This window comes from Facivitalis istanbulensis (assembly GCF_040560405.1).
Taxonomy (GTDB): domain Bacteria; phylum Pseudomonadota; class Alphaproteobacteria; order Sphingomonadales; family Sphingomonadaceae; genus Sphingomonas; species Sphingomonas istanbulensis.
Map to the genome: position 1 here is coordinate 57,672 of NZ_JAVSCQ010000010.1, position 43,379 is coordinate 101,050.

Below are 43,379 nucleotides of genomic sequence, written 5' to 3' on the forward strand. Positions count from 1 at the left end.
TATACCAGCCATGACGAGGATGACGCCGAAGGCTTCAAGATGCTCGACTGGCGGCTCTACAGCTCGATCGACATGGCCAATTGGACCGATCGCGGCGCGGTCGCCTCGCTCAAGACCTTTCCGTGGGCGCGGCAGACCAACGATGCCTGGGCCCCGCAAGTGGTCGAACGCGGCGGCAAATTCTATCTCTACGCCCCGGTCAGCGTCGCCGGATGGCCCAAGAACGTGATCGCCGTCGCGGTCGCCGATCGCCCCGAGGGGCCCTTCCGGGACGCGATCGGCAAACCCCTGATCGCGCCCGGCAAGGACAATATCGACCCCACCGTCTGGGTCGACAAGGATGGTCAGGCCTATCTCTACTGGGGCAACCCCGACCTCTGGTACGTCAAGCTCAACCGCGACATGATTTCCTATTCCGGCCCCGTCACCAAGGTTCAGCCGAGGCTGACCGATTATCAGGAAGGGCCATGGTTCTATCGCCGCGGCAACCATTATTACATGGCCTTCGCCTCGACCTGCTGCTCCGAGGGGATCGGCTATGCGATGAGCGACACCCCGACCGGCCCATGGACCTATAAGGGGCCGATCATGGACCATGACACCCGGGCCACCGGCAACCATCCCGGCATCATCGATTACAAGGGCGGTTCCTATCTTTTCGGTTTCAGCTACGATCTCAACTTCGCGATGACGCCCATCCATCATGAACGCCGGTCGGTGTCGGTGGCCAAGTTCGAGTATAACGCAGACGGCACGATCCCGAACCTCCATTGGTGGGACAGGACCAGCGCGCCACAGATCGGCACGCTCGATCCCTATCGCCGGGTCGAGGCGGAAACCATCGCCTGGACCTCGCGCATCAAGCGTGGGCAGGATCGCCCCTATGACTGGGCGCCCGGCGTCACCACCGCACAGGATGATCGCGGCGTCTATGTCACCCGGACCCTGGACCGAAGCTATATCAAGGTGGCGGGCGTCGACTTTGGCGGCACCGGCGCGAAGCGTTTCACCGCCGGCGTGGCCCGTGCAAATGACGGCGCCAGGATCGAGCTTCACCTCGACCGGGCCGATGGTCCGCTGATCGGAACGCTCCCGGTCGATGGCGCCGGAACGGGGGCGGCCTGGCACGATCAGAGCACGTCCGTATCCGGCGCGACCGGGGTGCACGACCTGTATCTGGTGTTCCGCAGCGGCGGCGGGCGAGCGGCGGCCGACCTGGATTACTGGCGGTTCGATCGCTAACCGCGGGATCGAACACTGTCCCAACGCGGACCAGGGGGTGGCGGCGGCCCAGTCCTGAATCGGGAACGCGAGATGGGAAACGCGAATCGATCCGGCCGCTTACCCCGTGTATGGATGGCGCAATCATACAGGGGCGCCAAGCAGACAACGCGGCTTGGCGGTGCGCTAGAAGGAAAAGACAAAATGCCAACACGGCACAAATTGCTCCTCGCCGCCTGCGCGATGGCATCGACCCTGATCGCGGCCCCCGCCCTGGCGGGCGTGACCAGCGTGGCCTATGACCAGCCCGCCCCGGCCGGTGCGACGGTGGTCGATTTCAACCGATCTGGATCAGCCGGATTGACGCAGCTGCCGAACGGATTCTCGCTCACCGGCAACTATCGGCTGGTGACGGGGACGGTCACGGGCGCTGCGGCCCCCGCAGGCGACAAGACCCAATATCTCGCTGTCAGCACGAACCCCGGGGCCCGGCTCACCGCCGACAAGGGATATACGGGCGTCGGCGTCTATTGGGGGTCGGCGGACACCTTCAATCGGCTGTCCATCCTGGATACCGCCGGAAACCTGATAAAGATGATCTCCGGTGGCGAAATCGGCGGCACTGGTGCCGACAACTCCAGCGGCGACTGGTACAATGCGAAGTATAACCGCTACGTGACGTTCACGCTGGACGGCGACACGGGCCAGAAGATCGGTGCCTTGCAGTTCGATTCCGACCGGACGGCGTTCGAGCTGGACAATGTGTCGTTCTTCAACAGCACGCCGACATCGGTCCCGGAACCGGCGACCGTGGCGCTGTTCGGCCTCGGCATCCTCGGCCTCGTCGTTCTTATGAAGCGGAACAAGCTCGGCACGTCGAAGATCTGAGTCGACGGTCGAAGCCTGATTGACATCGACGTACCCACATCGCCGGTACGCTCTTCAAGCCCTGTCGATACCGCACCATGCGGGATCGGCAGGGCTTTTTCGATGGGCGGCATGGTCGAATCGTCGGACTCTCGCCGTCCCCGATCGAATATTGGGGCCATCCGTTTGCCCTGCGAACAGGCAGGAGCGCCGAAAGCCGTCCTGCACGTCCCCGCGCGCCGCCTGTCATGTCATGCGATGATCACCCGCCGGGCACGGCGACGGCCGGCGGGGCCGGACCGGAGCGCCTCTCGTCGGATCGACACGTTCACAGGCCGCGATATTTCCGGGGCGGGGATGGGTGGCGAAAGACCTGGAACCAGGCTCAAGCGGCACGAATGCGATCCTTGCCGGGCTTCATGCCTGTTCGCATGGTGAATCCTCCGCCGAAGGGCGGCCTTCACGAACGGCTGATTGTTCGCTGTCTGGCAAGGACATGAGCCACGTTGCGACGCCCCGAGCACCCCCATGGTGGGTCCGCCGGGACTCGAACCCGGGACCTCTCGATTAAAAGTCGCTTGCTCTACCGACTGAGCTACGGACCCTCCATCGGGTGGATGCGCACCTAAGCACGTGGACGCCTGCGGTCAACACCATGTCGCAGATGGCGGATCCATCGCCCGTCGCGCGGATCGCGCCAGTCGGGCGCGATGGCGGCCAGCGGCTCCAGCACGAAGTCGCGCACCGCATAGGCCGGGTGCGGCACGGCCAGCCCCGGCGACCGCCAGAGCCCCCCCGACCAAAGGATGATGTCGAGATCGATCACCCGCGCGCCCCAGCGCTGTCCGCGCCGCCGTCCGAAGCGGCGCTCGATCGCCTTGAGCTGCGCCAGCATGGCAGGCGGATCGAGCGGGCTGTCGACCAGCGCGGCTGCATTGGCAAAGGCGCGGATCGACGGGCCGAGCGGCGGGGTGACGATGATCGGCGAAACCGCCCGGACACCGGGCAGCGCGGCCAGCGCGGCGATAACCTCATCCCGGGGGCCGCCATGCCGTCCCGGACGGTTGGACCCCAGCGCGATGGCATAGCTTGTCGTCGTCATGCCCCCCGACTACCGCAGCGCGATGCCTGACGCATCCTTTCACATGATCCCCGCATCGCTCGTGCCGGTTCAGCCGCCGCGGGACTGTACGCTCTGTCCGCGCCTCGCGGAGGTGCGCGCCACCGTCGCCACCGAATATCCCGGCTGGTGGAACGCCCCCGTGCCCCCCTTTGGCGACGACCAGGCCTGGCTGGCGATCGTCGGTCTCGCGCCGGGCAAGCATGGCGCGCATCGCACCGGCCGCCCCTTTACGGGCGATGGCGCGGGACCGCTTCTTTATGGCACGCTGGCCCGGTTCGGCCTGGCGGACGGCGTGTTCGCCGCGAAGGTGGATGACGGGCTGGTGCTGAACGGCGCGGTGATCCTGAACGCGGTCCAGTGCCTGCCGCCCGAGAACAAGCCGACGCCCGACGAGATCCGCACCTGCCGCCGCTTCCTGGAGCAGGAACTGGCCGCGCTGCCCCGATTGTCGGTCGTGATCGCGCTGGGCCAGATCGCGCACCAGTCTGTGGTGAAAGCGCTGGGCGGGCGGCTGCCCAAGGCGCGGTTCGCGCATCTGGCCGAACACCGGATGCCGGGCGGGCCGGTGGTGCTCGATAGCTATCATTGCTCGCGCTACAACCAGAATACGGGCCGCCTGACGCCCGAGATGTTCGAAGCCGTGGTCGCGCGCGCGGTGGCGTTGCGGAACTAAGCCTCCTCCCCTGCAGGCGGAGGGCTGTCGAGAGCCGCCCTCCCCTTATAGGGCAGGAATGGTATCAGATATCCTGCACCAGCCGCCCGTACAGGTCCGGCCGCCGGTCGCGGAAGAAGCCGAAGGCGGCGCGGTGGCGCTTCACCCGGTCGATGTCGAGCGTGGCGACGATCACCCCCTCTTCCTCGCGGTCCAGCTCGGCCAGGATGTCGCCGCGCTCGTCGCAGATGAAGCTGGTGCCGTAGAAGCTCTGGCCATGCTCGCAGCCCACGCGGTTCGCCGCGACGATCGGCACGACGTTGGACACGGCATGGCCCACCATCGCGCGCCGCCACAGCCGCGCGGTGTCGAGGCTGTCGTCATGCGGCTCGCTGCCGATCGCGGTCGGGTAGAACAGGACCTCGGCCCCCATCAGCATCATCGCGCGCGCGGTTTCGGGATACCATTGGTCCCAGCAGATGCCGACGCCCAGCTTGGTCGCGGGGCCGTTCCACACCTTGAACCCCGTATTGCCGGGGCGGAAATAGAATTTCTCCTCATAGCCCGGACCGTCCGGGATATGGCTCTTGCGATAGACGCCCGCGACCTGGCCGTCGGGATTGATCATCGCCAGCGAGTTATAGTGATGCGGGCCGTCCGCCTCGAAGAAGCTGGTCGGGATATGGACCTTCAGTTCGGCGGCGAGCGCCTGCATCGCCCGCACCGCCTTGTGCTCGGCGGTCGGCTTGGCGTTGGCGAACAGCCCTTCGTCCTCGACACGGCAGAAATATTCGCCCTCGAACAGTTCGGGGGGCAGGATCACCTGCGCGCCCTGCCGCGCGGCCTCGCGCACCAGGCGCGACACCTCGGCGATGTTGCGGTCGATATCGGCGGTGAAGGCCAGTTGCAGCGCGGCGACGGTGATCTGGGTCATGGCCACGTCCTTTAATCGGTCACGCGCGCGCCGTCACCCGTGGAGTGGCCAGCCGCGCGCGCAATTCATCGAGGAAGGGCCCAGGCGCGTCGAGCCGGAAGGCGATGGCGCGAACCGGCACCCGGTGCCCCCAGGGGCGGGGCGGCGGCTGCGCCTCCCCCAGCCGCAGCAGCAGATTGGGCCAGGCGAGCAGTGCCGCGTTCCAGCTATCCTCGGCGCGCACGGTATCGCCATCGGGCTCCGCCTCGACCGCAGTGATCGCCGCATAGGGGATGGTCCGGTCGATCAGCATCCCGGCACGAATCCGCACGCCCGTGTCGGTCAGAAGGACGGGTGCCAGCCGCAGCGATTTGATGATGCCGATCAGATAGAGCAGCGACACGTCGCTGATGACGAACAGGATCAGCGCCGCCGTCCGACTCCAGTGTGCGACGAGCAGATGGGTGACGCCGATCTCTATGCAGGACAGGAGGAGCAGCGCGATCAACATCGGTTGCAGATGTCGATGATAGCCAAAGGGGATCGCCCCGGCCGGCACATCGGGCGCTGCGCCCCATCGAAAAAGCGCCAGATGCAGCAACCGGGCTTCGGCGGCGGCCAGCCGGGCCAGGAGCGGCGGGACGACCTCCGCGAGCAACCCGCTCCAGCGATCGGGATCGGCGGGGTTCCAGTACCGGACCCGCACGCCGATCCGCCACAGGCCCCAGCCTCCATGCAGCGCGATGGCGATCACCGGCACGGCCGCGGCCCAGGGCATGGCGATCAGTGCCGCGCGGATCGGCGGCGGCGACAGGCTGAACACCGCCATGCCCGCCGTCGCCATGGCCGCGATGCCCGCACGCCAGCCGGGATGACGCTGCCGCGCCATCAGACCCAGCATCATCGCATCCGACGCAACCCACAGGAACAGCAGGACCGCGATGCGCGGATGCGCCGACGCGACCGGCAGGCGGAGAAGGAGAGCGGCGCCGGCCACCACCAGCGGCGGCATCAGGGTGGCGAGAATCGGACGAACAGGCTTGCCGGCGATTTGCGCGATCATGTCGGATGCCTCCCACGAAGGACCGTGGCGTGATGCTATGCCCTCCGGCAATGCGCGTCACGTGGATTCCCGGCCAGGACCGGGATGGCATGGCGAATGGCGCAGCGATCGACCGAACGGGAGGGGGCTCACCGGGGTCGCCGTCATTCTCCCGTCCATGTCTCTGCACGGACCGATTGGCCAGGCCTGACCCGTCTTCATCGGATCAGGCCCTGCAAAAGAAAAGGCCCGCACGTCTCCAAGGACGCGCGGGCCTTTGCGGCATTCCGGTCGCGTATGCGCGGTTAGAGGACCGGGATCTGCTGCGAGATGCAGTGGAAGCTGCCGCCGCCGGTCAGAATCGCGTCGGCGCGCAGGCCCATGACCGCACGATCGGGGAAGATCGCCTGAATCGCCGCGATGCCCGCCGCATCATGCTCGGTGCCATAGACCGGCACGACCACCGCCGCATTGCCGATATAGAAATTCATATAGCTGGCGGGCACCACCTCTTCGTCCCGCAGCACGCGGCCCGGCGACGGGATGGTGACGACCTCCAGCCCGGCGGCCAGCGCTTCGCGTCGGGCGGCGGTATAGACCTGCCAATTGGGGTCGTTCTCCGCCGCTTCGGGCAGCGCGATGCGGTTCGGTCCGACGAAGCGCGCCAGATTGTCGACATGGCCATCGGTATGATCGTTGAGCAGGCCATCGCCCAGCCACACCACGCGGGTCAGGCCCAGATCCTCGGCCAGCCGCCGCTCGATCCCGGCCTGATCCAGTTCCGGGTTGCGATTGGGATTGAGCAGGCACTGGCGCGTGGTCACGGCCAGCCCGGTGCCGTCGCCATCGATCGCGCCCCCTTCCAGCACCCATTCGCACGCCCGCGCGGTCAGCCCGCGATCCTCGGCCAGGCGAGCGCCGACCGTGTCGTCGCCGGGCAGATCGTATTTGCCGCCCCAGCCGTTGAACTGGAACAACCGCGCCGACCCGTCTCCCGTCACGATCGGGCCGGTGTCGCGCAGCCAGATATCGCCAAAGGGCTGGACGATCACGTCCGCCACATCGCCGACGCTCGCCATGGCGCGGGCGACGTCGGCCGCCTCGCCACTCGCGGCGACCAGGGTCACGCGCTCGCCCCGGCCGTCCGCATGAACGGCACGGGCAAAGGCCATCACCTCCTCGCGCGCGGGGTCCAGATCCTCTTCCCACAATTCGGGATGGCTGGGAAAGCCGATCCAGACGCCCGCATGGGGGGCCCATTCGGCCGGCGGGGGCGTGGTGGTCGAAGCGAGGCGCGTGGACGGGGTGCTCACTGGGCGTTCTTCCTGCTCATGTCACGAATGCCGCGAAATTCGGCGGTGGGATACCAATTGGGCCACAGACCCGGATGCTCGGCAAGCTTCCTGCCAAGTTGGTAATAAACGGTCAAATCCTCGACCGCCCCCGTCCAATCCCAGTTGGGATCATATTCGTCGGCGGGCTTGTGATAGCGATGCGCGACATAATCGTCGCTGGCCGCCCGGCCCGCCGCCTTTCCGCCGACGACCTTGTCCTCGCCCGACCCGCCATCGAGCATCGGCACGCCCAGCTTGGCGAAGGAGAAGTGGTCGGAACGATAATAGCCGCCGCGTTCGGGATGCGCCTCCTCGCCGATATAGCGGCCCTGCGCCTTGACCAGGGGCACCACCATGTCCTCGATCTCGGACTTGCCCTTGCCCACCAGCACGAAGTCGCGCGACCGGCCGGTGACGTTCAGCCCGTCCATGTTCACCCCGCCCACCGTGCGCGACAGCGGGAACACCGGATGCTGCGCATAATAGCCCGACCCCAGCAGCCCGCTTTCCTCCGCCGTCACCGCCAGAAAGGCGATGGAGCGCTTGGCGGGGCCTGCCTTGGCCTGCGCCTCGGCCAGCGCGACCAGCCCGGCCACGCCGCTCGCATTGTCGAGCGCGCCGTTGCAGATATCGTCGCCATCCACCGCGTCGCAGCGGCCGAGATGGTCCCAATGCGCCGAATAGAGAACATAATCGCCCAGTGTCGTGGTGCCCGGCAGGACGCCGATGACGTTCTTCGACGCCTGGCGCCGGATCGTGTTGCTGAACCCGCCCGACAGCGTCAGCCCCAGCGGCACCGCCCTGAAACCCTTGACCTGCGCCGCCTTGGTCAGGGTGGCCAGATCACGCCCTGCCGCCGCCAGGATCCGTTGCGCCGCCGGTTCCTGCAGCCAGCCGATCACCTGCGCCTGGTCCATATGATCGCCCGGCTCGTCCAGTTCGAGCTGCGGCCCGGTCCAGGACGACTGCACCACTGCCCAGGGATATGCGGCGGGCTCGGTCTGATGCACGATCAGCGCGGCGGCGGCCCCGTGTTTGGCGGCATTTTCGAACTTATAAGGCCAGCGGCCATACCAGGTCATCGCCCGCCCCTCGAACGGCCCGTCGCGCCCCATGGTCTGCCAATCGGCATCGTTGACCAGAATCACCACCGTCTTGCCGCGCACATCGACCCCGGCATAATCGTCCCAGCCCTTTTCGGGCGCGGTGATGCCATAGCCGACGAACACCATCTCGCTGTTCTTCAGGTCGATCCGCGGTGTCACCCGGTAGGTGCCGACGACCATGTCGCGGCGATAGTCCAGCGTGATCGGCGCGCCCTTGCCCGAAACGGTGAAGGGCCGGACATCGGTCGCGGTGATCTCGACCATCGGCACGTCCTGCGTCCAGCTACCCTTGTTGCCGGGCTTCAACCCCGCCTTCTGGAAGCGATCGATGATATAGGCGACCGTCTTGTCCTCGGCCGGGGTGGTCGGCGCACGCCCCTCATATTCGTCCGATCCCAGCGTCTGGGTCACGGTCTTGAGCGTTTCGACCGAGATGGCGGGCCTGTCCTGCGCCATCGCGGTGCCGGAGAGCAGGAGGGACAACAGGATCAGACGGCGCATGATGTGGCTTCCCCTTTTGTTATGGGGATAGTGTGCCCGGCGGGATGATCGGGGGCAAGCCATCGCCGCCGGCACCGGGCGACGACATGGAAAATGCTCGCGCCACGCCGCAATCTGTCAAAAATGGCAGACGGGTCTCCTTTCGGAGCGCTGGCGATCATCGCCTTCACCGGCACAAGCGAATGATGCTTCGAGCGGCCTGCGCCGCGCCATCCTCCTGCGTGATAATCGCGGCGGCCCGTCGCGCCGCATCGGCCATGCGCGGTGACGTCAGGGCGCTCGAAATGACGCCGGCGGCGTGAGCGGCCTTGAACCTGTCATGTTGGATCGTTCGGCCGAGACCGGCCGATTGCAGGCGCGCCGCATTGTCGAACTGGTCCCCGAAATGGGGAACGACGATCTGTGGCCGCCCCGCGCGAAGCGCCTGGCCCGTCGTGCCCACGCCACCATGGTGAATGATCGCCGCCGCGCGGGAAAAGACCGCCGAGTGGGGGGCATAGTTCACGAACAGGCAATCCCCATCGCGGCGCGGTGCTCCGGGTTGCCCGGTCAGCATCATGGCGCGCCTGCCCAACGCGCGACTGGCCGACAAGGCCTCGTCATAGAAACTTCCTGGCGAGGCGACGGCGAACGATCCCAAGGTGAATATCAATGGCGGATCACCATCCCGAAGAAACGCCGCGACATCGGGTGCCAGCCCTTCCTCCGCCCCGCTCTCGCTATCGAAAAAGGGAAAGCCCGTAAGCTCGGCCTTGTCCGGCGCGTCGGGGGGCAGGGCGCCGAGCGTGGAGGACCAGCAGCACAGGAGGGCTTGCGTCGCCGCGCCATGATCGAGAAGGGGCGCGCGCCGACTGATAGCGAGGCCCTGTTCGCGACGCGACGCGTCGATCCGCCGTGCATAGCGCCGGCGCATGGCCATGCGGACGAGCGCATAGAAGATCCGGTTCCAGCCTCGACCAAGACCGGTGCGCGGATGATGGCGCATCGCGGAGAAATGCGGGGCTGTCGGGGGCTGCCAGGCCGAGAACAAGGTCATGGGTTGCAGGAGGATCGTCGCCAGCGGCAGGCGGCGCTTTTCCGCAACGATGTCCGACGCGAATGCGAAGATCGAACTGCCCAGAACATCGGCGTCCCCCGCAAGCGCATCCAGGGCGGCAACGCTGGCCGAAAGCGAAGGCATCAGGATTTCGTCGAGCACGAAGCGTGGATCGGCCAGAACCCGCTTCGCCAATTCCCCGGAGGTCAGGCCCAGCCTTTGGCCAAGGGGGGCATGGCCCGGCAGGATCGCTTCGGCATTCAGACCCGCCGCGCGGACCTTGGCCACCCCGTCCTCGGGAACGGCCAGGGTTACCCGGTGCCCCTGGGCGATCAGGGATCGACCGATCGCGATGAACGGATGCAGGTCGCCCAGCGAACCGATGGTGACAAGAAGAACTCGGGCCATCCGCGATGGATAGGCGATCATTGGTGACGCCTTGGAGACGGTCGCGGCCGCCGCCCGGTATCGCCCCAACAAAAAGGGCGGCCCCATCGGGACCGCCCTTTTCGTAATCGGTAAGATCCGAAAACTTAGCGCGAATAGAATTCGACGACCAGGTTCGGTTCCATCTTCACCGGATAGGGCACCTCGTCCAGCGTCGGGACGCGGGTCAGGGCGACCTTGGTGTTGCCGTCGGCGGTGACGTAGTCGGGCACTTCACGCTCGGCGAGCTGCTGTGCCTCGAGGACCAGCGCCATTTCGGCGGCCTTCGAACCCAGCGAGATCTCGTCGCCGACGAAGCAGCGACGCGACGCGACGTTGCACTTCACACCGTTGACGCGGATGTGGCCGTGGCTGACCAGCTGGCGCGCGGCGAAGATCGTCGGCGCGAACTTGGCGCGGTACACGATCATGTCCAGACGCTGCTCGAGCAGGCCGATCAGGTTCTGCGACGTGTCGCCCTTCATGCGGGCGGCTTCCTGGTAGCAGGCCTTGAACTGCTTCTCGGTCACGTCGCCATAATAGCCCTTGAGCTTCTGCTTGGCGCGCAGCTGCAGACCGAAGTCCGACATCTTGCCCTTGCGACGCTGACCATGCTGGCCGGGGCCATATTCACGCTTGTTGACCGGGCTCTTGGGGCGACCCCAGATATTCTCGCCCATGCGGCGATCGAGCTTGTACTTCGCGCTCTGACGCTTCGACATTTCTTATCCTTGGCAATTACGAACAACGTTGGTCCCGGTATCGCACCATGCCGCCATTTTCAGGATGCACGGGCCCACCGCTTCACCGGGATGCGGGGGCAATTGCGAAGCGGCGCGCCTATAGGACGGGCGCGCCGGAGTCAAGCCGCCCCAGGCAAGCTGCCGGGGCGGCGGCGCCGGAATCCGGCGGGCGCTGGATCAGCGTCCGCTGGCGGTGTTCAGCCGCCCGACACCATTTTCGAACTCATTGCGCGCATTGGCTGCGATCTGGTCCCATTCCGCCTGGGTGCGGCATACCCGCTTGGACCCCAGGCGGGTGCCGGTCGTGTTCTCGGCCTTGCAGATCTTCTTCTCGACGGGCGGCGGTGGCGCGACCGCTTCGCTCTGTTGGCCCGCGATCGTCAGCAACAGCATGGCAGTCAGCATCGTCCTATCTCCCAATCGGAACGTCGCCGGGATGCTAGCCCTGAAGGTCCCCCTCCCGCAAGCGGGGCTGGACAGGCATCGCCGCGCCCGGCAGAGCCATGCCATGACCCAGATCCTCGCCGGCCCCGATTGCACGACCATGACCGAGGTCCGCGCGGGCGTCGACCAGCTCGACCGTGAGCTGGTGGCGATGCTCGCGCGCCGCTTCGCCTATATGGACGCCGCCGCCCGCATCAAGCCGACCCGCGACCGGGTCCGGGACGAGGATCGGAAGCGCCAGGTGATCGATCAGGCGCGGGCCGAGGCCATCCGGCTGGGCCTCCCCGAAACGGTGATCGCGGAGATCTGGGAAACGCTGGTCGAGGGCTCGATCGCCTATGAACTGGCGACGTTCGACCGAACCCGGGGATAACCCTCTCCGTAGCCCGCGGCGGCGGCCTACCGGTCGCGAGGGCGAGCGAGCGTCGACAGCACGCCGCGCAGGGTGCGGATTTCCTGGCTCGACCAACCGGGCTTGGTCAGCAGGGTACGCAGGGTACGCTTCGTCGCGGGCGTCCGGTCGGGCGGGAAGAAATAGCCCGCGCCGTCCAGCATCTCTTCCAATTGCCCGATCATCCCGTCCAGTTCCTCCTGCGGCGCGACCGGCGGCAGTTCGGTTTCGGGGGGCTGGGCCAGCGTCACGCCCTTGGACCATTCATACGCCATCAGGATCACCGCCTGGGCGAGGTTCAGGCTGCCAAATTCGGGATTGATCGGCACGGTCACGATCTTGCGCGCGATGGCGACGTCGTCGGTCTCCAACCCCGAGCGCTCCGGCCCGAACAGGAAAGCGGCGCGGCCAGTAGTGTCGGCGTGGATTTCGCGCGCGGCCTCCTCGGGCGTCACGACCGGCTTGGTCACGCCGCGCTTGCGCACCGTGGCGGCATAGATCTGGCTGCAATCGGCGCCCGCGTCCGCCACGCTCTCATAGACCCTGGCCTGTTCGAGCACGATGTCCGCCCCCGACGCCGCCGGCCCCGCCTGCGGGTTGGGCCAGCCGTCGCGCGGCGTGACGAGCCGCATCTCGACCAGCCCGAAATTGAGCATGGCGCGCGCGGCCTTGCCGATATTCTCACCCAGTTGCGGACGGACCAGAATGATGACGGGCGGTTGGGACTGGGGCAATTTCACTTCTTCCATGCGCGCAGGACGATGGCGCGCGCGTCATGCGGGGCGGTATCGCGGCTTCTTGGCGGCGCGTCCAGTCGCTTGGCGATCGGGACAGACGCAGCACCACTGGCCAGCCTGCCGCCTTTAATCGCCGCGCGGCGCCACCTCTTCCACCGTTCCGGCGAACGCCTCGAAATCCTTGGCCTCGCCAAACTCGCGATAGACGCTGGCGAAGCGGATATAGGCGACCGAATCGAGGCCCTTGAGCCCCTCCATCACCATCTCGCCGATCCGCTTGGACGACACCTCGCCCTCGCCGCTCGTCTCCAACTGGCGCTGGATGCCGGAGACCAGCTTTTCCACCCGCAAGGGATCGATCGGGCGCTTGCGGGTCGCGATCGAGATGGAGCGCAGCAATTTCTCGCGGTCGAACGGTTCGCGCCGCTCCTCGCTCTTGAGCACCGTCAGTTCGCGTAGCTGGATACGCTCGAACGTGGTGAACCGTGCGCCGCAACCTTCGCATTGGCGGCGGCGGCGGATGGCCGCCCCATCTTCGGTGGGGCGGCTGTCCTTTACCTGACTGTCTTCATGGCCACAAAAGGGGCAGCGCATTCAGGCCTTCTTCTTTGCCTTGAGATAGGCGTAACCCGCCCCCACCGCCGCGCCGAAGATCGGCCCGACGAACGGGATCGGGATGGCGACGACGGCCCCCAGGGCACCCCATTTCGCCATGCTCTTGCCCAGGCCGGGGGTCGACTGGATGTCGTTCTGAACCTCGGAAATCTTCTCGTCGAGCTTGGCCATCGGATGGGTCCTTATCCCTGATAGATCGGAAAGCGCGCGCAAAGCTCACGCACACGGGTCCGAACGTTTGCCTCGACTTCGGGATCCCCATGCTCGCCCTTGGCCTTAAGGCCGTCCAGAACATCGGCGACCATGTGACCGATCTGCTCGAACTCCGCCACGCCAAAGCCGCGCGTGGTGCCCGCGGGCGAGCCGACGCGGATGCCGCTGGTCTTCATCGGGGGGAGCGGGTCGTTCGGGATGCCGTTCTTGTTACAGGTGATGCCCGCACGCTCCAGCGCCTCGTCCGCATCGCGGCCGGTGATGCCCAGCGGGGTCAGGTCGACCAGCGCCAGATGCGTGTCGGTGCCGCCCGCGACCAGGTTCGCCCCACGCGCCTTGAGCGTCGCCGCCAGCGTCTGCGCATTCTCGACCACCGCGGCGATATAGGTCTTGAACTCCGGCTGGAGCGCCTCGCCGAACGCGACCGCCTTGGCGGCGATGACGTGCATCAGCGGGCCGCCCTGCAGGCCGGGGAAGACCGCCGAGTTGATCTTCTTCGCGATCGCCTCGTCATCGGTCATGATCATGCCGCCGCGCGGACCACGCAGCGTCTTGTGCGTGGTGGTGGTCACGACATGCGCGTGGCCAAACGGGGTCGGGTGCAGCCCGCCCGCGACGATGCCCGCGAAGTGCGCCATGTCGACCATGAAATACGCCCCGACCTCGTCCGCAATGGCGCGGAACTTGGCGAAGTCGATGACGCGCGGATAGGCCGAACCGCCCGCGATGATGATCTTGGGCTGGCTCTCACGGGCGAGGCGGGCGACCTGGTCGTAATCGATCAGGTGCGTCTCGGCATCGACGCCATACTGGACCGCGTTGAACCACTTGCCCGACAGCGCCGCCTTGGCCCCGTGGGTCAAATGCCCGCCCGCGTCGAGCGACAGGCCCATCACCGTGTCGCCCGGCTTGGCCAGCGCCAGCATCACCGCGCCGTTCGCCTGCGCGCCCGAGTGCGGCTGGACATTGGCGAAGCCGCAGCCGAAGATTTCCTTGGCGCGGTCGATCGCGAGCTGCTCGACCTCGTCCGACGGCGCGCAGCCCTGATAGTAACGCTTGCCCGGATAGCCCTCGGCGTACTTGTTGGTGAAGACCGAGCCCTGCGCCTCCATCACCGCCTTGGAGACGATGTTCTCACTGGCGATCAGCTCGATCTGGGTCTGCTCGCGCTCCAGCTCATGGCTGACGCCGGCGAAGACGGCGGGGTCGGCATCGGCCAGCGTACGGGTGAAGAAGCCAGCGGGCTGGACGGCGGAGAGCGTGCTCATGGGTGGTATCCTTCGCGTTCAAATCTGGGCGGGCGTGGCGGACAGCATGTCGACGCGACGCTGATGACGTCCGCCCTCGAACGGGGTGGACAGGAATGCTTCGAGGCAGGCCTTGGCCATTTCCTCGCCGATGACACGCGCGCCCATGGCGATGGCGTTGGCGTTGTTATGCTGGCGGGCCAGGGCAGCCGACAAGGGCTCGGACACCAGCGCACAGCGGCAGGCGGGGTTGCGGTTGGCCGCGATCGAAATACCGATACCCGATCCGCACAAGGCCACGCCGCGCTCGGCGCGGCCATCGGCCAGGGCGTCGCCGACCGCGCGGCCAAAGTCGGGATAGTCGACACTGGCGGTGCCGTCGGTCCCGAGGTCCAGCACCTCATGCCCCTGCTCCCGCAACCAGTCCGCCAGCACGATCTTCAACGAGACGGCGGCATGATCGGATGCGATCGCGATGCGCATGAATGGGCGCTCCTGACAGGATAGAGTTGGGAAGTACTGCGCCTTTACGCGCGCATCACCGTCTTTTCCACCTTATTTACGCCCGCCATTTCCGCGTGCCGACGCGTGCCGACGCGTGCCGACGCGTGCCGGAACGTTGCGCTCGCCTCATGTGTTCTGCGCGCCATGAAGCACATCCTGATCCTGCCCGCGCTGATCCTGGCCGCCGCCTGTACGCCCAAGGCCTCCGACGCGCCGACCAACAATCACGCAGCGTCGGCGGATGCGCCCGTCGCCCGGCCGACGGCGACAGGACCGGCCGGGGACGGCGCGGCCTTCAGCGGCGTCGCCAAGCCCAAGGCCCCCGATTATGTCGGCCGCTGGATCGGCGTGGAGGGCATGGTGCTGGACGTAAAGCACAGCGGGACGCCGGGGCGCTACCGGCTGGCGATGCAATGGAATCTCGAAGATCACGGTGAGTTCATGGGCGAAGCCGTGGGCGACACCATCGTCTTCGAACGCGAAGGCGTCCGCGAAACCCTGCGCCCCACCGATGGTGACGCGACCGAGCTGAAATGGCTGGCGGACAAGAAGCACTGTCTGACCGTCAAGCCGGGCGAAGGCTATTGTCGAGACTGATACCCGGCTATCGGGACAGATGCGCAACGAGACGGCCTTCGCCAAGGCCTGCATGTCCCGAACTTCATCCCGAGCCCCACCACCATGACGATACCGGATGCGGGCCTTGTCCCCGCATCCGGTATCCATAGGGCGGCAAAGAGTGGGCGCGTTACGCCGCCATCTTCAGATCGAGCCGCTCCCAAATCTCCACCAGCGCATCCACCAGTTCGCGCATCATCGCCTCGCTATGCGCGGGGCCCGGCGTGAAGCGCAGGCGCTCGGTTCCACGCGGGACCGTGGGATAATTGATCGGCTGCACATACACGCCATATTCGGCGAGCAGGATGTCGCTGATCTTCTTGGCCTTCACCGGGTCGCCGACCATGACCGGCACGATATGCGTCTCGCCCAGCATCACGGGCAGGCCCGCCTCGCCCATCATCGCCTTCAGATTGGCGGCGGCCGCCTGCTGTCCTTCGCGCTCGGCCGAACTCTGCTTCAGATGCCGGACGCTCGCCAGCACGCCCGCGACCAGCACCGGCGACAGCGAGGTGGTGAAGATGAAGCCCGGAGCATAGGAACGGATCACATCGATGATCATCCGGTCCGCCGCGATATAGCCGCCCATCACGCCGAACGCCTTGCCCAGCGTTCCCTCGATCACGGTCAGCCGATGGGCCAGCCCGTCGCGCTCCGAAATGCCGCCGCCGCGTGCGCCGTACATGCCGACCGCATGAACCTCGTCCAGATAGGTCAGGGCATTATATTTGTCGGCCAGGTCGCAGATCGCGCCGATCGGCGCGACATCGCCTTCCATCGAATAGACGCTCTCGAACGCGATCAGCTTGGGCCAGGCCGGATCGGCCTCCGCCAGCAATTCCTCCAGATGGGCCAGGTCGTTGTGGCGGAACACCCGCTTGTCACAGCCCGAATTGCGGATGCCCGCGATCATCGAGGCGTGGTTCAGTTCGTCCGAAAAGATGATGCAGCCCGGCAGGACCTTGGCCAGGGTCGCCAGCGTCGCCTCGTTCGAGACATAGCCGCTGGTGAACAGCAAGGCCGCTTCCTTGCCGTGCAGGTCGGCCAGCTCGCCTTCCAGATCGATATGATAATGCGTATTGCCGCCGATATTGCGCGTGCCGCCCGAACCCGCGCCGACATCGTGCAGCGCCTCTTCCATCGCGGCGATCACCTTGGGATGCTGTCCCATCGCCAGATAGTCGTTCGAACACCAGACGGTGATCGGCTTGGGACCATTATGGCCCGCGAAACAGCGGGCATTGGGGAACATTCCCTTGTTGCGCAGGATGTCGATGAAGACGCGGTAACGTCCCTCGGCGTGCAGGCGGTCGATCGCCTGGGTGAAGACGCGGGAATAATCCACGCGCACGTCCGTACCGTCGATGCTCATGGGCGGCAATGTAGGCCCAAGCGGTGAATGAATCGAGTCGATAACCGCACTAACTATGATCGAACATGGTGGACATATTGTCCCACGGATCGACCGAATTCAAGATAAGAATGGTTCGCAATCGCAAGATTGCAACCGTCCGTCGCGCCCCGCGCCGCGCCGACGCCCATCCCGCCATGACGACCGGAGGAGCGGGGCGGGGCGGACGGGACTATAATGCCTCGATCCGTGCGAAGCCGCGCGCCGCCAGCCCCGGCCGCAGTGCATGCTCCCGGGCGCCGAGATGGGTGAACACCGCCACGCCCTCGCCCGGCGAGGCGGGCCAGTCCTGTCCCTCGGTCAGATAGGCGATCCGCCGGGCGATCCCCGGACCGCCATCGACGAACGCCACCGGATGCGGGGCCGCCGCCGCCAGTTCGGCTTCGACCAGCGGAAAATGGGTGCAGGCATTGACGATGACGTCGATCGCCTCTCCCCCCTCCTGCCCGAACAGGCCGTCCAGCACCGCCGCGAAGCGATCGGTGGGCAGCGACTCGCCGCGCAGCCGGGCCTCGGCCAGTTCGACCAGTTCGGCCGAACCGTGGCGGATCACCCGGCAATCGCCCGCGAACCGCGCCGCGAGATCGTCGACATAGGCCTGTCGCACCGTCGCCCGCGTACCCAGCACGCCGATCGTCCGCGTCCGGCTCATCGCCGCGGCCGGCTTGATCGCGGGCACCGTGCCGACCACCGGCAGGTCGAGCGCCGCGCGCACCGCGGGCAGCGCGATCGTGGAGGCGGTATTGCAGGCGATCACGATCAGGCGCGGCCGATAGCGTTCGGCCAGCCGCCCGAGCAGGGCGGGCACGCGCCCGGCAATCTCCGCCTCGCTCTTCTCGCCATAGGGAAAGCCCGCGCTGTCCGCGACATAGACAAAGGGCGCGGCGGGCAGCACGGCGCGCGCCGGCCCCGCGATCGAAAGCCCCCCGACGCCGGAGTCGAAGAACAGGATGGGACGCGCATCGCTCATCCCCGCGCTTTAGAGGCTGATCCACCGAGGTGGAAGCCGCCCTCCGCACACCGCGGCCGGGCATCGACCGGATTGGACAGGCCATGAGCCATGTTCTATGTCTGTCCCGCCTAACAGGGGAAGACCATTGCCGACCGAAATCATCTGGGGACCGCCAAGCTGGGCCTTGCTGATCGGTTATCTTCTGGGTTCCATCCCCTTCGGCATCATCCTGACGCGCGCGGCGGGCGCGGGCGACCTGCGCAGCATCGGATCGGGCAATATCGGTGCCACCAACGTGTTGCGCACCGGCCGCAAGGGGCTGGCCGCCGCGACCCTGCTGCTCGACCTGCTGAAGGGCGCCGCCGCCGTGCTGATCGTCCGCCACTGGCTGCCCGGCGAGGAAGTCCTGGCCGCGGCGGCGGCCTTTATCGGCCATTGCTACCCCATCTGGCTGAGATTTCGCGGCGGCAAGGGCGTCGCCACCCTGATGGGCGTGGTGGTGGCGCTCTACTGGCCGCTCGGGCTGGTCTATGCGGTGGTGTGGCTCGGCCTGCTGGCGACGTTGCGCATCTCGGCGGTGGCGGGGATGGCCGCCGCGATCAGCGCGCCCCTGGCCGCCGCCGTGATGGGGCGTTTCGACCTGGTGCTGCTGTTGATCGCCCTCGCGCTCATCGTGGTGTGGAAGCACGGGGCCAATATCGAACGGCTGATGGCGGGGACCGAACCGCGCATCGGCCGCAAGCCGCGTGACTGACGCGCGGTTCGCACAGCTCCGGCTGTTGCGGACGCCGGGCATCGGCCCGGTCACCTGGCGCCAGTTGATGGACCGGTTCGGCGATGCGGAGGCCGCGCTGGCGGCGGTGCCGATGCTGGCGCGGCGCGGTGGCGGCGATGCCCCCCGAGCCGCCGATCCCGCCGCCATCCGGCGCGAGGTCGACACGGTCGCGCGGCTCGGCGCGCGCCATGTGATGCTGGGCGAGGCGGACTATCCGCCGCTGCTGGCCCAGCTCGACACCGCGCCGCCCGCGCTGATCGTGCGCGGCGCCATCGCACTGGCGCACCGGTCCGCCGTGGCGCTGGTGGGCGCGCGCAATGCGTCCGCCGCATCCTGCCGCTTCGCGCGCGGGCTGGCGCAGGATCTGGCGGCCCAGGGTGTCGCCGTCACCTCGGGCCTGGCGCGCGGGATCGACACGGCGGCCCATGTCGGCGCGCTGGAGGGCGGGACGATCGGCGTCATCGCCAGCGGGATCGACCTCACCTTCCCCCCTGAAAATGCCCGGTTGCAGGACGAGATCGCGACACGCGGCCTGCTGATCGCCGAGCAGCCCCCGGGAACGCAGCCGCTCGCCCGCCATTTCCCCTCGCGCAACCGGATCATCGCCGGACTGGCGCAGGGCACGGTGGTGGTCGAGGCCGCGCCCCGCTCGGGCTCGCTCATCACCGCAAGGCTGGCGGCCGAGGCGGGGCGCGAGGTGATGGCGGTGCCCGGCCACCCGGCGGACCCGCGCGCGCAAGGCTGCAACATGCTGATCCGCGAGGGCGCGACGCTGATCCAGTCGGCGGCCGATATCCTCGAACAGATCCGCCCGATCGACCCGCGCATGGTCCGCGCACCCGGCGCCCGCTACACGCCCCCGCCACCCGAGGACGCGAGCGACGGCGACCGGCGGCGGATCACCGACCTGCTCGGCCCCGTCGCGGTGACCGTCGACGAACTGATCCGCCAGAGCGGACGTCCGCCCGCCATCGTCCAGACGATCCTGCTGGAACTCGAACTGGCGGGGCGGCTGGAGCGCCATGCAGGAGGGCGCGTAGCCCTGCCCTGACCGACGGTCGACGCGCGGGGCCGCCCCAGTCGATCAGTCCGTGCGACAGGCCGGACGCGAATCGTTGGATGCGCAGAGCGTCGCCGTATCGACCACCGTCCTGGCCCAGGCGATCGCATTCGGCGTCGCGACACCGCGAATGGCGGCCTGAACGTTGTGGAGCTGCTCCCCACCCGTCACGAACCGCGCGATAACGGTCTCCGGGCCGCCCGATTCCCGGTTCAGCGGGCAATCGGCCTGCACCGTCACCGACTCATGCCCGGCGAGCGGCGTATCGCGAATCGCCCCGATCACCGCACCGGGGCATCCGCGCTGGATCGATTCCGCCCAAAACCCGGCAAAGCGGCGCGGCCCGACGCCCGGCTTCCATCCGAGCTGCAACAGCGTGACCATCCGCGTCCAGCGTTCGACCGTTTCGCCGCGCGGCACGAATTCCTGAATCGGGGCCGGGCCATGCGCCTCAAATCCCAGGACGAAGTCGGGACCGGCGGGCGGAGCGATATGCTCGGTGGCCGCACCGGCCAGGCCAAGCAACGCCATCAGGATCACCATCGCGCCATATTCTTTCTCCAAAAACGTCGCGCGGCCCCTATCCCTCGATCATGACACGCCCAGGTCCAGGCCGGCCTACCCGGCTTGACCTCCTCCCGCCGCCTCCCCATCCTCGCGTACGCACACAAGGGACGCGTTTCACCACTCATGCAGCTTGTCATCGTCGAATCGCCCGCCAAGGCGAAGACCATCGAGAAATATCTGGGTTCGGACTACCGGGTGCTGGCGAGCTATGGTCATGTCCGCGACCTGCCGCCCAAGGACGGCTCGGTCGACCCGGACCAGAATTTCGCGATGGAGTGGGAAAATTACGCGGACAAGGCGCGTCAGCTCAAGGCGATCGCCGACGAGGCCAAGAAGGCCGACCGCCTGATCCTCGCCACCGACCCTGATCGCGAGGGGGAGGCGATTTCGTGGCACGTGCAGGAGGTGTTGAAGAACCGCAAGGCGCTGCCCGACAAGGTCGAGCGCGTGACGTTCAACGCGATCACCAAGCCCGCCATCCTCCACGCGATGCAGAATCCGCGCGAGCTGGATACCGACCTGATCGACGCGTACCGGGCGCGCCGCGCGCTCGACTATCTGGTCGGCTTCACTTTGTCGCCGGTGCTGTGGCGCAAGCTGCCCGGCGCCAAGTCGGCGGGCCGCGTCCAGTCGGTGGCGCTGCGCCTGATCGTCGGGCGCGAGCGCGAGATCGAGGCGTTCCGCCCGCAGGAATATTGGTCGGTCACGGCCGATATGGAGCAGGACGGCACCCCCTTCACCGCGCGCCTGGTCCAGTGGAACGGGCAGAAGCTCGACCGCCTGTCGATCGGCAATGAGGGCGACGCGACCCGCGCCAAGGCGGATGTCGAAGCAGGCCGTTTCCAGGTCCAGTCGGTCGAGACCAAGCCCGCGACGCGCAACCCGCCGCCGCCCTTCACCACCTCGACCCTGCAACAGGAGGCCGCGCGCAAGCTGGGCTTCTCCGCCGACCACACGATGCGGATCGCGCAGCAGCTCTATGAGGACGGCGCGATCACCTATATGCGGACCGACGGCGTGCAGATGGACGGATCGGCCATTTCGGCGGCGCGCAAGGCCGTGGCCGACCGCTATGACGCGTCCTACGTCCCCGACAAGCCGCGCCATTACCAGACCAAGGCGAAGAATGCGCAGGAAGCGCACGAAGCGATCCGTCCCACCGACTTCGCCCGCGACCGGGCGGGGTCGGGCGATCATGGCCGCCTCTACGACCTGATCTGGAAGCGCGCGCTGGCGTCGCAGATGGCGTCGGCGCGGATGGAGCGCACCACCATCGACATGGCCGACGGCACCGGCCGCCATGTGCTGCGCGCCACCGGCCAGGTCGTGCTCTTCCCCGGCTATCTCGCGCTCTACGAAGAAGGGCAGGACGACAGCCAGGACGAGGAGGCCCGCCGCCTCCCCCGCCTGCGCGAAGGTGATGCGCCTGCCAAGAAAGAGGTCAAGGCCGAACAGCACTTCACCCAGCCGCCGCCGCGCTTCTCCGAAGCATCGCTGGTCAAGCGGATGGAGGAACTGGGGATCGGGCGTCCGTCCACCTATGCCTCGATCATCAAGACGCTCAAGGACCGCGCCTATGTCCGCGTCGAGAAGAACCGCTTCTTCGCCGAGGAAAGCGGGCGGCTGGTGACGGCATTCCTCGAACGCTTCTTCGAGAAATATGTCGGCTATGACTATACCGCCGAGCTGGAAGAGGAACTGGACGACGTGTCCGGCGGTCGCGCCCAGTGGCAGGCGGTACTCGACGCCTTCTGGCGCGACTTCAAGCCGCGCACATCCGAGGTGATGGAACAGCAGCCCTCGGCGATCACCGCCGAACTGGATCAGTTTCTCGCGCCCTATCTCTTCCCGGACAAGGCGGACGGCTCGGACCCGCGCCTCTGCCCCAGTTGCGGGGAGGGCAAGCTGGCGCTGCGTGGTGGCCGGTTCGGCGCGTTCATCGCCTGCTCCAACTATCCCGAGTGCAAATATACCCGCCGCTTCGCGCAGGGCGGCGACGCGGCGGGCGAGGATACGGGGCCGGAAACGCTGGGCACCGATCCCGACACCGGCCTGCCGGTCGAACGCAAGTCGGGGCGGTTCGGCCCCTATATCCAGCTGGGCGAGGGCAAGGACGCCAAACGCGCCTCGATTCCCAAGGATGTCGATCTCGACCTGGAATGGGCATTGAAGCTGCTCAGCCTGCCGCGCACCATCGGTAACCACCCGGAGACGGGCGAGCCGATCACCGCGTCGATCGGACGCTATGGCCCCTATCTGGCGCATAGCGGCAAATATGCGCGGCTGACCTCGACCGCCGAGGTGTTCGAGACGGGCATGAACGCCGCCGTGGTCAAGCTGGCTGAGGCGGCGGCGGGCGGTGGACGCGCGGCGCGCGGCACCGCCTCGCGCGAACCGCTCAAGATACTGGGCAAGCATCCGCGCACCGAGGCCGAGATCAAGCTGATGGAAGGGCGCTACGGCCCCTATGTGACCGATGGCGAAACCAACGCGACCATCCCCAAGACGGTCGACAAGGACCAATTGACGCTGGAGGAAGCCGCACAGCTCATCGACGCGCGGGCGGCGGCCGCTCCGGCGCGCAAGAAGCCGGCGAAGAAGGCTGCGGCGAAAAAGCCAGCCGCCAAGAGCGCGGCCAAGGCCGGGACCGGAACCAAGGCGCCGGCCAAAAAGGCCCCCGCGAAGAAAGCGGCGGCGAAGAAGACCGCGGAAGGCTGAACCCGGTCCCCCAAGCGGGACGGGTTCGGCGCGCGGCCGGTCCGGCGATCAGGCCGCGCGCATCTGCGCGATGTCGCCATGGAGGAAGGCCCGCGCCTGACGCTGCGCCTCGGCGATTTCCCGCGCGGTCATGGTCTCGGCGATTTCGGACCGGGCGATCTGCGCGGGCAGGAACCCGGCGACCGCCGCCAGATTGAACCATTTGTGCGCCTCGATCAGATCGAAACGGCAACCGCCCGAACCGGTCGAATAGGCGACGCCCAGATCATACAGGGTCGCGCCGTCCTGGCTCGCCATCGCATCGGCGAGCCGGCTTTCCATCAGGAACTGTGCGCTCTTGCTACCATTGGCCATGTTTCCCTCCGTTGAACATCCCCATGTTCAGCATCAGGCTAGGGCCCCAAGAGTCACAATATGGTTAACGGATTAACCGTCTGTAATAGCGATGTTATCGATCAGGCGTGTCGACCCCATACGAGCCGCGGCGAGCAACCGGCGGGGGCGATCGGCGGCCGGATCGGGAACCAGCGTCTCCGAATCGGCCAGCGCCATATAATCGATCTCGAACCCCGCGGCGGTCAGGGTCGCGCGCGCATCGGCCAGGACGGTGGCGACATCCTCGCCCCGCCCGATCGCCCGCGCGGCAACGCCCAGCGCGCGCGGCAGCGCCACCGCCTTGCCGCGCTGCTCCTCGTCCAGATAAATGTTGCGCGAGGACAGGGCCAATCCGTCATCGTCGCGCTGCGTCGGCACGCCGATCACCTCGATCCCGAAATCCAGGTCGGCGACCATGCGGCGAATCACCGCAAGCTGCTGAAAATCCTTCTCGCCGAAATAGGCGACATCGGGGCGGACCTGGTTGAACAGCTTGGCGACGACGGTGGCGACGCCATCGAAATGGCCGGGACGCGTCTCGCCGTCAAAGCCCTCGCTGACGCCCGCGACATGGATGGTGGTCGCATGGCCTTCCGGATACATGACCTCGACGCTGGGCATCCACACCAGGTCGCAGCCCGCCTCGGTCAGCATTCGCAGATCGGATTGTTCACGCCGGGGATAACGGCCCAGATCCTCGCCCGCCCCGAACTGCGTCGGATTCACGAAGATCGAGGCGACCACCCGGGTGCCCGGACGCTTGGCCGCTTCAATCAGGGCGACATGCCCCGCATGAAGCGCGCCCATGGTGGGCACGAACGCGACGCGCCCGCCATCGGCCCGCAACGCGTCCAGCGCGGCGACCAAAGCTTCGCGATCCCGAATGACTTCCACTGATTTTACCCCTCGTTCCCCACGCCGAGGGCTTCTATGAAGGGAAGGAACGGGGATCAATAAGGAAGCGACGAATTGCCGGAGCGGCCATCTTCTGCACATGTGATTGTGTTCGCCAACGAAAAGGGCGGAACGGGGAAATCGACCACGGCCGTCCATGTGGCGATCGCACTGGCCGCCAAGGGGGCGAAGGTGGCGTGTCTCGACCTGGACCATCGCCAGCGGACCGTCGGGCGCTATCTCGACAATCGCGCCGAAACCATCAAGCGGACGGGCCATGCGCTGCCCATGCCGATCCATGCGACTCACGACAGCCAGACCGAGGAGGGGTTCGAGGAACTCTGGTTCGGCCTGTCGCAGGGCGCCGATTTCCTGATCGTCGACACGCCGGGGCGCGACGATCATTTCGCGCGGACCGCGGCGGCGCTGTCCAACACGCTGGTCACGCCGATGAACGACAGCTTCGTCGATTTCGACCTGATCGGCCAGGTCGACCCGGAGAGTTTCCAGGTCACCCGCCCCAGCTTCTATTCCGAATTGATCTGGGATGCGCGCAAGCAGCGGGCACGGGCCGACGGCACCACCATCGACTGGGTCGTGCTGCGCAACCGGTTGCAGCATATCGAGGCGCGCAACATGCGCCGCGTGTCGGACGCGCTGCTCGATCTGTCGCGCCGGGTCGGCTTCCGCGTCATTCCGGGGCTGGGCGAGCGCGTCATCTATCGCGAGATGTTCCCCAACGGCCTGACCATGATCGATGCCAGGGAATTCGGCGCGATGGGGCTGGGCCATGTCGCCGCACGGCAGGAACTGCGCGAGATGATGGCGGCACTGCAATTGCCCGAAAGCTGGGCCGAAACGGGCGCGAAGGACAATGTCGCGCCCAGTGCCGCGTGACCGGACCCGAGGATTCGCCGGCGTGAAGTGGCTGGTCGCGCTGCTCGTCATCTGGCTGGTGTGGAAATATATGCCGCGCCCGACCCGGGCCGCACGCCGCCCCGCGCCGCGCCCCCGCCTGCCCCGCGACGAGGTCGAGGCGCTGGCGGTGCTGGGGCTGCCACAGGACGCGGACGCCGAAGCGGTCCGCCAGGCGCATCGGCGGCTGGTGACGCAGGTTCATCCCGATCGCGGCGGCTCGGCCGATCTGACGCGGCGGGTGAACGCCGCGCGCGACCTGTTGCTGGACCGCCGCCTTGGCTGAGCGTGGCGCGGCGATCCATCCCAGCGCCTGCCGCGAATATGACGTCCGCGGCACGGTGCCCGAGACTCTGGACGAAGGGGCCGCCTATGCGGTCGGGCGCGGCTTCGCGACCCGCGTGCGGCGCGCGGGCGGCTCCCGGGTCGCGGTCGGGCGCGACGGGCGGCTCAGTTCCCCGGCACTCGCCGCGGCGCTGGTCGAAGGGCTGACCGACAGCGGCGTCGATGTCGTCCGGCTCGGCATCGGCCCCACGCCGATGGTCTATTTCGCCGAAGCGACGCTAGGGGTGGATGGCGCCGTACAGGTAACGGGCAGCCACAACCCCCGCGACGACAATGGCTTCAAGATGGTGCTGCGCCATCGCCCCTTTTTTGGCGAGGATGTGCAGGATCTGGCGCGGATGGCGGCCGCGCGCGACTGGACCGACGGCACGGGGCGGGTGGAGGATCACGACATTCTCGACGCCTATGTCGACCGGCTGATGGCCGGCTATGCGGGCGGCCGCTATCGCATCGGCTGGGACTGCGGCAGCGGCGCGGCGGGCCCCGTCATCGAAAAGCTGGTCCAGCGCCTGCCGGGTGAGCATCACACGCTGTTCACCGATATGGACGGTCATTTCCCGCATCATCACCCCGATCCGACGGTCGAGGCGAATCTAGAGGCGCTGAAGGCGCTGGTCGCCGAGAAGCAGCTCGATTTCGGATTCGCTTTCGACGGCGATGGCGATCGGATCGGTGCGGTCGACGGACAGGGGCGGGTCCTGTGGGGCGACCAGATACTGATGCTGCTGGCGGGCCCTGCGCTCGCGGAGCATCCCGGCGCGCCGATCGTCGCGGACGTGAAGGCCAGCCAGGCACTGTTCGACCATATCGAACGGCTGGGCGGCCGGCCGGTGATGTGGAAGACCGGCCATAGCCTGATGAAGACCAAGATGGTCGAGACGCGCGCGCCATTGGGCGGCGAGATGTCGGGCCATATGTTCTTCGCCGGCGAATGGTATGGCTTTGACGATGCGCATTACGCCGCGATCCGCCTGATCCGCGCGGTGCATCTGGCAGGCCGGTCGATGACCGAGCTGCGCACGGCCATGCCCGCGATGGTCGATATTCCCGAAACGCGGATCATGGTGGCCGAGGCGGACAAGTTCGCCATCGTCTATCGCGTCGCCGCCGCGTTGCGGGCCGATCGCGCGCCGGTGAACGAGATCGATGGCGTCCGGGTGCGGACGCCCGATGGCTGGTGGTTGCTCCGCGCCTCCAACACGCAAGCCGCCCTGACCGTGCGCGCCGAATCGGGCGATGCCGCCGGGCTGGAACGGGTGCTGGCGGAGCTGGACCGCTATCTCGCCGCGCAAGGGGTACAGCGATAGGGGCCGGCGCGGCCTTTCGACTCGTATCGAAGGCGCGGGAGACGGGCATCCCATCCCCCAACAAGGGGCGAGGACCAAAGCCCCCGCCCCTCACGACGTATCAGATCTCTCCGATCATCCCGGTCAGCACCTCCAGGCACGACACACCCAGCCTGGCCGAGCGCGCGCCCGACCAGCCATGGACCGCGTCCGGGCTGGGATCATGATCCTTGAATGGCATTTCCAGCGTCACCGACACCGCGCCGAACCGCTCGGCCAACTGGTTGGTCGACATCGCCAGATTGGCCTGCCCCGGCCCGGACCTGTCATAGCCCATCTGGGTCTGGAAATCGGGCGTGTGCGCCGCGAGGCGGCGGCCGAATTCATAGAATTTGGCGCCACGCTCCTCGGTCCAGCCCGGTATCCCCTCGAACCCCGCGATGAAGTTCGCCGGGATGGCCTCGTCGCCATGCACGTCGATCGCGAAATCGACGCCGGTCCGGTCCATGCGGTCGCGCACGCACAACACCTCGGGACTGCGTTCGGCGGTCGGGGTGTGCCATTCGCGGTTGAGGTTCACTCCCACCGCATTGGTCCGCAAATGCCCGCGCCGCGTGCCGTCCGGGTTCATGTTGGGCACGACATGCACGGTCGCCGCCGCCAGCAGCTCGGCCGCCGCCGGGCTGGTCAGCCAGTCGAGCGCACCCTCCATCCACCATTCGGCCATCGATTCGCCCGGATGCTGGCGGGCATAGAGCCACACCTGCTTCGGGCCTTCGCCCAGCCGGAAATAATCGATCGGCTGGCCGTCCAGCGTCTGCCCGATCTCTTCGTGATGGACGCCGCTCGCCGCGATCCGCGCGACCAGATCATGGTGCCGCTCCATCGTATAGGGCTCGAAATAGGCGAACCAGACCAGGTCCGATTCGCCTTCCCAATCCCAGGCGATCACACCGTCGGCATAGCTCGTCGGCGTCATGCGCCAGTCCTGCCGGTCGGTCGAGGCGCGCACATGATAGCCCGGCCAGCCGCCCGGAAAAGCCGAATCGGCGCCGTTCAGGATGCGGAAGTGCAGCTTGCGCCCCTTCACGCCGCCGACGCGGAAATAGAACCACTGGTAGAAATCCGAATTCTTGTCCGGCACGATCTCCAGATCGACCCGGTCGCCGTCGATCGCCACGACGCGGATATTGCCGCCGTCGAAGGCGGCGTTGATGGTCGGTGTCATCGGTTCACTTCACCTCGATCGTGCGGCCCGACTCACCGGGGAATTTGGTGAAGAGGGCGTTGGCCAGCTTGGCCGCCTGCGCCTGGGCATCGACCCGGGCGATCGCCTCGACCGGCGCGATATTGCGCGCGCTGCCTTCCCAGATCGGCGACTGGTCGACGCGGCGCTTGATCTGGACCGACAGCTCGGTGCCGATGATCTCCTGCGGACGCCCCTTGCCGATCGGGAAGCTCACCCCACCGCCCAGGCCGACCCCGCCGCCGCGACCGCCCGAGAAGCTGCCGCCGCCCAGCCCGACGGAAAAGGGCGAGGGACGCGGCGGGCCCAGCCGGTTGGCGCGGGTGAAGGCAACGGTGGCGATGAAATCGGGCTGGGCATCGCCCTGCGGCAGCGTATAGCCATTGTGCAGCAACGCGGTCTCGACCGCGGCGGCATAGGTCTTGAACTCGATGCTCGCCGGGCCGGTGTTCGACAGCGGCTCGACCCGGACGGTGCCGCGTGCGATCGGTTCGCCCAGATGATAGCGGATCACGTCGGTCGGCGGCAGGCGTCCGCCAGTGGTGGAACAGGCGGCAAGCGTACCGGCTGCGGCCGCGAGGATCAGGAGCGAGCGAGCGTTCATGGGAAGGGCACCTTGGGGTAAGATGTTACGGATGGGCAACGCACGACATATGGTCGTTGATCCGGCGACGGAAGAGGGCGCGTGGTTCCCGGCCCGCATATCATGCGCCAATCTTGACTTCGGCGCGCATTGCCACTAGGCGGCGACGCTTTCCAGATCACCCTCCAGTTCAAAAGAAGCGAATCGATCATGAAGATCCGCAATTCCCTGAAGTCGCTCAAGGATCGCCACCGGGACAACCGCGTGATCCGCCGTCGCGGCCGCACCTACGTCATCAACAAGACCAACCGTCGCTTCAAGGCGCGCCAGGGCTGATCCCCGCGAACGCCCGCGCGGCCATGATGACCGTCGAGCGTTCCGATCGGCCGACCGCCGTCATTTTCGACGTCGGTCGCGTCCTATATGACTGGGATCCCCGGATCCTGTATCGGCGCCTGATCGCGGATGATCGGGCGCTCGATGCATTTGTGCGCGATGTCGTCACGACCGAATGGCATTTCCAGCATGATGCCGGGCGTGCCTTCGCCGACACATCCGCCGAGTTGATCGCGCGGTTCCCCGAGCATCGTGCGTTGATCGCGGCCTGGGGCCCGCGGTTCAACGACAGCATCGGCGATCCGGTCCCCGGTATGCACGAACTGGTCGCCGAACTCGATTCGGCGGGCGTGCCGCTGTTCGCGATCACGAACTTCAGCCATGAATTCTGGCCGCCTTTCCGGGCGCGCGAGGCCGCGCTGTTCGACCGCTTCCGCGCCATCGTCGTGTCGGGCGAAGAGAAGCTGGTGAAGCCCGATCCCGCCATCTACCGTCTGGCGCTCGCCCGATTCGGGCTGGAGCCGCACCAGGCGGTGTTCATCGACGACAGCCAGGCCAATATCGATGCGGCGCGGGCGCTCGGAATCAACGCGCTGCACTTCAACGGGGAAGACAGTGTGCGCCCCCAATTGCGCGACTGGGGCCTGATCCCCGGCTGAGCGATGATCGCCGCGCAGCGCGATCTGGCCAGTAAGAAGCCAGCCCAGAAAGAAGCCAGCGCTCCGGCTTACCCTGCCGTCGATGCCAATTGCGTCTGATTGGCGCGCATCGCATCGGTCTGCAACAGCATCGGATCGAGATGCTCCCCCACCATCTCGTCGGTCACCACGACATTGGTGCCGATCGCGGTGATCGCAAACAGCTTGCGGGCGAAGCTGGCCGGCAGCCGGATGCAGCCATGCGAATCGGGAAAACCCGGATTCTTCCCCGCATGCAACGCCACCCCGTCCCAGGTCAGCCGCTGCATGAAGGGCATGGGCGCATCATTGTACAGGTTGCTGCGATGCATTTCGCGCTTTTGCAGGATGGGGAAGATGCCGACCGGCGTATCCTTGCCATCCCTGCCCGTCGATACCGACGCCGCCGCGATCATCGTGTCGCCGCGATAGACATAAGCGCGCTGCATCGGCAGGCTGATGACCACGGTGACCGGCTGGGTCACCGGGTCCACCGCCTGCGCCAGCGGATCGGTCCAGACATAGCGATTCGGCGCGAGCGCGGCAGCGGCCTGTGCGATCGTGGCGGTCGCCGGGCCATCCTCCGCGGCGCGGGCCGGCGCGGCGAAGCCCAGCATCGTCGCACCCAGCAGCGCGCCGGCAACGAGCGCCCTCATCTCGATTTTCCTTGACGGGTTCATAGTTTTTTAAACGCGTCAAGCTACTATTCGTGCCAACCAAATATTTTTGCATCCGGCGCAAAATCCACGGAACTCGCGCCGAATCGATGGAACGAAGCGATCAACCGACCCGTGGCCCGGCAGAAAAACCGGGCAGTTTCCGCTATATCGGAGTCGCGGGAGTTCTTGGGGCTGAAGGATCACGATGCAGGATTATCTGAGCGCGACGCCGGCTCGGCGTGCGGTGGTGAAGAACGCGTTGGTCATGGCCGGGGCCTTGATCGTACCGGGGGCGGCCCATGCCCAGCGACGCCTGACCTCGGGTGATCTGCGGCCGACACGCCAGCCGCCGGTTCCCAGCCATCCGACCGTGTCCGCCACGCCGATGCTCGCTTCGCCGCGCGTCGTGCGCCCGGCGCTGTTCCGGCAGGCGCTGGCCGCGCTGCAACGCCATGGCTCGCGCGTCGACCATCGCGACCGCATGGCGATCGTCGATTTCGCGGTCGGCTCGTCCGAACCACGCCTGCACCTGGTCGATCTGGTCAGCGGCCGGAGCCAGTCGCTGCTGGTCGCGCACGGCAGCGGGTCCGACCCGTCGCACAGTGGCTATGTCCAGCATTTCTCCAACGCGTTCAATTCCAACGCCAGCAGCGAGGGCGCCTTCCTGACCGACAATTATTATGTCGGCCGGCATGGCCGGTCCCAGCGGCTGATCGGACTGGACCCGACCAACGACAATGCGTTGGGCCGTGCCATCGTCGTCCATTCGGCGTGGTATGCCAATCGCGAGATGATTTCCAAGCACGGGATGCTGGGCCGCAGCCAGGGTTGCTTCGCGGTGGGCGAGCAGGAACTCGACCGCGTCTTCGCCAATCTGGGCCCCGGCCGGATGATCTACGCCGCCAAGGTGTAATCCTGCCGTTGCGAAGGGCCGTGGGGGCCGGTAAGCCCCCGATCCTCATGGTCCAGCCGCTCATCATCGCCGTCCCCAAGGGACGTATTCTTGCCGAGGCGCTGCCGCTGCTCGCCGCCGCCGGCATCCGGCCCGAACCGGCCTTCACCGACAAGGACAGCCGCGCGCTGCGCTTCGCCACCGATGTCCCCGGCATCGAGCTGATCCGCGTCCGTGCCTTCGACGTCGCCACCTTCGTCGCGCATGGCGCGGCGCAGCTCGGCATCGTCGGATCGGACGTGCTGTCCGAATTCGGCTATTCCGAGCTTTACGCGCCGGTCGACCTGAAGATCGGCCATTGCCGCATCTCGGTCGCCGAGCCCGCCGCCATGGCCGAGGGCGACGATCCGCGCGGGTGGAGCCATGTCCGCGTCGCGACCAAATATCCGCATATCACCAGCCGCCACTTCGCCCGCCGCGGGGTGCAGGCCGAATGCGTCAAGCTGAACGGCGCGATGGAGTTGGCCCCCACGCTGGGCCTGGCACCGCGCATCGTCGACCTGGTGTCGTCGGGCCGCACGCTGAAGGAAAACGGGCTGGTCGAGGTGGAGGTGATCGAGGAGGTCACCTCGCGCCTGGTCGTCAACCGCGCCGCGATGAAGACCAGGCCGCAAGTGGTGCCGCTGGTCGAGGCGTTCCGCCGCGCCGTGGCCGAAAGGGAAACGGCATGATCCGGCTCGATACGCGGGACGCGGGGTTCGCGGCGGCCTTTGACGAACTGGTCGATGCGCGGCGCGAAAGCGATGCCGATGTCGCGCGCGATGTGCAGGTCATCCTGCGCGCCGTCCGCGACGATGGCGAAGCGGCGGTCGCGGCCTTCACCCGGCAGTTTGACGGCCATGACCTGGCAGACACCGGCTGGCGGATCGAGCCCGCCACCTGCCGCGCGGCCTATGCGGCGCTGGAGCCCGAACTGCGCCATGCGCTCGATCTCGCCGCCACGCGGATTCGCGCCTATCACGAAAAGCAGAAGCCGGCCGACAGCGACTATGTCGATGCGCAGGGCGTCCGTCTGGGCGCGCGCTGGACGGCGGTGGATGCGGCGGGCCTCTATGTCCCCGGCGGCCGTGCGGCCTATCCGTCCTCGCTGTTGATGAACGCGATCCCCGCCAAGGTCGCGGGCGTCGAGCGGCTGGTGATGGTCACGCCGACGCCCAGGGGCGAGATCAACCCGCTGGTGCTCGCCGCCGCGCATCTGGCGGGCGTGGACGAGGTGTGGCGGATCGGCGGGGCGCAGGCGATCGGCGCGCTGGCCTATGGCGCCGGGCGCATCCAGCGGGTCGATGTCGTCACCGGCCCCGGCAATGCCTGGGTCGCGGAGGCCAAGCGCCAGGTATATGGCATGGTCGGCATCGACATGGTGGCTGGCCCGTCCGAGATCGCGGTGGTCGCCGACGGCAGGAACGATCCCGACTGGATCGCCGCCGACCTGCTGAGCCAGGCCGAGCATGACACCGTCACCCAGTCGATCCTGTTCACCGACGATGCGGACTTCGCCGCGCGGGTCGCCGACGCGGTCGACCGGCAGATTCCCGAACTGGCGACCGCCAGCGTCGCGCGCACCGCCTGGGACGCGAATGGCGCGATCATCCTGGTCGAGTCGCTGGAGGCCGCGATGCCGCTGGTCGACCGGCTCGCGCCCGAGCATCTGGAACTGGCGGTGGACGATCCGCAGGCCCTGTTCGACCGGCTGCGCCATGCGGGTTCGGTCTTTCTCGGCCGTCACACGCCCGAAGCGATCGGCGATTATGTCGCCGGGCCGAACCATGTCCTGCCGACCGGGCGCCGGGCGCGCTTCGCCAGCGGGCTGTCGGTGCTCGATTTCATGAAGCGGACCAGCTTCCTGGGACTGACCGAGACCGCGCTCGCCGAGCTGGGCCCGGCGACGATGGCACTGGCCCATGCCGAGGGGCTGCCCGCCCACGCCAGGTCGGTCGCGCTCCGGCTGCGGCTCAACCGGTGATCGTCACGCCCGCGACGCCGGCATATCTGGACGGATGGCTGGCGCTGCGGATGGCCCTCTGGGGCGAGGAGGAGGGCGATCCCGAAGCGGTCGCCGATCTTCTGGCGGGCGGAGGCGCCTTCCTTGCCCGTGACGGCGATCGCGTGATCGGTTTCGCCGAGGCGGCGATCCGGCGGGATTATGTCAATGGTTGCGACACGTCGCCGATACTGTTCCTGGAAGGTCTCTGCACCGCGCCCGATTACCGACGGCGCGGTGTGGCGCGGGCGCTGGTCGCGACGGTGGCGGAATGGGGCCGCGCGCAGGGCTGCACCGAATTCGCATCGGACGCCGAACTGGACAATGTGCAAAGTCACGCGATGCACCACGCGCTGGGGTTCGTGGAGACCGAGCGCGTGGTCTATTTCCGCCAGCCATTATAAGGTGCCGTCCCTCGCCCTTGGCCACGTTCCGATCAGACCGAGCAGAATCAAGGGGCCCGCCTCAGTCCCGGACCTCCAAAGGACGTGACGGATCGGTGACAGGCGCGTAAAGGCCCGCCAATGACTCGTCCAATCGCCCGTACCCAGGCGCGCGCCGCCGCGCGCCTTGCCGCCGTTCAGGCGCTCTATCAGCATGACATGGAGCAGACCCCGCTGGCGGCGCTGCTGCATGAATTCCACAATCACCGCATCGGCGCGACCATCGAGGATGTCGAATATGCCGATGCCGACACCGATTTCTTCGACGATATCGTCAAGGGCGTCCATGCCCGGCTGGGCGAGATCGACCGGATGATCGAGGGCAAGCTGGCCTCGGGCTGGACGCTGAACCGGCTCGACCGGCCGATGAAGGCGATCCTGCGCGCGGGCACCTATGAACTGCTCGCGCGTCGCGACGTGCCCGTGGGCGCGGTCATCAGCGAATATGTCGATGTCGCCCACGCCTTTTACGAAAAGCGCGAATCGGGCTTCGTCAACGGCCTGCTCGACGCGATCGCCAAGGTCGCGCGGGCCTGAGCCCCCGCCGATGACCGAGGCGGAGTTCATCGCCGCGCTACGCCGCCTGCCGCTCCATCCCGGAGCGCGCGGGCTGGTCGATGACAGCGCGGTGATCGACGCCGCCCCGCTGGTCATCACCACCGACACGCTGGTCGAAGGCGTGCATTTCCTGCCCACCGATCCGCCCGGCGACGTCGCGTGGAAGCTGGTGGCGACCAATCTCTCCGACCTTGCTGCCAAAGGAGCAGCGGTCGAGGGAGTGCTGCTCAACTATCCGCTCGGCGATTCCGATTGGGACACGGCGTTTCTCGCCGGGCTCGACGCGGTGCTGACGCGTTACGCCGCGCGGCTGATCGGCGGCGATACGATATCGCTGCGCGGCGCGCGCGTGCTGACGCTGACCGCGCTGGGGCGCGACGCGCCCGCCCCGGCGCGCGACGGCGCGCGTGCGGGGGACATGCTCTGGGTCACCGGGACCATCGGCGATGCCGGGCTGGGCCTTCGGATCGCGATGGGCGAAGCGGGGCCGGAGGCGCTGCGCGACGCCTATCGCCGTCCCCTGCCCCGCCTGGTCGAGGGACGCGCGCTGGCGCCGGTCGTCCAGGCGATGATGGACGTGTCCGACGGCGTGCTGATCGATGCCCGCCGCATGGCACAGGCCAGCGGCGTGGCCGTCACGATCGACCTGGACGCCATCCCCTTGTCTCCCGCCGCGCGCGCCTTTGGCGGCGAGGATCGGCCCGCGCGGCTGGCGGCGGCCACCGCCGGGGACGATTATGAACTGCTCTTCGCGCTCGCGCCGGACCGCACGCCCCCGGTTCCCGCCACCCGCATCGGGCGGTTCGGAGCGGGCCAAGGCCTGACCCTCACCGACGCGAAGGGTCCGGTGCCGCTTCCCCGACATCTGGGATTCCAGCACGGCGGACGCGACTGAACGCCTTTCCGGCGGCCACGCGGCAATGCTATCCCCATGTCGGGCCGGGCGCAGGGAGCATGTCCGGTATTGGGGGGATTATGACCATGAAGGACCGTGTGTCGCGGATTCTGGGCGCGTCGCTGCTTGCCCTGGCGATGGTGCCGCTGGCGGGGATGACCCAGGACAAACCGGCCGAGCGCGCGCCCGCGCAACCCGCGAACAAGGCCGCGGACAAGGCCGCCGACGGCCCGGTGCCGGTCGAGGCCTTTGCCGTCCTGCCCGAATTCGAAGGCCCGACGCTGTCGCCCGACGGCACCCGCATCGCCGCCAAGCGCGCGATCGACGGCAAGCAGTTTCTGATGGTGGCCCCCCTCATCAAGGGCCATGGCAAGCCCGCGCTTGCCGCGCTCAACGACAAGACGGACGTGAACTGGTGGCGCTGGATCAACGACGAATGGCTGGTGATCGGGCTGGGCGCGCAACAGTCGATCCAGGGCGAGGATTATTATATCACGCGGATGCTGGGCATCCGGGCCGACATGACCAAGACGATCCGCATCGACTGGGGCAATTCGGGCTTCCGCGCCGATGATGTGTTGTGGACGGCCAGGGACGGGAGCCCGCGCATCCTGTTCGCCAAGTCGACCGGCATCTACGAGATGAACGAGGTCTATCCGTCGGTCTACGAGGCCGATGTCTCGACCGGTCGGGTGAAGCGGATCATCGCCGGGCAGACCGATGTGTGGGACTGGCATGCCGACAGCCACGGCCAGTTGCGCATGGGCGTGCGCTATAATGACGACACCCGCCGCACCAGCCTGCTCTACCGCAAGTCCAACGCCGACTCGTTCCAGACGATCGCCCGGGCCGATGGCCGCAAGGCGGAGACGATCGTCACCCCCAGCATCTTTCGCGCCGATGGCAGCGCGCTGGCGATCAGCGACGATGACGGTTTCGACGCGCTGTACGAGGTGTCGCTGCCCGACCTGAAGCTGGGCAAGAAGATCAGCGCCGTCACCGATTACGATATCGACGGCATCATCGCGAACGAGTCGGGGGATGACGTATCGGCGATCCGCTACACCGACCGCTCCTATCATGACGCCTGGCTCGATCCGCGGCTGAAGGAATTGCAGGAGGAGGTCGACAAGGCCGTCGCCCCGCGCCGGGCCGAGATCGTGTCCTGGAACCGCGACCGCAGCCGTTTCCTGGTCGAGGTGGGCGGCCCGTCCCAGGCGGGGGCGCTCTATTACTGGGACAGCGCGTTCGGCACCATGCAGTGGCTGAGCTGGAACAACGGCCAGCTCAAGGGCCGTCGCCTGTCGCCGGTCCGTTCGCTGCGCTACCCCGCGCGCGACGGGACATCGATCGAGGCGGTGCTGACCATGCCGCGCGGGCGGGGCGACAAGAACCTGCCGCTGATCGTCCTCCCGCATGGCGGCCCCTTTGCCCGCGATTCGGAAAGCTGGGACTGGTGGACCCAGTATCTGGCCGAACTGGGCTATGCGGTGATCCGGCCCAATTATCGCGGCTCCTCGGGCTATGGCACCGCCTTTGCCAAGAAGGGCGAGGGCGAATGGGGCCTGAAGATGCAGGACGACCTGAACGACGCGGTCACCTATCTCGCCGGGCAGGGGATCGCCGATCCCAAGCGGGTGTGCATGGTCGGCGCCTCCTATGGCGGCTATGCCGCGATGCGCGCGGCGCAGCGCGACGGGGCGATGTATCGCTGCGCGATATCCTATGCGGGCGTGTCCGACCTGCAGGCGATCCAGCGCTACGACTCGCGCTTCCTGTTCAACCGGACGCGCGCCGACTGGCTGCACAAACAGGCCCCCGACTATCGCGCCGTGTCGCCGCGTTTCGGGGCGGCGAGCGTGTCGATCCCGCTGCTGATCGTCCATGGCAAGGAGGATCGGCGCGTGCCGGTCAACCAGTCGCGGATGATGGTCGCGGCGTTGAAGGCGGCGGGCAAGCCCTATGACTATATCGAACAGCCGCTGGCCGACCATCACTTCACCCGCGCGGAGGACCGGCTGGAATTCCTGAAGGCGATGGCGGCGTTCCTCGCCAAGTATAACCCGGCCTGACATCCGCGTCGGCGCGGGCCCGTCGACCGGGGGAGGGAAGGCTTGCCGAACCCTCCCCGCTTGCCCATATTCCGGTCGGAATCGGCGCGCCTTTCCTTTTGGGCCCATTGCGGCTATGGCGGCGCCTCTTCGACATACCCTAAAACAAGACGAACCGAGGTATTTTTTGGCCAAGGAAGAACTGCTCGAGATGCGCGGCCGCGTTGTGGAACTCCTCCCCAACGCCATGTTCCGCGTCCAGCTCGAGAATGATCACGAGATCCTGGGGCATACGGCGGGCAAGATGCGCAAGAACCGTATCCGTGTGCTGGTCGGCGACGAAGTTCTGGTCGAGCTGACGCCATATGACCTGACCAAGGGCCGGATCACCTACCGCTTCAAGTGAGCGAACGGCCCATTATGCCGCTCGTCCTTGCATCCTCCTCGCCGCGCCGCCGCGATCTGCTGGCGCGGATCGGGGTCGTGCCCGACCGCATCGCCGCGCCCGATATCGACGAAACGCCCGCGCCCCGCGAAACGCCGCGTGTCTATGCCCTGCGCCTTGCGGTGGAGAAGGCCAATGCGGTGGAGCGCGCGGAGGGCGAAGTCGTCATCGCGGGCGACACCACCATCGCGCTCGGTCGTCGCATCCTGCCCCCCGCCGAGACCGAAGACGTGCAGCGCAAGCTGCTGCGCCTGCTGTCCGGGCGGCGGCATCATGCGCTGTCGGCGGTGTGCGTCGTCGCGGCCGACGGCACGGTCCGAACCCGGATCGCCGACACCATCGTCGCGTTCAAGCCGCTCTCCGAAGAGGAGATCGATGCCTATATCGCCTGTGGCGAGGGGCTGGGCAAGGCGGGCGGCTATGCCATTCAGGGGCGGGCCGAGGCCTTTGTCCGCTTTTTGCAGGGCAGCCATTCGGGCGTGATCGGCCTGCCCCTGTTCGAGACGCGCGCGCTGCTGAAGGCCGCCGGGCTCGCGCTTGTCTGAATGGCTGTATGAGGCCGGGATCGGCGAGGCCCGCGCCGCGCTGATCGCGGATGGCCGGATCGTCCAGGCCGCGATCGAACCCGCCGGAACGCTGACCGTCGGCACGGTCGCGCCCGGACGGCTGGTCGAGCTGCTGCCCGGTCGCCAGGGCCGGGTGACGCTGGCGGTCGGCGGCGACGTGCTGCTCGCGCCCGTTCCCAAAGGCATGACGCAGGGCGCGGCGCTGACCGTCATCATCACGCGGGAGGCGATCCCCGAACGCGGCCGCCCGAAACTGCCCAAGGCGCAGATGGCCCCCGACGCGGGCGTGATCGGTCCCGGCCCCGATCTGCGCGCGCGGATCGCCGCCACCGGCGTCGCGGTCCGCGACATGCGCGCGCATCAGCCCGATGATCTGGAAGCCGCGGGCTGGTCCGAACTGCTCGACGAAGCGATGACGGGCGAGATCGGGTTCGGCGTGGGCGCACTGCGGATGACGCCGACCCCCGCCATGACCCTGTTCGATGTCGACGGCTCGCCCCCGCACGAGCCACTGGCGATCGCGGCGGTGCGCGCAGTCGCGGCGGCGATCCTGCGCCACGGGATCGGCGGGTCGATCGGGATCGATTTCCCGACGCTGGAGGGCAAGGGACCGCGCCAGGCGGTGGCGGAGGCGCTCGACGCGGCGCTGCCCCTCCCCTTCGAGCGGACGGCGGTCAACGGCTTCGGCTTTCTCCAGATCGTCCGCCCACGTCCGCGCGCCTCGATTCCCGAACGGCTGGCGAGCGATCCGGCGGGCGCGCAGGCGCGGGCGCTGCTGCGTCAATGGGAACGCGAACCGCCCGGCCCCGCGACCATTCACCCGGTGCCGGGGTCCGTTTACGATCGATTGATGGCCAGGCCCGACTGGCGCGACGAAATCGCGCGCCGGACAGGTCGGCCGCTGCAACTGGAACGACGCCCATGACCATTTGTCCGATCTGCGACAAGCCTGCCGCCGCCGACCACGCGCCCTTCTGCTCGCGCGGATGCAGGGATCGCGACCTCCTCCAATGGCTGGGCGAAGGATATCGAATCCCGGTCAAAGAAAATGAGGACGAGGGACTGGACATGGGCGGAAACCACCCGTAAAGGCACCCCTCCAATCGCGATCGCGGTGTGGGCCCAAGTAGCTCAGTTGGTAGAGCATGCGACTGAAAATCGCAGTGTCGGTGGTTCGATCCCGCCCTTGGGCACCATCTTTTTGCTGGTAACCGTGTCGTTCAGGACTGCACCAGCGCACGCTTTTCCTACAATCTTTCGTCCTTCAGACAGGTTTTGAGCCGTCTTGTCGCGCCACTATTGTGGCGAATGGGTCGCGGCACGGTGCCCCCTCATCGTTGACGCCGGCACGCTATGGCTTGCGGCAAATATGCAGCCCGAAGTGGAAAGGTCACGCCCGACCTCAAGTCCGCAACAGCGCCGCAATGCCGCGCCGCTTCGCCCCGACCTTGATAGAGCGAAATATGCTATCCGCGCATTTCCCGGATTGCTGACACTCTGAAAAATGTGATTGGCCGATCCGTCTATGGCCATTGGCAATCCCCCCTGGGCGCGCGGTCCATCCTTGAGTCCATCGGGATCATCCCTGCGGCTATGGCTCGCCTATCTGGTCGCTTTCGGCATCAGCCACGAAATCGCGGGCATATGGGACGGAGCCTATCTTTTCAGCCTGTGGTATCCCGCCGCCGGCATCAGGTTCGCCCTGCTCTGGCGCCATGGCGCGCGATGGACATTGCCCGTCGCCGCCGCCGATCTGATCGTGCAGAGCCTGTTGTCGACCGTCGTCGCCCATGAACCCCTCTCGCTGGAGATGGTGGTCAACGTCACCCTGCCCTCCCTCACCACCGGCCTGGTCATTGCGATCATAAGGCATGAGGGACGGCGCAACGCGTCGGAACAGGCGGCGGCGCCCTTGTCGCTCGGGCTTGCCGCCATGCTGGCCCCCACGGTCAGCGCGCTGGTCCGGGGCGGATGGGGATGGGTGTCGTCGCATTCCGACAGCGCGACGACCTTGCTGCCGACATCCGTATTCCTGCTGGGGGACATGCTGGGCGTTCTGATCGTCGCGCCCTTCCTGCTATGGCTGTGCGAAGGCAAAGAAAGGCTGCGCGAGTTGCGGCTGTCCTGGCCCGATCTGCGGCAGGCCGGCATCGTATTCGCAATGGGATGGTCGCTGGCCCTGTTGATGCCCGATCTCCGGCTGATGCCCATCATGTTGTCGATGACATGGCTGGGCCTGCGCTATGGCAGCAAGGTGGCGTGGATCGCCATCATCCTGTCCAGTGGCGTGACGCTATTCTGGTCCGCCACGGTGCCGGATATTCCCAGGCAGATCGGGCTTCACATCGGATTGGCCGTCGCCGCCGTCTCGGCCTATCTGGCGGGCAGCTATACCGACGCCCAACGCGCCGCGCAGGCGGTCATCGCCCGCCGCGACCGACTGCTGTTCCAGGCCGAACGGCTGAAGACCCTGCGCGCCATGTCGGTGGCGGTGATCCATGAAATCAGCCAGCCGCTGTCCACGCTGGCGATCGAAAGCCGTCATCTCGCCGCGATCAGCCAGGGCGATACGGAATATGCGAGAAGCGCCGCGTTGATTGCGCGCAAGGTCGAGATATTGTCCACGATGATCCGCCGCCTGCGCCGCTTCGGCGGGCGCGCCGTGGACGAACCATCGCCGCTGGCGCTGGGCCTGCTGCTGGGCGAGGCGATGCGATTGGCCCTCGGGGAAACCGGCGGAAAGCCGGGCCGGGTTCAACTGGCCGTACCCGAGGCGGCCATTTTCGTGATGGGCCAGGAAATCGAGCTGACCCAGGCCTTTCTCAATCTCGTCCGCAACGCGATCAGCGCGTCTCCCGCTGGTCCGATCACGATCCGCCTGACGACCGATGCCCAGGGCGCGAGCATCCTGATCGCCAACCCCCATGCGCATGGCGTTGCGGATTCGGGCGGATTCGGCGTGGGCAGCCTGATCGCACGGGCGATCATCATGGCCCATGGCGGCACCGTGATCCGCGAGGATGGGCGGGACGACCTGATCCGCCATACCGTGCGCCTGCCAACCATCGAGGCCCATCATGCGTGAGACCCCACCAGCCGTCATCCATGTCGTGGACGATGACGACGATCTGGGCGCGGCGGTCGCCCGGCTCCTGATCCGTCATGGCTATCAGGCGGAATCCTTCGTCGCGCCGGACAGGATGCTGGACGCCTGCGCCCGGCAAGAATGCCAGTGCGTCGTCACCGACATCATGATGGGTGAGATGGACGGGTTCGCATTGGCGGAATCGCTGCGCGCCCGCAATCCGGCGGTGGCGATCATCTTCATGACGGCATGGCCCACCACCGCCAACGCCGTGGATGCCGTGCGGCGATATGGCGGGCTGGATTATCTGGAAAAACCGCTCGACGAAGAGCGGTTGCTCGCCGCCATCGCCGAGGGGGTCGCATGGAGCAGGCGGCGCGGGGCCGCGTTGCTGCGCATGGATCGCCTGACGGCGCGGGAAAGACAGGTTCTCGACCTGCTCGCGGCGGGCATGAGCAACAAGCGGATCGCCGCCACGCTGGAACTCAGTATCAAGACGATCGAGGATCACCGCGCCGCCGTCATGGCCAAGACCGCGACCAGCAGCGTCGAGGATCTGATCGCGCTGGTCAGGGACATGGGATAGCGCGCGACACCCCTTGCCGGATCGGCGCGGCGCGATCGACAGCCATCACCGCCCATGTTCCCATTTCGTTCTCAATGCGATAAGACCGTGCCCATGGTCACGCGAAAGATCATCCATGTCGACATGGACGCCTTCTACGCATCGGTGGAACAGCGCGACGATCCTGCGCTTCGCGGACGTCCCGTCGCGGTCGGGCATGCCGCGGCGCGCGGCGTGGTCGCGGCGGCCAGCTATGAAGCGCGACGGTTCGGCGTTCGGTCGGCGCTTCCGTCGGTCACAGCGCTCAGGCGCTGCCCCGATCTCGTCTTCGTGCCGCCCCGGTTTGACGTCTATCGCGAGGTTTCACGCCAGATCCACGCGATCTTCGCGCGCTATACCGACCTGATCCAGCCGCTCTCGCTCGACGAGGCTTATCTCGACGTGACCGACGACCGGCAGGGGCTGGGAACGGCGTGGCGCACCGCCAAGGCGATCCGGGCCGAGATCCTGGCCGAAACCGGGCTGACCGCCTCGGCCGGCATCTCCTACAACAAGTTCCTCGCCAAGCTGGCGTCCGACCATCGCAAGCCCAACGGCCAGTTCGCGGTGACGCCGGACATGGGCGCGGCCTGGGTGGAGACGCTGCCGGTCAGTCGCTTCCACGGCGTGGGGCCGGTGACGGCGGAGAAGATGAAGCGGCTCGGCATCGAGACCGGCGCCGACCTCCGATCCAGATCGCTGGCGTTCCTGCAACGCCACTTCGGCAACTCGGCCCCATGGTATCACGCGATCGCACGGGGCGAGGACGACCGGCCGGTCAATCCGAACCGGGTCCGCAAATCATCGGGTTCGGAGACGACCTTCGATCGCGACCTGCTGGCACCGGACGAGATCGAGGCGGGGGTGGTGCGCATGGCGGACGATGTGTGGGCATGGTGCGAGGGGCGCCAGGCGTTCGGCCGCACCGTGACCGTCAAGGTGAAATATGGCGACTTTCAACAGATCACGCGCAGCCGCAGCCAGCCGACAGCCATAACGCACCGCGAGGTGCTGCGTCGATCCGCGCTCGACCTCATCCGAACCGTCCTGCCGCCGGAAAAGGGCATCCGGCTGGTCGGCGTGACCGTTTCCAACTTCGTCGACGCAAGCCCCGCGCCCGCGGGCGAACTGCCGATCTTCGCCTAGGCTTTGTCTGCATTTATCGTAGCCAGATCATGGCGCATGCGAGGTGAACGAAGCCCATGAAGGCGGCGATGGTTTTCTCGCAGCGCAGGGCGATACGGCGGAAGCGCTTGAGCTTGTTGAA

General features: G+C 67.2%; 48 protein-coding genes, 2 tRNA genes and 1 pseudogene (1 of these 51 only partly in view). 28 read left to right on the plus strand and 23 right to left on the minus strand.

Going from position 1 to position 43,379, the window contains the following annotated elements; translation table 11 throughout:
- Together RN629_RS08405 and RN629_RS08410 are read left to right on the plus strand one after the other, a co-directional pair.
- On the plus strand, window positions 1–1,242 hold the 3' portion of the coding sequence (locus RN629_RS08405) for a glycoside hydrolase family 43 protein (RefSeq protein WP_407034813.1). Its footprint begins 177 nt before the window's first position; 1,242 of the gene's 1,419 nt are visible here — the last part of the coding sequence; its start codon lies beyond the left edge, outside the window; the stop codon is at window positions 1,240–1,242.
- Window positions 1,243–1,425: 183 nt separating this feature from the next.
- Window positions 1,426–2,109 (plus strand): Npun_F0296 family exosortase-dependent surface protein, encoded by a 684-nt coding sequence (locus RN629_RS08410; RefSeq protein WP_407034814.1) that lies wholly within the window; start codon window positions 1,426–1,428, stop codon window positions 2,107–2,109.
- Between the two features lie 508 nt (window positions 2,110–2,617).
- On the opposite strand, the gene RN629_RS08415 is transcribed toward RN629_RS08410, so the two are convergent.
- Window positions 2,618–2,693, minus strand: a tRNA-Lys gene (locus RN629_RS08415).
- Between the two features lie 20 nt (window positions 2,694–2,713).
- Window positions 2,714–3,190, minus strand: a complete 477-nt coding sequence (gene folK / locus RN629_RS08420; RefSeq protein ID WP_407034815.1) for a 2-amino-4-hydroxy-6-hydroxymethyldihydropteridine diphosphokinase — start codon at window positions 3,188–3,190, stop codon at window positions 2,714–2,716.
- A 43-nt stretch (window positions 3,191–3,233) separates the two neighbouring features.
- Here folK and RN629_RS08425 point away from each other — a divergent pair, with 43 nt between their 5' ends.
- Window positions 3,234–3,884: a uracil-DNA glycosylase gene (locus tag RN629_RS08425; protein WP_407034816.1), complete on the plus strand. Its 651-nt coding sequence runs from the start codon at window positions 3,234–3,236 to the stop codon at window positions 3,882–3,884.
- Window positions 3,885–3,948: 64 nt separating this feature from the next.
- Here RN629_RS08425 and aguB read toward each other — a convergent pair whose 3' ends face one another.
- The 7 genes from aguB to RN629_RS08460 form a co-directional block, all read right to left on the minus strand.
- The gene (gene aguB, locus RN629_RS08430) at window positions 3,949–4,797 is read right to left on the minus strand and encodes an N-carbamoylputrescine amidase (RefSeq protein ID WP_407034817.1); all 849 of its coding nucleotides are present in this window, start codon (window positions 4,795–4,797) and stop codon (window positions 3,949–3,951) included.
- A 19-nt stretch (window positions 4,798–4,816) separates the two neighbouring features.
- Entirely contained in the window at window positions 4,817–5,839 is a 1,023-nt protein-coding gene (locus RN629_RS08435; protein ID WP_407034818.1) for a hypothetical protein, read from the minus strand.
- A 284-nt stretch (window positions 5,840–6,123) separates the two neighbouring features.
- A complete protein-coding gene (locus RN629_RS08440) occupies window positions 6,124–7,131 on the minus strand; it encodes an agmatine deiminase family protein (RefSeq protein WP_407034819.1) in 1,008 nt (335 codons plus the stop codon).
- Complete coding sequence (locus tag RN629_RS08445) at window positions 7,128–8,759, minus strand: M28 family peptidase (RefSeq protein WP_407034820.1); 1,632 nt, start codon at window positions 8,757–8,759, stop codon at window positions 7,128–7,130. Before RN629_RS08445 ends, RN629_RS08440 begins: the two co-directional genes overlap by 4 nt.
- A gap of 166 nt (window positions 8,760–8,925) precedes the next feature.
- Window positions 8,926–10,224 carry a glycosyltransferase gene (locus RN629_RS08450; RefSeq protein WP_407034821.1) on the minus strand — a complete coding sequence of 433 codons (1,299 nt, stop codon included), beginning with the start codon at window positions 10,222–10,224 and terminating at the stop codon, window positions 8,926–8,928.
- Between the two features lie 104 nt (window positions 10,225–10,328).
- A complete protein-coding gene (gene rpsD, locus RN629_RS08455; protein ID WP_037567791.1) occupies window positions 10,329–10,943 on the minus strand; it encodes a 30S ribosomal protein S4 in 615 nt (204 codons plus the stop codon).
- Window positions 10,944–11,141: 198 nt separating this feature from the next.
- A complete protein-coding gene (locus RN629_RS08460) occupies window positions 11,142–11,369 on the minus strand; it encodes a hypothetical protein (RefSeq protein ID WP_407034822.1) in 228 nt (75 codons plus the stop codon).
- A gap of 103 nt (window positions 11,370–11,472) precedes the next feature.
- Between RN629_RS08460 and RN629_RS08465 the strand changes: the two genes are divergently transcribed.
- Entirely contained in the window at window positions 11,473–11,781 is a 309-nt protein-coding gene (locus RN629_RS08465) for a chorismate mutase (protein ID WP_407034823.1), read from the plus strand.
- Window positions 11,782–11,807: 26 nt separating this feature from the next.
- Here the strand turns inward: RN629_RS08465 and RN629_RS08470 are convergent, their stop codons facing one another.
- The 5 genes from RN629_RS08470 to rpiB form a co-directional block, all read right to left on the minus strand.
- The gene (locus RN629_RS08470; RefSeq protein WP_407034824.1) at window positions 11,808–12,548 is read right to left on the minus strand and encodes an RNA methyltransferase; all 741 of its coding nucleotides are present in this window, start codon (window positions 12,546–12,548) and stop codon (window positions 11,808–11,810) included.
- A 114-nt stretch (window positions 12,549–12,662) separates the two neighbouring features.
- A complete protein-coding gene (nrdR, locus tag RN629_RS08475; RefSeq protein WP_407034825.1) occupies window positions 12,663–13,130 on the minus strand; it encodes a transcriptional regulator NrdR in 468 nt (155 codons plus the stop codon).
- On the minus strand, window positions 13,131–13,322 hold the full coding sequence (locus tag RN629_RS08480) for a hypothetical protein (protein WP_407034826.1): 192 nt from the start codon (window positions 13,320–13,322) through the stop codon (window positions 13,131–13,133).
- An 11-nt stretch (window positions 13,323–13,333) separates the two neighbouring features.
- Complete coding sequence (gene glyA, locus RN629_RS08485; RefSeq protein ID WP_407034827.1) at window positions 13,334–14,632, minus strand: serine hydroxymethyltransferase; 1,299 nt, start codon at window positions 14,630–14,632, stop codon at window positions 13,334–13,336.
- An 18-nt stretch (window positions 14,633–14,650) separates the two neighbouring features.
- Window positions 14,651–15,094, minus strand: coding sequence for a ribose 5-phosphate isomerase B (gene rpiB / locus RN629_RS08490; protein WP_407034828.1), 444 nt, complete (start codon window positions 15,092–15,094; stop codon window positions 14,651–14,653).
- 165 nt (window positions 15,095–15,259) lie between these two features.
- On the opposite strand from rpiB, the gene RN629_RS08495 reads away from it, so the two are divergent.
- Window positions 15,260–15,712 (plus strand): hypothetical protein, encoded by a 453-nt coding sequence (locus RN629_RS08495; protein ID WP_407034829.1) that lies wholly within the window; start codon window positions 15,260–15,262, stop codon window positions 15,710–15,712.
- Between the two features lie 151 nt (window positions 15,713–15,863).
- Here the strand turns inward: RN629_RS08495 and hemA are convergent, their stop codons facing one another.
- Complete coding sequence (gene hemA / locus RN629_RS08500; protein WP_407034830.1) at window positions 15,864–17,105, minus strand: 5-aminolevulinate synthase; 1,242 nt, start codon at window positions 17,103–17,105, stop codon at window positions 15,864–15,866.
- 211 nt (window positions 17,106–17,316) lie between these two features.
- Window positions 17,317–18,114, minus strand: a complete 798-nt coding sequence (murI, locus tag RN629_RS08505) for a glutamate racemase (protein WP_407034831.1) — start codon at window positions 18,112–18,114, stop codon at window positions 17,317–17,319.
- Between the two features lie 127 nt (window positions 18,115–18,241).
- On the opposite strand from murI, the gene plsY reads away from it, so the two are divergent.
- On the plus strand, window positions 18,242–18,850 hold the full coding sequence (plsY, locus tag RN629_RS08510; protein WP_407034832.1) for a glycerol-3-phosphate 1-O-acyltransferase PlsY: 609 nt from the start codon (window positions 18,242–18,244) through the stop codon (window positions 18,848–18,850).
- Window positions 18,843–19,922, plus strand: coding sequence for a DNA-processing protein DprA (dprA, locus tag RN629_RS08515; protein ID WP_407034833.1), 1,080 nt, complete (start codon window positions 18,843–18,845; stop codon window positions 19,920–19,922). Before plsY ends, dprA begins: the two co-directional genes overlap by 8 nt.
- 33 nt (window positions 19,923–19,955) lie before the next feature.
- Here the strand turns inward: dprA and RN629_RS08520 are convergent, their stop codons facing one another.
- Window positions 19,956–20,474 carry a hypothetical protein gene (locus RN629_RS08520; RefSeq protein ID WP_407034834.1) on the minus strand — a complete coding sequence of 173 codons (519 nt, stop codon included), beginning with the start codon at window positions 20,472–20,474 and terminating at the stop codon, window positions 19,956–19,958.
- 147 nt (window positions 20,475–20,621) lie between these two features.
- Between RN629_RS08520 and topA the strand changes: the two genes are divergently transcribed.
- Entirely contained in the window at window positions 20,622–23,216 is a 2,595-nt protein-coding gene (gene topA, locus RN629_RS08525; RefSeq protein ID WP_407034835.1) for a type I DNA topoisomerase, read from the plus strand.
- A gap of 48 nt (window positions 23,217–23,264) precedes the next feature.
- On the opposite strand, the gene RN629_RS08530 is transcribed toward topA, so the two are convergent.
- The gene (locus RN629_RS08530; RefSeq protein WP_407034836.1) at window positions 23,265–23,570 is read right to left on the minus strand and encodes a hypothetical protein; all 306 of its coding nucleotides are present in this window, start codon (window positions 23,568–23,570) and stop codon (window positions 23,265–23,267) included.
- A 72-nt stretch (window positions 23,571–23,642) separates the two neighbouring features.
- Window positions 23,643–24,485 carry a pantoate--beta-alanine ligase gene (gene panC / locus RN629_RS08535; RefSeq protein ID WP_407034837.1) on the minus strand — a complete coding sequence of 281 codons (843 nt, stop codon included), beginning with the start codon at window positions 24,483–24,485 and terminating at the stop codon, window positions 23,643–23,645.
- Between the two features lie 75 nt (window positions 24,486–24,560).
- On the opposite strand from panC, the gene RN629_RS08540 reads away from it, so the two are divergent.
- Genes RN629_RS08540 through pgmG form a run of 3 tightly spaced genes read left to right on the plus strand, consistent with a single transcriptional unit; the run spans window position 24,561 to window position 27,052 of the window.
- Complete coding sequence (locus RN629_RS08540; RefSeq protein WP_407034838.1) at window positions 24,561–25,382, plus strand: division plane positioning ATPase MipZ; 822 nt, start codon at window positions 24,561–24,563, stop codon at window positions 25,380–25,382.
- 22 nt (window positions 25,383–25,404) lie between these two features.
- On the plus strand, window positions 25,405–25,686 hold the full coding sequence (locus tag RN629_RS08545; RefSeq protein ID WP_407034839.1) for a J domain-containing protein: 282 nt from the start codon (window positions 25,405–25,407) through the stop codon (window positions 25,684–25,686).
- Window positions 25,679–27,052 carry a phosphoglucomutase/phosphomannomutase PgmG gene (pgmG, locus tag RN629_RS08550; protein WP_407034840.1) on the plus strand — a complete coding sequence of 458 codons (1,374 nt, stop codon included), beginning with the start codon at window positions 25,679–25,681 and terminating at the stop codon, window positions 27,050–27,052. Before RN629_RS08545 ends, pgmG begins: the two co-directional genes overlap by 8 nt.
- 100 nt (window positions 27,053–27,152) lie before the next feature.
- On the opposite strand, the gene RN629_RS08555 is transcribed toward pgmG, so the two are convergent.
- Together RN629_RS08555 and RN629_RS08560 are read right to left on the minus strand one after the other, a co-directional pair.
- Window positions 27,153–28,259 carry a M14 family metallopeptidase gene (locus tag RN629_RS08555; RefSeq protein ID WP_407034841.1) on the minus strand — a complete coding sequence of 369 codons (1,107 nt, stop codon included), beginning with the start codon at window positions 28,257–28,259 and terminating at the stop codon, window positions 27,153–27,155.
- A gap of 4 nt (window positions 28,260–28,263) precedes the next feature.
- Window positions 28,264–28,881, minus strand: coding sequence for a DUF4136 domain-containing protein (locus RN629_RS08560; protein ID WP_407034842.1), 618 nt, complete (start codon window positions 28,879–28,881; stop codon window positions 28,264–28,266).
- Window positions 28,882–29,070: 189 nt separating this feature from the next.
- On the opposite strand from RN629_RS08560, the gene ykgO reads away from it, so the two are divergent.
- Window positions 29,071–29,196: a type B 50S ribosomal protein L36 gene (gene ykgO, locus RN629_RS08565; RefSeq protein ID WP_003046794.1), complete on the plus strand. Its 126-nt coding sequence runs from the start codon at window positions 29,071–29,073 to the stop codon at window positions 29,194–29,196.
- A 26-nt stretch (window positions 29,197–29,222) separates the two neighbouring features.
- Entirely contained in the window at window positions 29,223–29,855 is a 633-nt protein-coding gene (locus RN629_RS08570) for an HAD family hydrolase (RefSeq protein ID WP_407034861.1), read from the plus strand.
- Window positions 29,856–29,923: 68 nt separating this feature from the next.
- Here RN629_RS08570 and RN629_RS08575 read toward each other — a convergent pair whose 3' ends face one another.
- Window positions 29,924–30,529 (minus strand): L,D-transpeptidase family protein, encoded by a 606-nt coding sequence (locus tag RN629_RS08575; protein WP_407034843.1) that lies wholly within the window; start codon window positions 30,527–30,529, stop codon window positions 29,924–29,926.
- A gap of 208 nt (window positions 30,530–30,737) precedes the next feature.
- Here RN629_RS08575 and RN629_RS08580 point away from each other — a divergent pair, with 208 nt between their 5' ends.
- The 15 genes from RN629_RS08580 to dinB all read left to right on the plus strand — a co-directional run bounded on the left by RN629_RS08580 (window position 30,738) and on the right by dinB (window position 43,258).
- The gene (locus RN629_RS08580) at window positions 30,738–31,445 is read left to right on the plus strand and encodes a murein L,D-transpeptidase catalytic domain family protein (protein ID WP_407034844.1); all 708 of its coding nucleotides are present in this window, start codon (window positions 30,738–30,740) and stop codon (window positions 31,443–31,445) included.
- Between the two features lie 47 nt (window positions 31,446–31,492).
- Window positions 31,493–32,155, plus strand: coding sequence for an ATP phosphoribosyltransferase (gene hisG, locus RN629_RS08585; protein ID WP_407034845.1), 663 nt, complete (start codon window positions 31,493–31,495; stop codon window positions 32,153–32,155).
- Entirely contained in the window at window positions 32,152–33,447 is a 1,296-nt protein-coding gene (gene hisD, locus RN629_RS08590) for a histidinol dehydrogenase (protein WP_407034846.1), read from the plus strand. The genes hisG and hisD overlap by 4 nt, the downstream gene beginning before the upstream one ends.
- Complete coding sequence (aac(6'), locus tag RN629_RS08595) at window positions 33,447–33,869, plus strand: aminoglycoside 6'-N-acetyltransferase (RefSeq protein ID WP_407034862.1); 423 nt, start codon at window positions 33,447–33,449, stop codon at window positions 33,867–33,869. The genes hisD and aac(6') overlap by 1 nt, the downstream gene beginning before the upstream one ends.
- A gap of 120 nt (window positions 33,870–33,989) precedes the next feature.
- A complete protein-coding gene (gene nusB / locus RN629_RS08600) occupies window positions 33,990–34,445 on the plus strand; it encodes a transcription antitermination factor NusB (protein ID WP_407034847.1) in 456 nt (151 codons plus the stop codon).
- A gap of 10 nt (window positions 34,446–34,455) precedes the next feature.
- Entirely contained in the window at window positions 34,456–35,361 is a 906-nt protein-coding gene (gene thiL, locus RN629_RS08605) for a thiamine-phosphate kinase (protein WP_407034848.1), read from the plus strand.
- A gap of 86 nt (window positions 35,362–35,447) precedes the next feature.
- Window positions 35,448–37,433 (plus strand): alpha/beta hydrolase family protein, encoded by a 1,986-nt coding sequence (locus RN629_RS08610; RefSeq protein ID WP_407034849.1) that lies wholly within the window; start codon window positions 35,448–35,450, stop codon window positions 37,431–37,433.
- 166 nt (window positions 37,434–37,599) lie between these two features.
- Window positions 37,600–37,818 (plus strand): translation initiation factor IF-1, encoded by a 219-nt coding sequence (gene infA, locus RN629_RS08615; RefSeq protein WP_007403889.1) that lies wholly within the window; start codon window positions 37,600–37,602, stop codon window positions 37,816–37,818.
- 14 nt (window positions 37,819–37,832) lie between these two features.
- The gene (locus RN629_RS08620) at window positions 37,833–38,402 is read left to right on the plus strand and encodes a Maf family protein (RefSeq protein ID WP_407034850.1); all 570 of its coding nucleotides are present in this window, start codon (window positions 37,833–37,835) and stop codon (window positions 38,400–38,402) included.
- Entirely contained in the window at window positions 38,395–39,348 is a 954-nt protein-coding gene (locus RN629_RS08625) for a ribonuclease (RefSeq protein WP_407034851.1), read from the plus strand. The genes RN629_RS08620 and RN629_RS08625 overlap by 8 nt, the downstream gene beginning before the upstream one ends.
- Complete coding sequence (locus tag RN629_RS08630; protein WP_407034852.1) at window positions 39,345–39,512, plus strand: DNA gyrase inhibitor YacG; 168 nt, start codon at window positions 39,345–39,347, stop codon at window positions 39,510–39,512. The genes RN629_RS08625 and RN629_RS08630 overlap by 4 nt, the downstream gene beginning before the upstream one ends.
- 31 nt (window positions 39,513–39,543) lie before the next feature.
- Window positions 39,544–39,619: transfer RNA gene (locus RN629_RS08635), tRNA-Phe, on the plus strand.
- A 368-nt stretch (window positions 39,620–39,987) separates the two neighbouring features.
- On the plus strand, window positions 39,988–41,508 hold the full coding sequence (locus RN629_RS08640; protein ID WP_407034853.1) for an ATP-binding protein: 1,521 nt from the start codon (window positions 39,988–39,990) through the stop codon (window positions 41,506–41,508).
- The gene (locus tag RN629_RS08645) at window positions 41,501–42,094 is read left to right on the plus strand and encodes a response regulator transcription factor (protein WP_407034854.1); all 594 of its coding nucleotides are present in this window, start codon (window positions 41,501–41,503) and stop codon (window positions 42,092–42,094) included. The genes RN629_RS08640 and RN629_RS08645 overlap by 8 nt, the downstream gene beginning before the upstream one ends.
- A 93-nt stretch (window positions 42,095–42,187) precedes the next feature.
- Complete coding sequence (gene dinB, locus RN629_RS08650) at window positions 42,188–43,258, plus strand: DNA polymerase IV (RefSeq protein ID WP_407034855.1); 1,071 nt, start codon at window positions 42,188–42,190, stop codon at window positions 43,256–43,258.
- Window positions 43,259–43,271: 13 nt separating this feature from the next.
- On the opposite strand, the pseudogene RN629_RS08655 reads toward dinB, so the two are convergent.
- Window positions 43,272–43,379 (minus strand): annotated as a pseudogene (locus RN629_RS08655) (IS5-like element IS711 family transposase); the annotation flags it as partial.

What these genes read in the sequence shown, in the direction of transcription:
- RN629_RS08410 (WP_407034814.1), top strand. Translation starts at nt 1,426, where the DNA reads ATGCCAACACGGCACAAATTGCTCCTCGCCGCCTGCGCGATGGCATCG.
- folK (WP_407034815.1), bottom strand. Translation starts at nt 3,190, where the DNA reads ATGACGACGACAAGCTATGCCATCGCGCTGGGGTCCAACCGTCCGGGA.
- RN629_RS08425 (WP_407034816.1), top strand. Translation starts at nt 3,234, where the DNA reads ATGATCCCCGCATCGCTCGTGCCGGTTCAGCCGCCGCGGGACTGTACG.
- aguB (WP_407034817.1), bottom strand. Translation starts at nt 4,797, where the DNA reads ATGACCCAGATCACCGTCGCCGCGCTGCAACTGGCCTTCACCGCCGAT.
- RN629_RS08435 (WP_407034818.1), bottom strand. Translation starts at nt 5,839, where the DNA reads ATGATCGCGCAAATCGCCGGCAAGCCTGTTCGTCCGATTCTCGCCACC.
- RN629_RS08445 (WP_407034820.1), bottom strand. Translation starts at nt 8,759, where the DNA reads ATGCGCCGTCTGATCCTGTTGTCCCTCCTGCTCTCCGGCACCGCGATG.
- RN629_RS08450 (WP_407034821.1), bottom strand. Translation starts at nt 10,224, where the DNA reads ATGATCGCCTATCCATCGCGGATGGCCCGAGTTCTTCTTGTCACCATC.
- rpsD (WP_037567791.1), bottom strand. Translation starts at nt 10,943, where the DNA reads ATGTCGAAGCGTCAGAGCGCGAAGTACAAGCTCGATCGCCGCATGGGC.
- RN629_RS08460 (WP_407034822.1), bottom strand. Translation starts at nt 11,369, where the DNA reads ATGCTGACTGCCATGCTGTTGCTGACGATCGCGGGCCAACAGAGCGAA.
- RN629_RS08465 (WP_407034823.1), top strand. Translation starts at nt 11,473, where the DNA reads ATGACCCAGATCCTCGCCGGCCCCGATTGCACGACCATGACCGAGGTC.
- RN629_RS08470 (WP_407034824.1), bottom strand. Translation starts at nt 12,548, where the DNA reads ATGGAAGAAGTGAAATTGCCCCAGTCCCAACCGCCCGTCATCATTCTG.
- nrdR (WP_407034825.1), bottom strand. Translation starts at nt 13,130, where the DNA reads ATGCGCTGCCCCTTTTGTGGCCATGAAGACAGTCAGGTAAAGGACAGC.
- RN629_RS08480 (WP_407034826.1), bottom strand. Translation starts at nt 13,322, where the DNA reads ATGGCCAAGCTCGACGAGAAGATTTCCGAGGTTCAGAACGACATCCAG.
- glyA (WP_407034827.1), bottom strand. Translation starts at nt 14,632, where the DNA reads ATGAGCACGCTCTCCGCCGTCCAGCCCGCTGGCTTCTTCACCCGTACG.
- rpiB (WP_407034828.1), bottom strand. Translation starts at nt 15,094, where the DNA reads ATGCGCATCGCGATCGCATCCGATCATGCCGCCGTCTCGTTGAAGATC.
- RN629_RS08495 (WP_407034829.1), top strand. Translation starts at nt 15,260, where the DNA reads ATGAAGCACATCCTGATCCTGCCCGCGCTGATCCTGGCCGCCGCCTGT.
- hemA (WP_407034830.1), bottom strand. Translation starts at nt 17,105, where the DNA reads ATGAGCATCGACGGTACGGACGTGCGCGTGGATTATTCCCGCGTCTTC.
- murI (WP_407034831.1), bottom strand. Translation starts at nt 18,114, where the DNA reads ATGAGCGATGCGCGTCCCATCCTGTTCTTCGACTCCGGCGTCGGGGGG.
- RN629_RS08520 (WP_407034834.1), bottom strand. Translation starts at nt 20,474, where the DNA reads ATGGTGATCCTGATGGCGTTGCTTGGCCTGGCCGGTGCGGCCACCGAG.
- topA (WP_407034835.1), top strand. Translation starts at nt 20,622, where the DNA reads ATGCAGCTTGTCATCGTCGAATCGCCCGCCAAGGCGAAGACCATCGAG.
- RN629_RS08530 (WP_407034836.1), bottom strand. Translation starts at nt 23,570, where the DNA reads ATGGCCAATGGTAGCAAGAGCGCACAGTTCCTGATGGAAAGCCGGCTC.
- RN629_RS08555 (WP_407034841.1), bottom strand. Translation starts at nt 28,259, where the DNA reads ATGACACCGACCATCAACGCCGCCTTCGACGGCGGCAATATCCGCGTC.
- RN629_RS08560 (WP_407034842.1), bottom strand. Translation starts at nt 28,881, where the DNA reads ATGAACGCTCGCTCGCTCCTGATCCTCGCGGCCGCAGCCGGTACGCTT.
- ykgO (WP_003046794.1), top strand. Translation starts at nt 29,071, where the DNA reads ATGAAGATCCGCAATTCCCTGAAGTCGCTCAAGGATCGCCACCGGGAC.
- RN629_RS08570 (WP_407034861.1), top strand. Translation starts at nt 29,223, where the DNA reads ATGACCGTCGAGCGTTCCGATCGGCCGACCGCCGTCATTTTCGACGTC.
- RN629_RS08575 (WP_407034843.1), bottom strand. Translation starts at nt 30,529, where the DNA reads ATGAGGGCGCTCGTTGCCGGCGCGCTGCTGGGTGCGACGATGCTGGGC.
- RN629_RS08580 (WP_407034844.1), top strand. Translation starts at nt 30,738, where the DNA reads ATGCAGGATTATCTGAGCGCGACGCCGGCTCGGCGTGCGGTGGTGAAG.
- hisG (WP_407034845.1), top strand. Translation starts at nt 31,493, where the DNA reads ATGGTCCAGCCGCTCATCATCGCCGTCCCCAAGGGACGTATTCTTGCC.
- hisD (WP_407034846.1), top strand. Translation starts at nt 32,152, where the DNA reads ATGATCCGGCTCGATACGCGGGACGCGGGGTTCGCGGCGGCCTTTGAC.
- nusB (WP_407034847.1), top strand. Translation starts at nt 33,990, where the DNA reads ATGACTCGTCCAATCGCCCGTACCCAGGCGCGCGCCGCCGCGCGCCTT.
- thiL (WP_407034848.1), top strand. Translation starts at nt 34,456, where the DNA reads ATGACCGAGGCGGAGTTCATCGCCGCGCTACGCCGCCTGCCGCTCCAT.
- RN629_RS08610 (WP_407034849.1), top strand. Translation starts at nt 35,448, where the DNA reads ATGAAGGACCGTGTGTCGCGGATTCTGGGCGCGTCGCTGCTTGCCCTG.
- RN629_RS08620 (WP_407034850.1), top strand. Translation starts at nt 37,833, where the DNA reads ATGCCGCTCGTCCTTGCATCCTCCTCGCCGCGCCGCCGCGATCTGCTG.
- RN629_RS08630 (WP_407034852.1), top strand. Translation starts at nt 39,345, where the DNA reads ATGACCATTTGTCCGATCTGCGACAAGCCTGCCGCCGCCGACCACGCG.
- RN629_RS08645 (WP_407034854.1), top strand. Translation starts at nt 41,501, where the DNA reads ATGCGTGAGACCCCACCAGCCGTCATCCATGTCGTGGACGATGACGAC.
- dinB (WP_407034855.1), top strand. Translation starts at nt 42,188, where the DNA reads ATGGTCACGCGAAAGATCATCCATGTCGACATGGACGCCTTCTACGCA.